The organism is Acidovorax sp. GW101-3H11 (genome assembly GCF_001633105.1).
In the GTDB taxonomy this organism is placed as follows: domain Bacteria; phylum Pseudomonadota; class Gammaproteobacteria; order Burkholderiales; family Burkholderiaceae_C; genus Acidovorax.
Map to the genome: position 1 here is coordinate 111753 of NZ_LUKZ01000003.1, position 57671 is coordinate 169423.

Here is a 57671-nt window from a genome sequence, read left to right on the forward strand (position 1 = left end):
TTTTTGCCGCCAATGCGGCATGGGCTCTGGAGCCTTTCAAGGTGCAGGACATCCGTGTGGAAGGCCTGCAGCGTGTAGAGCCCGGCACCGTGTTTGCCTCCATGCCCCTGCGGGTGGGTGATGACTACAACGACGAGAAGGGCGCGGCCGCCATTCGCGCGCTGTTTGGCCTGGGCCTGTTCAAGGACGTGCGCCTGGAGGCCAGCGGCAATGTGCTGGTGGTGGTGGTCGAAGAGCGCCCCTCCATCGCCGATGTGGACTTTGCGGGCGCCCGCGAGTTCGACAAGGACGCCTTGAAGAAGGCCATGCGCGACGTGGGCCTCGCAGAAGGCCGCCCTTACGACAAGGCTCTGGCCGACCGGGCAGAGCAGGAGCTCAAGCGCCAGTACATCAACAAGAGCCTGTACGGTGTCGAGGTGGTGACCACCGTGACGCCCATCGAGCGCAACCGGGTGAACCTGACCTTCACGGTGGTGGAGGGCGAGCCCGCGCGCATCAAGGAAGTGCGTCTGGTGGGCAACAAGGCCTTCAGCGAATCCACCCTCAAGGGCCTGTTCGACCAGGACACGGGCGGCTGGCTCAGCTGGTACACCAAGTCCGACCGCTACTCCCGCGCCAAGCTCAATGCCGACCTGGAGACGCTGCGCTCGTATTACCTGCAGCGCGGCTACCTGGAGTTCCGTGTGGATTCCACACAGGTGGCGATTTCGCCGGACAAGCAGGACATCTCCATCACCGTCAACATCACCGAGGGTGAGCGTTTTGTGGTGTCGGGGGTGAAGCTGGAGGGCAACTACCTGGACCGTGAAGACGAGTTCAAGTCCCTGGTGACGATCCGCCCTGGCGAGCCGTACAACGCTGATCAGGTGACAGAAACCACCAAGGCATTCTCCGAATACTTTGCGCGGTTCGGTTTTGCATTCGCCCGGGTCGAGGCCGTGCCGGAAATCGACCGTGAAAACAACCGCGCTGTGCTGGTTGTGCAGGCCGAGCCATCGCGCCGCGCCTATGTGCGCCGCATCAACGTGAGCGGCAACAACCGCACGCGGGACGAAGTGATCCGCCGCGAGTTCCGCCAGTACGAAGCCTCGTGGTACGACGGTGACAAAATCCGCCTGTCGCGCGACCGCGTGGACCGCCTGGGCTTCTTCACGGAAGTCAATGTCGAGACCCAGGAAGTGCCGGGCGCGCCGGACCAGGTGGATCTGGTGATCAATGTGGCCGAGAAGCCCACGGGTTCGCTGCAGATGGGGGTGGGCTTTTCCAGCGCTGAAAAGGCCTCGCTTTCGTTTGGTATCAAGCAGGAGAACATCTTCGGCTCCGGCAACTACCTGGGGATCGATGTCAACACCAGCAAGTACCGCCGCACGCTGGTGTTCAGCACCACCAATCCCTACTTCACGGCCGACGGCATCTCGCGCACGCTGGATGTGTACTACCGCACCGACAAACCCTATGAGGACCAGGGCGGCAACTACCAGCTGGTCACGACGGGAACCTCGGTGCGTTTCGGCGTGCCGTTCAGTGAAACTGACACCGTGTTCTTTGGCGGCGGTCTGGAGCAGACCCAGATCAAGCCCGGAACCAACATTCCTGCGACCTACCTGTACTACGCCGATAAGTTTGGCTACACCAGCACCTCCATCCCCTTGACGGTGGGCTGGTCGCGCGATGACCGGGACAGCGCCCTGGCCCCCAATTCGGGCCGTTACCAGCGCCTGAATTCCGAGTGGTCTGTGGCCGGCGATGCGCGTTATGTGCGTGCCAACTACCAGTACCAGCAGTACATACCGCTCAACAAGCGCTTCACGGTGGCCTTCAATGGGGAGGCGGGCATTGGCAAGGGCATGAACGGCCGTCCTTTCCCGGTGTTCAAGAACTTCTATTCGGGTGGCCTGGGCTCCGTGCGCGGCTTTGACCAGGGCACGCTGGGCCCGCGTGACGTGACAGGGGCCTCGCTGGGCGGGCCCAAGAAGGTGACCCTGAATGCGGAGCTGATTGCTCCTTTCCCAGGGGCAGGAAACGACCGGACCCTGCGCGTGTTCACTTTTGTGGACGTGGGGAATGTGTATGGAGAGCATGAAAAAGTCACTTTCAGTGACATGCGTGCCTCCGTGGGCCTGGGGCTGAGCTGGATTTCCCCGCTTGGTCCGCTGCGTTTGGCGTTTGCGCAGCCGGTGCGCAAGTTCGCTGGCGATAAAATCCAAAAATTGCAATTCCAGATCGGAACGTCTTTCTAATGAAATCCTTTTCTCGCCATCTCTCTGTGGCCCTGCTGCTTGGCGTTGTTGCCGTCGCAGCCCCTGCGCAGGCGCAGGAATTCAAAGCCGGTTTTGTCAATACCGATCGCATCTTCCGTGAAGCCAGCACCGCCAAGGCTGCGCAGGCCAAGCTGGAGCAGGAGTTCTCCCGCCGCGAGAAAGAACTGGTAGACCTGGGCAACACCCTGAAAACGGCCACCGACAAGTTCGAACGCGAAGCCCCCACCATGGCCGAGAGCCAGCGCACCACGCGCCAGCGCCAGCTGGTGGACCAGGACCGCGACTTCCAGCGCAAGCGCCGTGAGTTCCAGGAAGACCTGAGCGCCCGCAAGAACGAAGAGCTGTCCCAGGTGCTGGAGCGCGCCAACAAGGTGGTCAAGCAGGTGGCTGAGGCCGAGAAGTACGACGTGATCCTGCAAGAGGCCGTCTACATCAACCCCAAGCATGACATCACCGACAAGGTGATCAAGGCGCTGAATGCCGCTGCTGGCGCCAAGTAATCCGCCACAGCGCTGGGCAGGTGGCGCGTGAGCGGCTTGCTGCTCGGGCACATTGTGGATGTGCTCGGTGGTTCGCTGGAGGGGGGGGCGCGTGACACCGCCATTGCCCGCATCGCGCCACTGGAGGTTGCGGGCCCCGGGGACCTCAGTTTCCTGAGCAACCCCCGCTACCAACAGCAACTGGCCGCCTCCCGGGCGGCCTGTGTCATTGTGGCGCCTGCGTTGCGCGAAGCGGCACTGGCGCGGGGCGCCTGCATCGTGGCAGACAACCCCTATGTCTACTTTGCGCGGGCGACCCAGCTGTGGCGGCAGCGCAATGCGCCCGCGCGGCCCGCTGGCGTGCATCCCAGTGCCGTGGTGGACCCCACGGCCCAGGTGCACCCCACAGCCACCATCGGCCCGCTGTGTGTGGTCGAGCGCGGGGCGCATGTGGGTGCCGACACCGTGCTCAAGTCACGGGTCACCGTGGGTGAGGACTGCCATGTCGGCGCGCGCTGCATCGTGCACTCCGGCGTGGTGATCGGGGCCGACGGTTTTGGTTTTGCGCCGGAAAACGGGCAATGGGTCAAGATCGAGCAACTGGGCGCCGTGCGCATTGGCGACGATGTGGAAATCGGCGCCAACACCTGCATCGACCGGGGTGCGCTGCAAGACACCGTGATCGAAGACGGCGTGAAGCTCGACAACCTGATCCAGGTGGGCCACAACGTGCACATCGGCAAACATGCCGCGATGGCCGGGTGCGTGGGCATTGCGGGCAGCGCCACCATTGGCGCGCATTGCACGGTGGGCGGCGGCGCGATTGTGCTGGGGCACCTGGAGCTGGCCGACAACGTGCATATCTCGGCAGCCACGGTCGTCACTAGGTCGCTGACCCAGCCTGGCCAGTACACGGGCATGTTTCCCATCGACGACAATGCGCGGTGGGAAAAGAACGCTGCGACACTCAAACAACTGCACAGCCTGCGCGAGCGCATCAAGGCGCTGGAGCAGGCCCTCAAAGCAGCATGAACGGAAGAACAACTCGATGATGGATATCCACGCAATTCTCAAGCAACTGCCGCACCGCTACCCCTTCCTGCTGGTGGACAAGGTGATCGAGCTTGAGAGCAACACCCGCATCAAGGCGATCAAGAACGTCACCTTCAACGAGCCGTATTTTGGTGGGCATTTCCCGGGGCGCCCCGTGATGCCTGGCGTGCTGATCCTTGAAGCCCTGGCGCAGGCCGCCGGGCTGCTGGCCTTTGATGCCATGGGCAAGGTGCCCGATGAAAACAACATCTACTACTTTGTCGGTATCGATGGCGCGCGCTTCAAGCGCCCCGTGGAGCCGGGCGACCAGCTGATTCTGACCATCACCATTGACCGTGTGCGCGGCGGCATCTGGAAGTTCAAGGGTGTGGCGAGCGTGGGCGAGGAAGTGGCTTGCGAGGCCGAACTCATGTGCACCATGCGCAGCGTGGGCTGACCGACTCTGGCCATTGGATCGTGAGCAATATTCATCCCACTGCCATCGTTGAGGCGGGTGCCCGCATCGACCCTTCCGTCACGGTGGGGCCCTATACGGTGATCGGTTCGCAGGTCGTGATCGGTGCAGGCAGTTCCGTGGGCCCTCACTGCGTGATCCAGGGCCGCACCACCATCGGCCAGGACAACCGGATCTTCCAGTTCGCGTCCCTGGGGGCCGAGCCGCAGGACAAAAAGTACAAGGGCGAAGACACCGAGCTGGTCATCGGCGACCGCAACACGGTGCGCGAGTTCTGTACCTTCAACCGGGGTGTTCCGGGTGCGGGTGGCAAGACCAGTATTGGCGACGACAACTGGATCATGGCCTACACCCACATCGCGCACGACTGCCATGTGGGCAACCACACGACCATGGCCAACAACACCACGCTGGCAGGGCATGTGCTGATTGGCGACTGGGTCACGGTGGGCGGGCTCACCGGTATCCACCAGTTTGTGAAGATCGGTGCGCACGCCATGATCGGGTTCTCCAGCGCTGTGTCGCAGGATGTGCCGCCCTTCATGATGGTGGATGGCAACCCGCTGTCCGTGCGGGGGCTCAATCTGGAAGGCTTGCGCCGCCGGGGTTTCTCGGCTGCACGCGTGGTCGGCATCAAGCAGATGCACCGCGCGTTGTACCGCCAGGGACTGACGCTGGAGGCCGCGCGCGCCGCCATGGCCGGGTTGCCCGCCGCCCACCCCGAGGCGGCTGACGATGTCGCACTGGTGCTGGCGTTCCTGGATGCGTCCACGCGCGGCATCGCGCGCTGAGGGGCTGCGATGAGTGCTTCCCCCCGCATCGCCATGGTGGCGGGCGAGACATCGGGCGATTTGCTCGCCGGTCTGTTGATCGATGGCATGCAGGCCCACTGGCCGGGGTTACAGTCCTGTGGCATCGGCGGCCCGCAGATGGCGCGCCGGGGCTTCAGCGCCTGGTGGCCCAGCGAAAAGCTGGCTGTGCATGGCTACAGCATGGAAGTGCTGCGCCGCCTGCGCGAACTGCTGGGCATCCGCAAACAACTGCGCGAGCGCCTGCTCAAGGACCGCCCCGACGTGTTCATCGGTGTGGACGCGCCCGATTTCAACCTGGGGCTGGAGGCCGACTTGCGGGCCGCTGGCATCAAGACGGTGCACTTCGTGTGCCCGTCGATTTGGGCCTGGCGCGCCGAGCGGGTGGAGAAAATACGCCGCAGCGCCGACCATGTGCTGTGCATTTTTCCGTTCGAGCCGGAGTTGCTCGCGCAGCATGGCATTGCCGCCACCTACGTGGGCCATCCACTGGCCGGGGTGATCCCCATGGTGCCCGACCGCGCAGCAGCCCGGGCGCAGCTGGGTCTGCAGGACAGCGACGAAGTCCTGGCCGTCCTGCCTGGCAGCCGGTCTTCAGAGGTCCAGTACATCGCCAAACCCTTTTTTGAGGCGGCTGCGCTGATCCGCCAAGCGCGACCAGCTATCAAATTGATAGTGCCTGCCGTCCCGGCGCTGCGTAGCCGCATCGAGCAGGCAGCCCAGGCCTGTGGCCTGGGGGATGCCATGCAGATCATCACCGGGCAGTCCCACACGGTGCTCGCGGCCTGTGACGCCACGCTGATTGCCAGTGGCACCGCGACGCTCGAAGCAGCGTTGTTCAAGCGCCCCATGGTGATTGGCTACCACATGCACCCGCTGAGCTGGTGGCTGATGCGCCGCAAACAGCTGCAGCCTTGGGTGGGCTTGCCGAACATTCTGTGCCGCGATTTTGTGGTGCCCGAGCTGATCCAGGATGCCGCCACCCCGCAGGCGCTCTGCGCGGCCACGCTGGAATGGCTGGATGCCCGGCGCAACAACCCCGCAAAAATCACGGCGCTGGAGCAGCGCTTTGCAGCGTTGCACGAAAGCCTGCAACGCAATACCCCCCAATTGGCTGCCGATGCGATCCAGAAAATCCTCTCCCCCGCTGCCTGAGCAGGCCTGCCTGCCCTGGCATCCGCCCGGCCTGGTGGCTGGGGTGGACGAGGCGGGCCGGGGCCCTCTGGCGGGGCCCGTGGTGGCTGCTGCCGTCATCCTCGATGACCTGCATCCGATTGCAGGCTTGGCCGACTCCAAGAAGCTCACCCCCGCGCGGCGCGAGAAGCTCTATGACGAGATCCGTGCCAAGGCGCTGTGTTTCTGTATTGCCGAGGCCAGCGTGGAAGAGATCGACCGCCTCAACATCCTGCAGGCCACGATGTTGGCCATGCGCCGCGCCGTGATGGGGCTGCGCCTCAAGCCGGTGATGGTGCTGGTGGATGGCAACCGGCTGCCCGTGCTGGATGTGCCCGCCGAGGCCATCGTCAAGGGCGATGCGCTGGTGCCTTCGATCTCGGCGGCGTCCATTCTGGCCAAGGTGCACCGTGACCGCTGGTGCGTGCAGGTGCACGAAGAATTTCCCCAATACGGTTTTGCCGGGCACAAGGGCTACGGCACGGCCGTGCACATGGCCGCCCTGCGCGAGCATGGCGCCTGTGTGTACCACCGGCGCTCGTTCGCCCCGGTGGCCCAGAACCTGCCGAGCTGACCGGGCTGCACGAGACTACCGATGACTTCTTCGTCTGTGATTGCCATCCATTCCCGCGACAACGCCTTCGTCAAGGACCTGCGCCGCCTGGCCCAGGACACCACGGCCTACCGCAAGCAAGGCCGTGTGTGGCTGGAGGGGGACCATCTCTGCCGCGCGGCGCTGGCGCGGGGGCTGCGTGCCTCGGTGGCGGTTTTTTCTGAGTCTTTTTGGCCGTCTGCGCGCGTTGAGTATGCCCAGGATGCTATCAAAACAATAGTATTGGCCGATGCACTGTTTGCCGATATCAGCGGGCTGGAATCCCCAGCACGCATGGGATTCATCTTGGATCTCCCGACCCCAGCCGCTCTGCGGGCCGATGCCGCAACCGTGGTGCTGGACCGGGTGCAGGACGCGGGCAATGTGGGCTCCATCCTGCGCAGTGCCTCGGCGTTCGGGTTCCGGCAGGTAGTAGCCATCAAGGGCAGTGCTGCACTGTGGTCGCCCAAGGTCTTGCGCGCCGGGATGGGCGCGCACTTTGCGTTGGACTTGATCGAAGGGGTGGGGCTGGAGGATGCCCAGGCGCTCCAGGTGCCCTTGGTGGTGACCAGCTCGCACGCGGGCGACTATCTGCACCGCGCCGTCTTGCCCTGGCCCTGCGCCTGGGTCATGGGGCATGAGGGCCAGGGTGTTTCTGCCGCGCTGGAGGAGCGGGCCGCCCTGCGCATCCGCATCGCCCAACCGGGGGGTGAGGAGTCTCTGAACGTGGCGGCTGCAGCAGCCATCTGCCTGCATGCCAGCGGCGCGGGCCGCTGAACTCAGATAGCGCGGGCGCCACAAACGCTCCACGCCGCATTTGGAGTTGGACGGTAAGGGCCTTCGGATCAGGCCCCGTGAGTCCCCCGTGCCTGCGGCTTACTGGTTGCGCAGGAACTGGCGGACAAACTCCTCCTGGTTGGGGGCGTCTTTCTCGGTGCTGAACACCACCTGCTGGTCCTCCACCCGGATCTTGAGTCGGGGGCCGAAGTGGCACTGCACCTGCCCCAGGCCTGCGGCCGTTGGTTTGAACTGCGGGGTGTTGCGGCAGAGGCTGTCGATCTCGGAAGCCACCACGCCGCAGAAACTGGGAATGCTCAGGCTCTGCAGTTTTTCGTCATCGATGCTGGCCCAGTCCACCGTGGTCTTCACGGGGGTGCCACAGGACGCGCTGGCGTCCTGGTCCATCTTGGCGAGTTCTGCCTGGGCGCCCGCCAGCCGCTTGGCGCGGTCGAAGCGGCCCAGCTTCTCCTGCGTGCCCTGTTTGAGCTGGCGCTCGTAGCTGGCTTGCAGGTCGGCCAGCTTGAATGCCTTGCTCTTGTCGTCGCTGAAGGCCAGGGCGACGCCATCCCGCTTGCCGGGCAGGTACACCACGTAGTGGTCTCCGCCACGGTAGGCATGGCTTTGTTTGTGCAGCAAGCCGTAGCTGCGGCCATCGATGCGGGTGGTGTAGACCTCGCGTGCGGAGCCCTGGGCCTCGCGGGTGCTCAGGAACACCACCTGGTCGATGGGGTCGTTGATGCCACTCACACGCACCAGCGCCTGCTTGCCGTCGGCGCTGGGTGCCAGCACCACCTCCACCCCCTGCGGGGCCACAAACACCTGGGGGTATTTGGCCAGTTCGATGGCGTGGGATGCCATGGCGGCAAGGCTGCCGAGAAGGGCCAATGTCAGAGAGCGGGGGAGGGGGTGCATGGAAACGTGTCCTTGGGTGGTTGCAGATCAGCGGCGCAGTCTAGGTGGCGCGGCACGGCCCGCAACACGGGCAACGTTTGCTTACGTAACAAGGTTATGCGAGACGTGCATTTGGTGTGAAGTGTGGGGGCAGGGGTATAATCGGGAGCTTTTCTCGCAACAGCGTCGCCCGACCGCACCCAAAGCAACAACCCATCTGAGAGCAGCCACTGGCACTATCGCACCTTGTGTGTGCGGGTGGCCTGCAGGCGCCGGGCGACCGTAACCATCCGGAGAACCCAGTGCTTTTGTCTCTACAGGGAAGTTTCCCGCCCGCCATCCTGGCGCTCGCAGACGGCACGGTCTTTATCGGCAACTCGATTGGTGCCACCGGCACCACGGTCGGCGAAGTGGTGTTCAACACCGCCATCACCGGCTACCAGGAAATCCTCACCGACCCCAGCTATTGCCAGCAGATCGTGACGCTCACGTATCCGCACATCGGCAACTACGGCGTCAATGCGGAAGACATCGAAGCCGACAAGGTCCATGCTGCAGGCCTGATCATCAAAGACCTGCCCCTTCTGGCCAGCAACTTCCGATCCACGGAAACGCTTTCGCAGTACCTTGTGCGCGAAAAGACGGTGGCCATTGCCAACATCGACACCCGCAAGCTGACCCGCCTGCTGCGCACCCAGGGTGCCCAGAATGGCGCCATCGTGGGCCTGGCCGCAGGGCAGGTGGTGACGCAGGGCCTCATCGATGAAGCCATCGCCAAAGCCAAGGCCGCCCCCAACATGGCCGGGCTGGATCTGGCCAAGGTGGTGACCACGGCATCGCGTTATGAGTGGACGCAGACCGAGTGGCAACTGGGTTCCGGTTATGGCGTTCTCGCGCAGCCCCGCTTTCATGTGGTGGCGTACGACTTCGGCGTGAAGAAGAACATCTTGCGCATGCTGGCCGAACGTGGCTGCAAGGTCACTGTGGTGCCCGCACAAACGCCTGCCGCCGAGGTGCTGGCCATGAACCCCGATGGGGTCTTCCTGTCCAACGGCCCTGGCGACCCGGCGCCCTGCGACTACGCCATCGAAGCCACGCGCCAGATCATCGACGCGGGCGTGCCCACCTTCGGCATCTGCCTGGGCCACCAGATCATGGCGCTGGCCAGCGGCGCCACTACCTTCAAGATGGACAACAGCCACCACGGCGCCAACCACCCCGTGAAGGACCTGGACAACGGCCGCGTGAGCATCACCAGCCAGAACCACGGTTTTGCGGTGGACATGGCCTCGCTGCCCGCCACGCTGCGTGCCACGCACATCAGCCTGTTCGACGGCACGCTGCAGGGCCTGGCCCGCACCGACAAGCCCGCGTTCTGCTTCCAGGGCCACCCCGAAGCATCGCCCGGCCCGCACGACATCGCCTACCTGTTTGACCGCTTCACCGCGCTGATGGAGAAGAAATAATGCCAAAGCGCACAGACCTCAAATCGATCCTCATCATCGGCGCCGGCCCGATCATCATCGGCCAGGCCTGCGAGTTCGACTACTCCGGCGTGCAGGCCTGCAAGGCCCTGCGCGAAGAAGGCTACAAGGTCATCCTGATCAACAGCAACCCTGCGACGATCATGACCGACCCGGCCACGGCCGACGTCACCTACATCGAGCCCATCACCTGGCAGACGGTCGAGAAGATCATCGCCAAGGAGCGTCCTGATGCCATCCTGCCCACCATGGGCGGCCAGACTGCGCTGAACTGCGCGCTGGACCTGTGGCGCAACGGCGTGCTCGATAAGTACAAGGTCGAGCTCATCGGCGCCACGCCCGAAGCCATCGACAAGGCCGAAGACCGCCTGAAGTTCAAGGACGCCATGACCAAGATCGGTCTTGGCTCCGCGCGCTCGGGCATTGCCCACAGCATGGACGAAGCCTGGGCTGTGCAAAAGAGCGTGGGCTTCCCCACGGTGATCCGCCCCAGCTTCACGCTGGGCGGCACGGGCGGTGGCATTGCCTACAACCCCGAAGAGTTCGAGACCATCTGCAAGCGCGGCCTCGAAGCCTCGCCCACCAACGAACTGCTGATCGAAGAGTCGCTGCTGGGTTGGAAAGAGTATGAGATGGAAGTGGTCCGCGACAAGGCGGACAACTGCATCATCATCTGCTCCATCGAGAACCTGGACCCGATGGGCGTGCACACCGGTGACTCCATCACCGTGGCCCCCGCGCAGACGCTGACCGACAAGGAATATCAGATCATGCGCAACGCGTCGCTCGCGGTGCTGCGCGAGATTGGCGTGGACACGGGCGGCTCCAATGTGCAGTTCTCGGTCAACCCGAAGGACGGCCGCATGATCGTCATCGAGATGAACCCGCGCGTGTCGCGTTCGTCCGCGCTGGCGTCCAAGGCCACGGGCTTCCCCATCGCCAAGGTTGCTGCCAAGCTGGCCGTGGGCTATACGCTGGACGAGCTGCGCAACGAAATCACGGGCGGTGCCACGCCTGCCTCGTTCGAGCCTTCGATCGACTACGTGGTCACCAAGATCCCACGTTTTGCGTTCGAGAAATTCCCCACGGCCGACAGCCGCCTGACCACGCAGATGAAGTCGGTGGGCGAGGTGATGGCCATGGGCCGCACCTTCCAGGAGTCCTTCCAGAAAGCCCTGCGCGGCCTGGAGGTGGGCGTGGACGGCATGAACGAGAAGACCCAGGACCGCGAAGTGCTCGAAAAGGAACTGGGCGAGCCCGGCCCCGAGCGCATCTGGTACGTGGGCGACGCGTTTGCCATGGGCCTGTCGGTGGACGAGGTGTACGACCTCACCAAGATCGACAAGTGGTTCCTGGTGCAGATCGAAGAGATCGTGAAGATCGAACTCGAACTGGACCAGCTCGCTGCCGACAAGGGCGAAGGCGCGTTGGCCGCCCTGGATGCGGACACGCTGCGCACGCTCAAGAAGAAGGGCTTTTCCGATCGCCGCCTGGCCAAGCTGCTCAAGACCACCGAGAAGTCGGTGCGTGAAGCACGCCGCGCGCTGAACGTTCGCCCCGTGTACAAGCGCGTGGACACCTGCGCTGCCGAGTTTGCGACCAACACGGCCTACATGTACTCGACCTACGAGGAAGAGTGCGAAGCCGAGCCCACCGACAAGAAGAAGATCATGGTGCTGGGTGGTGGCCCGAACCGCATCGGCCAGGGCATCGAGTTCGACTACTGCTGCGTGCACGCTGCCTTGGCTATGCGCGAAGATGGTTACGAAACCATCATGGTCAACTGCAACCCCGAAACAGTGTCCACCGACTACGACACCTCGGACCGCCTGTACTTCGAGCCGCTGACGCTCGAAGACGTGCTCGAAATCGTGGACAAGGAAAAGCCACACGGCGTGATCGTGCAGTACGGCGGCCAGACGCCGCTCAAGCTCGCGCTGGGCCTCGAAGCCGAAGGCGTTCCGATCATCGGCACCAGCCCCGACATGATCGACGCGGCCGAAGACCGCGAGCGTTTCCAGAAACTGCTGGGCGACCTGGGCCTGCGCCAGCCGCCCAATGCCACAGCACGCACCGAAGCCGAGGCCCTGGAAAAGGCCGCCACGCTGGGTTACCCCCTGGTGGTGCGCCCCAGCTACGTGCTCGGCGGCCGTGCGATGGAAATCGTGCACGAACAACGCGACCTGGAGCGCTACATGCGTGAGGCCGTGAAGGTGAGCAATGACTCGCCCGTGCTGCTGGACCGTTTCCTGAACGACGCCATCGAGTGCGATGTGGACTGCCTGCGCGACCCTGAAGGCAAGACCTTCATCGGTGGCGTGATGGAGCACATCGAACAAGCCGGCGTGCATTCGGGCGACTCGGCCTGTTCGCTGCCCCCGTACTACCTCAAGCAGGCCACGGTGGATGAGCTCAAGCGCCAGTCTGCCGCCATGGCCGAAGGCCTGAACGTGGTCGGCCTGATGAACGTGCAGTTCGCCATCCAGGAAGTAGACGGCAAGGATGTCATCTATGTGCTGGAAGTGAACCCCCGCGCCTCGCGCACGGTGCCGTTTGTTTCCAAGGCCACGGGCATTCAGTTGGCCAAGGTGGCAGCACGTTGCATGGCAGGCCAGACGCTGGCTTCGCAAGGCATCACCAAGGAAGTCACGCCGCCTTACTTCAGTGTGAAGGAAGCTGTGTTCCCGTTCGTCAAGTTCCCCGGTGTGGACACCATCCTCGGCCCCGAGATGAAGTCCACCGGCGAAGTGATGGGCGTGGGCAAGACCTTTGGCGAAGCCTTTGTGAAGAGCCAGCTGGGTGCGGGCACCAAGCTGCCCACCTCGGGCAAGGTGTTCCTCACCGTGAAGAACAACGACAAGCCCCGCGCGGTGGACATCGCGCGCCAGTTGGTGGCGCTGGGCTTCGACCTGGTGGCGACCAAGGGCACCGCTGCAGCGATTGCCGACGCCGGTGTCCCGGTGGTGGTGGTCAACAAGGTCACGGAAGGCCGCCCGCACATCGTGGACATGATCAAGAACAACGAGATCGTGATGGTGATCAACACCGTGGAAGAGCGTCGCAATGCGATTGCCGATTCGCGGGCGATCCGCACCTCGTCCTTGCTGGCCCGTGTGACGACTTTCACGACTATCTTCGGCGCCGAGGCGGCCGTGGAGGGCATGAAGTACCTCGACAAGCTCGACGTGTACTCGGTGCAGGAACTGCACGCCCAGTTGCCCGCTTGATCGTGGACTGGGGGTGGCTTGCTGCCCGTTAAAAGCGGCATAATCTGCCTCTGATCAGACACCGCCGCGCGGCAACGTGCGGCGGTTTCCTTTTGTAGATTGCCTTTTCACACTGCCCGGCCCGTCCGGGGTGTGACATGGCGGCTGACCGGTGGAAGTGCTTTGCGCTTTCACCGTTTTGATTTGTGGAGTCTCAACAAAATGGCCACCATTCCGATTACCAAACGCGGCGCCGAAAAGCTCAAGGAAGAACTGCTCCGCCTCAAGACCGTGGAGCGGCCCGCCGTGATCACGGCCATCGCCGAAGCGCGTGCGCAAGGCGATCTGAGTGAAAACGCCGACTACGACGCGGCCAAGGATCGCCAGGGCTTTGTTGAAGGCCGTATTCAGGAGATTGAGGGCAAGCTCTCTGTGGCGCAAGTCATCGACCCCAGTGGGGTGGATGGCGGCGGCAAGGTGGTCTTTGGCGCTACGGTCGAGCTGGAGGACGAGGACTCTGGCGATACCGTGAAGTACCAGATCGTGGGCGAGGATGAGGCCGATCTGAAACAAGGCCTGATCAATATCTCCAGCCCCATCGCGCGCGCGCTGATCGGCAAGGAAGAGGGCGACACCGCCGAAGTGCAGGCGCCCGGCGGCATCCGCCGCTACGAAGTGGTGGCCGTGAGCTACCTGTGAACACCGCAGTGCAGCGCATGCGCCACCGTCTCCCCGCCCTGGTGGCTGCCCTCTGGTGGGGCAGTTTGACCACCATCGGCTTTCTGGTGGTGCCTCTGTTGTTTGCCTACCTGCCGTCCCCCAGCATCGCTGGCAACATGGCGGCCCGGCTGTTTGCTGCGCAGACCTGGGTGGCCGTGGCATGTTGCCTGGTGCTGTTGTTGGTTTCTCGGCCCAGGAACGCTGTCGCGCAATACCCGTGGGCACAGGCTGCTATGCTTTTTATACTGGGTGGCCTACTGCTGGCGTTGCTCAATCAGTATGGCGTGGCACCGCGCATCGTGGCCCGGCAGGACCTGCGTCTGTGGCACAGCGTGGGGACGGTCATGTACGCGTTGCAGTGGGGCTGTGCCCTGGTGGTGCTTTGGCACACTCTGCGCCAGGAAGCGGCTTTGCCTCAGTGTGAGGGCGGTTCGGTCAGTGCCTGAGTGGGCTGGCTGGTGCGGCCCAGGACGCCATGCGGCTCTCTCGGGGAGTGGCTGAGCTGTTGGCGGCAAGGCCGCAGCTTTCGGTGGGCCTACTCGTGCCAGTGCTCTCCGACCCAGGTGGCGGGCCGGATGTAGCGAAAACGCCGGTTGCGCCGACCGGCCAGCGCGTCGGGCGGGTTGCATTCCCCATGAAAAATCACGATGCGGGCGCCGGGGGGCACAAAGGGTACCCGCCAGTAATTGGTGGGCCAGGCCGGGATGCCGTGGTACTTGAAACTCGGGCACCAGTCCGCAGGCCAGTAGGCGAGTTTGCCCTGGCGGTGCAGGAAGTCCGACAGGTAGGCTTGTTCGTTGCGGAACTGCGCACGAATCTCTGCAAAGTGCCCCCGAAAGTGCTCCAGCACATCGGGGTGCGCGCCCAGCTCAAAGCGGTACACGGACGAATTGCCGGTGATGCGCCAGGGGCGCTTGTAGTCGTGGATGATCAGAAATTCGCCGGGTTGGGTGAAGAAATCATCCAGCGATCCGGTGATCACCACGTCCACATCGAGAAACAGGGCCGTGCCTTTCAGGCCATGTAAGTCCTGGCTGAAGGTGGCCAGCTTGGTCCACCCCCGCTCGGGAATGCCAGGTGGCAGATCAAGTGGAGGGATGGGCAGGCATTGCACCTCACTGCGTATGCCGGTGTTGTCATCCGTCAGGCAGACAAAGCGGAAGTCGCCGCTCAGGTGCCGACGGACCATGGCGTAAAGCCGGTTGACATACTCGGGGCCGTATTTCGTGCCCCATTTCATGCAGAGGATGTGGCGGACAGGCGCCGCGCCGACCGGGGCTGCAGGTGCTGCCGCGCGGTTCATCAGTCTGCCTGGCGTTTCTTGATGGATTTTTGCTTGGGCTTGGCACGCTTGATCTGGCCACCCGAGGTCAGGCGCTGGTTGCCCAGCACGCGCAGTTGCTTGATTTCCGGGCGTTGGCCGCCTTGTTTGCTGAATTTGAGCACCTTGACGTCGCGCGGGCCGGGCATGCGGTCTTCGTCTACCGCCTTGGCCTTGGCGGGCATGGGGCGCCAGAGCACTAGCAGCTTGCCAATGTGCTGCACCGGGGCGGCATTGAGTTCAGCGGCGAGTTCCTGGTACATCAGCTCGCGCGCCGCGCGGTCGTCGCCGAAGACGCGGACCTTGATGAGCCCGTGGGCATTGAGGGCGGCGTCCACCTCTTTTTTGACGGCGGGAGTCAGACCATCGCCGCCGATCAGGACCACGGGGTCCAGGTGGTGGGCATTGGCGCGTTGTTCCCGGCGCTCGGCGGGAGTCAGTTGAATTTGGGGCATGGGCCGTATTATCGAGGCTGAAAGAAAAAAGTAATGAAAGTCAAAACCCAGAGCAAGAAGGTCAACAAGGCGTGGCTGAACGACCACGTCAACGATACCTACGTCAAATTGGCCCATAAAGAGGGATATCGCGCGCGCGCAGCCTACAAGCTCAAGGAGATTGATGAGCAGTTAGGCCTCATCAAACCGGGTTACACCGTGGTGGACCTGGGTTCTACCCCGGGTGCGTGGAGTCAATACCTGCGTCGGCGCCTGTCCCCCACGGGGGCGGCTGCAGGGCAGCTCAATGGCGTGATCATCGCGCTGGACATTCTCCCCATGGAGCCCATCGAGGGCGTGACGTATCTCAACGGCGATTTTCGTGAGCCCGAGGTGCTGGAGCGCCTGGAGCAGGCGCTCGATGGCCGTGTGGTGGATGTGGTGGTGTCCGACATGGCGCCCAACCTGTCTGGCATCGGGTCGGCCGATGCAGCCCGCATTGCCCACCTGGTGGAACTGGCTGTGGATTTTGCTTGCAACCATTTGAAACCGGATGGAGCGCTGGTGGTGAAGCTTTTCCATGGCAGCGGATACAACGACTTGGTGACCTTGTTCAAACAGACCTTCAAAGTGGTCAAACCGCTCAAACCCAAGGCTTCGCGCGACAAGTCGTCAGAGACCTTTCTCGTGGGCATGGGGCTCAAGAGGGCTGCCTGAATTGGCTTGCCCTCGGTCAAGAATTCGTGAAATTTGGCAGCAAAGCCCGCGCTGATCCCATGGCCGTCAGTGGGAATATGGGTGGCCCTGCCGCTTGAAAGACCTAAAATGCGCCACACATACGCCGTGACGGCAGTGTGTCCGTTTTCTGTTCCCCGCAACTGGAGCCCCGCTTGAACAATCAGTGGTTTTCAAAAATTGCCGTATGGCTGGTTATCGCCATGGTGCTGTTCACGGTGTTCAAACAGTTTGACACCCGCACTGGCGCCAGTGCCGGACACATCGGCTACTCCGAATTTCTTGACGAAGTACGGAACAACCGCATCAAGAGCGCGACCATCCCCGAGGGCCTGAGCGGCGGTGAAATCGTGGCGATCACCACCGATGAGCGCAAGATCCGCACGAACGCCTCGGTGCTGGACCGTGGCTTGGTGGGCGACCTGCTCAACCACAACGTCAAGTTCGACGTGAAGCCCCGAGAAGAAGGCTCGCTTCTCATGACCCTGCTGGTCAGCTGGGGCCCCATGCTGCTGCTGATTGGCGTGTGGGTGTACTTCATGCGCCAGATGCAGGGCGGCGGCAAGGGCGGAGCGTTCAGCTTTGGCAAAAGCAAGGCGCGCATGCTCGACGAGAACAACAACCAGGTCACGTTCGCGGACGTGGCGGGGTGTGACGAAGCCAAGGAAGAAGTCAAGGAGGTTGTGGACTTCCTGAAGGACCCGCAGAAGTTCCAGAAGCTCGGCGGCCGCATTCCGCGTGGCCTGCTGCTGGTTGGCCCGCCCGGCACCGGCAAGACCCTGCTGGCAAAGTCCATTGCAGGCGAAGCCAAGGTGCCGTTCTTCAGCATCTCGGGTTCGGACTTCGTGGAAATGTTCGTTGGTGTGGGCGCTGCCCGTGTGCGCGATATGTTCGACAACGCCAAGAAGAACGCCCCTTGCATCATCTTCATCGATGAAATCGACGCCGTGGGCCGCCAGCGTGGCGCTGGCCTGGGTGGTGGTAACGACGAGCGCGAGCAGACGCTGAACCAGATGCTGGTTGAGATGGACGGCTTCGAAACCAACCTGGGTGTGATCGTGGTGGCTGCCACCAACCGCCCAGACATCCTGGATGCAGCCTTGCTGCGCCCCGGTCGCTTTGACCGCCAGGTGTATGTGACGCTGCCCGACATCCGTGGTCGCGAACAGATCCTGAACGTGCACATGCGCAAGATTCCGGTCGGCCAGGACGTAGCCCCGGCGATCATTGCCCGTGGCACGCCCGGCATGAGCGGTGCCGATCTGGCCAACCTGTGCAATGAGGCTGCGTTGATGGCGGCCCGCCGCAACGCCCGCACCGTGGAGATGCAGGACTTTGAGAAGGCCAAGGACAAGATCCTCATGGGCCCCGAGCGCAAGAGCATGGTCATGCCCGAAGAAGAGCGCCGCAACACGGCATACCACGAAGCCGGCCATGCCCTGATTGGCAAGCTGCTGCCCAAGTGTGATCCGGTGCACAAGGTCACGATCATCCCCCGTGGCCGTGCTCTGGGCGTGACGATGAGCCTGCCCGAGCAGGACCGTTACAGCTATGACCGCGAATACATGCTCAATCAGATCAGCATGCTGTTCGGTGGCCGCATCGCCGAAGAAGTGTTCATGAACCAGATGACCACCGGTGCGAGCAACGACTTTGAGCGTGCCACGCACATCGCACGCGACATGGTGACCCGTTACGGCATGACTGCGGCCCTGGGGCCCATGGTCTATGCCGAAAATGAGGGTGAGGTCTTTCTGGGCCGCTCAGTCACCAAGACGACTAACATGAGCGAGCAGACCATGGAAAAGGTCGATGGCGAAGTGCGCCGCATCATCGACGAACAGTACAACCTGGCACGTCGCCTGATCGAAGAGAACAGCGACAAGATGCACGCCATGGCCAAGGCTTTGCTCGAATGGGAAACCATTGATGCGGAGCAACTGGACGACATCATGGCGGGCAAGGAACCCCGTCCTCCCAAGGACTGGACGCCCCGCACCCCGCCCTCGGGTGGTGACAACTCCAGCGGCGGCACCCCTGCAGTGGCGGCAGATACGGCGCCCACAGCAGCTTGAGGGGTTGCCTGTTCAGCTGTTCCCACGGGGCCTTGTGCCCCGTTTTTCGTTGTGTTTGAGGCTGTTGTGCTTCTTCTCCCGCCCTTTCAGGTTCGGCACATACGCGCCGCATCGGCCGGCTCCACGGGCTTTCAGGTAGTGATTTCATGATCTGGCAAACCTCCCGCTTTTCCATCGATCTGGAGCGGCCCAAGGTCATGGGCATCGTCAATGTGACCCCGGACTCCTTCTCTGATGGCGGGCACCATGCTTCCGCCATCGCGGCGTTGCGGCATTGCGAGCAATTGCTCAAGGACGGAGCCGATATCCTGGACATTGGGGGCGAGTCCACCCGCCCAGGCAGTCCGGCCGTGCCTCTGGACGAAGAACTGGCCCGCGTGGTGCCGCTGGTGCGCGAGGTGGTGGCGCTGGGCGTGCCGATTTCGGTGGATACATACAAACCTGCCGTGATGCGGGCGGTGCTGGACCTGGGGGCCGATATCGTCAACGACATCTGGGCCTTGCGACAACCGGGTGCTTTGGCCGTGGTGGCGGCCCACCCTCAATGTGGTGTGTGCCTGATGCACATGCACCGCGATCCCCAGACCATGCAGGCGGCCCCCATGACGGGAGATGTGGTGCCGCAAGTGCTATCGTTTTTAGAGCTGCAAGCGCATAATCTGCAGGCCCAGGGGGCCAAAAAGGATCAAATTCTCCTGGACCCGGGCATCGGCTTCGGTAAAACGGTGGAGCAGAATTTTGCCTTGCTCGCCCGGCAAGACGTCTTGCTGAGGGCGGGTTATCCGCTGCTGGCGGGCTGGTCGCGCAAGTCGTCGTTGGGTGCTGTGACTGGCCTGGATGTAGACCAGCGCATGGTGCCCAGTGTGGCTGCAGCGGTGCTGGCAGTAGACCGGGGAGCTTCGGTGGTGCGTGTGCACGATGTGCGGGAGACGGTTGCAGCGCTGGCCGTGTGGTCGGCCATGCAGCGGACGGGCTGAACGGGCAGCGCGTGGGGTACTCATGAGGGCGGCTTTGTAGCCTGTTCAAAGTGGCCAAACAGCTGGGATGGAGAGCCGTCCCGCCAACAACTAGATCAACACGAGGAGACGCAGCAACATGACGCGCCAGTACTTTGGAACCGATGGCATCCGTGGCACGGTGGGGCAGCCACCCATTACGCCGGACTTTGTGTTGCGCCTGGCACATGCTGTGGGGCGTGTCTTGCGCCAGACGGAGGAACGCCCCACGGTGTTGATCGGCAAGGACACCCGAATTTCTGGCTACATGCTGGAGAGCGCACTGGAGTCCGGCTTCAATTCCGCAGGCGTGGATGTGGTGCTGCTCGGGCCTTTGCCAACACCTGGTGTGGCCTACCTGACCCGTGCCCAGCGGGCCAGCCTGGGCGTGGTCATCAGTGCCAGCCACAACCCGTACCCCGATAACGGCATCAAGTTTTTCAGTGCGCAGGGCACCAAGCTGTCCGACGCCTGGGAGCTTGCCGTGGAAGAGGCCCTGGCCCAGTCACCGGTGTGGGCCGACTCGGCCAGCCTGGGCAAGGCGCGGCGGCTGGATGATGCCGCTGGGCGCTACATTGAATTCTGCAAGAGCACCTTCCCGCAGGATCTCACCCTCAAGGGGCTGAAGATCGTGGTGGATGCTGCCCATGGCGCGGCCTATCAAGTGGCTCCCAAGGTGTTTCACGAACTGGGGGCTGAAGTCCTGTCGATCGGGTGTGCCCCCGACGGCCTGAACATCAACCATGAGGTGGGTGCCACGCACCCGGACGCCCTGGTGCGCGCAGTGCGTGCCAACCGGGCCGACTACGGGATAGCGCTGGACGGCGATGCGGACCGTCTCCAGGTTGTGGATGCCACGGGGCGCCTGTACAACGGCGACGAGTTGCTGTACCTGATGGCCTCCGATCGCATGGGGCGTGACGAGCATGTCCCCGGTGTGGTGGGCACCTTGATGACCAACATGGCGGTGGAGGTCGCCCTGCAGTCCCGGGGGGTGAAGTTTGTTCGCGCCAAAGTAGGCGACCGCTATGTGCTGGAGGAGTTGGCGCGCCACCGTTGGCTCCTTGGGGGCGAAGGCTCTGGCCACCTGCTGGCGCTGGACCGGCACACCACGGGCGATGGCCTGGTGAGTGCCTTGCAGGTGCTGCAAGCCTGTGTGCGTAGTGGCCAGACTCTGGCCCAATTGCTGGCTGAGGTCACGCTGTACCCCCAGGTGCTGCTCAATGTCCGCCTGGCCCCGGGCCAGGACTGGAAGTCGAACCGCCTGCTGGCGGATACGACACAGGCCGTGGAGCGCGATCTGGGGGCTTCGGGCCGCGTGCTCATCCGTGCCAGTGGCACGGAGCCTTTGCTGCGTGTGATGGTGGAGGCCCGGGATGCTGAGATGGCGAGTTCCTGCGCGCAGCGGCTGGCTGATGCGGCCCGTGCGGGCTAAGCGGCGGGTCACTTTTGCACAGGCCCTGGCGGGGCCGTTCTTTCCCGCCATGCCAATTTTCAGGAGCGATCCATGACACCGGCCACAGACTCCGTGCCTCGCATCACCGTGCGCGCCGTGGACTACGCCAACCCCCGCGATGCAGCCGCACTCGTGGATTTGCTGGACGGCTATGCGCGGGACGTGGCGGGCGGTGGCAAGCCCCTGGGGGCAGAGGTCAAGCAGGGACTGGTCCAGGCGTTGCGCCAGCGGCAGCCCCAGGCGTTCAGCGTCATGGCTTGGGTGGTGGTGGAGGAGGAGGAGGGGGCCGCCTCTGTGCCCCACGCCGGGGTGGCCGTGGGGCTGGTCAACTGCTTCGAAGGGTTCTCCACCTTTGCCTGCAAGCCCCTGGTCAATGTGCACGATGTGGTTGTGGTGCCGGCCTGGCGTGGCCATCGCATTGCGCAGCGCATGTTGCAGGAGGTCGAAACCCTGGCCCGGGGGCGCGGTGCCTGCAAGCTCACGCTGGAGGTCCTGTCTGGCAACCGGGCGGCAATCCAGGCCTATGAGCGCGAAGGTTTTGCTGCCTACGCGCTGGACCCTCGGATGGGATCGGCGCAATTTTTTCAGAAGCTGTTGCTGGACTAAACGGGCGCCGGAGCCATCGCCCTGCCTTCAGGGGGCGCGGGGCTCAGGCCAGGGCGTTCGCTTCGGCGGCCCGATGCAGGTGCTGGCGCATGAACACCTCCAGGTCCGCTGCAGGCAGTGGCGTGCTGAAGTGGTAGCCCTGGGCCTCATCGCACCCTTGTGCATGGAGGAAGGCCAGCTGACCTTCTGTTTCGACGCCCTCGGCCGTGGTGCGGATGCCCAGCGCCTGCGCCATGCGGATGATGGCACTCACGATGGCGCGATCGTTGCTGTCGTTGCCCAGGTCGCGCACGAACGACTGGTCGATCTTGAGTTTGAAAATCTGGAACCGCTTAAGCTGGCTCAGTGACGAGTAGCCGGTGCCAAAGTCATCCATGGACATGCGCACCCCTCTTGCATGCAACTGGTCCATGGTCGCTACGGCGGCATGTGGATCGTCCACGGCCACACCTTCGGTCAGCTCCAGCTCCAGCGAGTCGGGCGGAAGGTCAAACTCTGCCAGCATGCGGCTGACGAGTTCAGGCAACTGGGGCTGCCGGAACTGGATGGCGGAGAGGTTCACCGCCATGGTCAGCCTTGGAAAGCCGCAAGACCGCCAGGCCTTGAGTTGTGCCAGTGCCGTGCGCAGCACCCATTCCCCAATCTGCAGGATCTGCCCGCTGTCTTCGGCGATGGGGATGAACTCTGCGGGCGAGACCTGGCCCAGTTGTGGGTGCTTCCAGCGCAACAAGGCCTCCACACTGCGGACACTGCCCGTGGCCAGGCTCATCTGGGGCTGGTAGTGCAGTCGGAACTGGTCGCGCTCCAGTGCACGGCGCAGGGCGTTTTCCAGCTGCAGCGCGCGCACCGACTGGGCCTGCATTTCAGGGGTGAAAAAGCGAAAGGTGTTGCGGCCATCCAGCTTGGCGCGGTACATGGCCACGTCTGCCGACTGGGTAAGCGTGTCGAAGTCGCTCCCATCCTGCGGGAACAAGGCCACACCCATGGATGGGGCCATGGTCAGCTCATGGTGGTCAATCTGGTAGTGCTGGCGGGACGCCTCTTGCAGCTTGCCTGCCACCCGGGCCGCCCCATGGGCATTGGCGCCTGGCAGTAGCAGGATGAATTCATCCCCACCGAGGCGTGCCACGGTGTCCTTGTCGCGCACCACAGCACGCAGCCGCTTGGCAATCTCGACCAGCAGGGCATCGCCCACGCGGTGTCCCAGCGAGTCGTTCACGTGCTTGAAATGGTCCAGGTCCAGGAAGATCACGGCCAGTGGCGTGTTGTGCTCCTGGGCCACCTGGATGGCCTGCTGGGCACGCTCGGCCAGCAGTGCGCGGTTGGGCAGGCCGGTGAGCGCATCGTAGTGGGCCAGCCAGTAAATGCGCTCCTGGTCGGCTTTGCGGTCGTTGATCTCGCGGTGCAGGTTGTCTACCGTTTCGCACAGCTCGCGGGTGCGGTCCTGCACCTGCTGTTCCAGTTCCTCGTGGGCGCGGGCCAGCGCTGCCTGGGCCTGTTTGCGCTCAGTGATGTCCATCGTGATCCAGATGGAGCCCTGAGAAGGGTCGGCGGGGTCGATGGACTTGCTGCGAACCTCGCAGATCACCGGGGTGCCGTCCTTGCGGCAGAGTTCCACTTCGCCTTCATAGGACTGACCGGATGCCAGGCCTGGATAGCAGCGGCGGCCTACCTCCTCCCAAGCCTCGTCGCTGGCGTACCAGCGGCGCGACGAACTGCCCATAAGTTCGCCGGGCTGGAACCCCAGCATCTGCTCAAAGTGGTCGTTGCACCGTGTCAGGTGCCTGTCACGCAGAAAAACAATGCCCACCATGGCGCTGTCAAACAGCAGCTGCTTTTCGCGTTCAGCCGCGCTGAGCGCGGCCTGGGCGCGTTTTTGTTCGTCGATGTCGTCGAGGATCCAAATGGAGCCTTCGGTGGTGTCGTGTGGATTGATGAGCCTGCCCGTGAGGCTGCCCCAGAAAAGCGTGCCGTCACTGCGGCGCAGCTGGCGTTCCACTCGGAAGGACTGCCCCTGGGCCAACACCGGGTAGGCCGAGCGACCCAGCTCACGGAATGCTTCGCGGTCGGGGTAGAAGGCCTCGGTGTTGAGCCCTACCAGGCGTGCGGGGCTGGGGTAGCCAAAAATCTCAGCGTATCGCTGGTTGCAGCGGACCACGCTGCGCTGGCGCAGGAAAACGATACCTACGCCTGCGCTGTCGAGCAGGATTTGTTGTTCACGCAGGGTGCGATGCAGTGGGGGATCAGTAGCTACTCCAGAACGCTGCAATTCCGGAGCGCTGTACAGCGAGGACATAGAGACCAGTACGGGCGGCAGGGCCAGACGGTGGCCTCAAAAAAACTGTGCCAAAGTGTAGCAGTGCCAGCTTACAACCCTACTGCGGGTATGCCGCAGTGGCATGAGCATGCAGATCGGTGCAGTCAGCCGCGCAGGTGCTGGCGCAGGTAGGCCTCGAACTCATCGGCGGGCAGGGGGCGGCTGAAGAGGTAGCCCTGGCCTTCATCGCAGCCTTGTTCTCGCAGGAATTCGAGTTGGCCATCCGTTTCCACCCCTTCGGCTGTAGTCTGCATGCCCAGCGCCTGTGCCATGCGGATGATGGCGCTCACGATGGCGCGATCGTTGGCATCGTCATCGAGGTCGCGCACGAACGACTGGTCGATCTTCAACTTGTAGATCTGGAAGCGTTTGAGGTAGCTCAGCGAGGAGTAGCCGGTGCCAAAGTCGTCCATCGACAAGCGCACACCACGGTCGTGCAACTGGTCCATCATTGCGAGTGCTGCGGCAGGGTCATCCACCGCCGCCCCCTCGGTCAACTCCAGCTCCAGCCGACGGGCAGGCAAACCGGCCTGTTGCAGGCAGCGCGTCACCATTTCTGGCAATTGCGGGTGGCGGAACTGCACGGCAGAGAGGTTGACCGATATCGCCCGCAAGGGCAGCTGCATGTCCAGCCACCGCTTGGCGTCGTGCACAGCGGTGTGGAGCACCCACTCGCCAATTGCCACGATCATGCCGCTGCTCTCCGCCACAGGGATGAACTCTGCCGGTGACACCATGCCCAGTTCCGGATGGCGCCAACGCAGCAGTGCTTCGGCGCCCACCACCTGGCGCGTGGTGAGTGACACTTGCGGCTGGTAGTGCAGTTCGAACTGGTTGCGTTCCAAGGCGCGACGCAGAGCGTTTTCGATTTGCAGCGCGCGGGCCGTTCTTGCCTCCAGATCGGCCGTAAAGAAACCATATCGGTTGCGCCCACTTTGTTTGGCGCGGTACATGGCTGCATCCGCACGCTGGTACAGCGTGTCAAACGAATCACCGTCGGCCGGATACATCGCGATGCCCACGGACAAGGTGGTGGTGAGTTCGTAGGGGTCTATCTGGAAAGGTTGGGCTACAGCCGTCAGCAACCGGGTGGCCACTTCTGCGGCTTGGGCTGCAGAGGCCGAGGGCAGCAGCAGCAGGAATTCATCGCCCCCCAGGCGCGAAACGGTGTCCTGGGGACTCAGCAGGGACTGCAGGCGGCGCGCCACGGCCACAAGCAGGATGTCGCCAACCCGGTGGCCAAGTGAGTCGTTCACATTCTTGAAGTGGTCCAGGTCCAGGAACAGCATCGCCAGGGTGCCGCTCTTGGCATGCTCGTCGGTGATATGGCGCCGGGCCCGTTCGGCCAGCAAGGCGCGGTTGGGCAGGTCGGTCAGTGGGTCAAAATGTGCGAGGCGCTGAATGCGGTCTTGCGCCTCGCGCTGCACCGTGATGTCCCGGAACAGCGTGATCGAATGGGTGGCGCAGCCATTGCCATCGCGCACACTGCTCACGGACAACCATTGGGGGTAAGTGGCGCCGTCCTTGCGGCGGCCCCAGGCTTCGCCCTCCCAGTGCCCTTCTTTGGTGAGCCGGGCGTAGACGGCATCGGCATCGAACTCCTGAGTGGACTCGGCCACGGTGAGCAGGCGCACGGATTGCCCAACAGCCTCGGATTCCTGGTACCCCGTGATGCGTGTGAAAGCCCGGTTGATGCGCACGATGGTGTGGGACGCGTCTGCAACCACGATGGCTTCGCTGCTTTGGTCGAACACCTGGGCAGTCAACTGTAGCTGCTCTTGCGAGCGCTTGCGTTCCGTGATGTCGCGCGACAGAAGGATGAAGCGGGGTGCTGCGCCTGGCGAGCCCGGTTTGCGCGCAGCCGACAGTTCGAACCAGGTGGCCCCAAGACCAGGCAGGTCTAGCACAATTTGCCGTCCAGTAGACCAGCCCTGGGTCTGGGCCTCTTTCAACACATCCATCACCGACAGCGCAGCCAGGGCGGGGAGCACATCGGTCACGTTGCGCCCGATCAATTGCTCGGCGGGGGCCACAAGCAGTTCGGTACGTGGGCTGTGCACGCTGTAGTAGCGGCCATCAACATCAAGCTCAAACAGGGGGTCGGGAATGGCGTCGATGGTGGCTCGCAGCTGCTGCTGCGTGGCCTGGATTTCGGAGGTGCGCTGGGCCACTTGAAAGGCCAGCCCGCGCTCATGCGCCTTCAGGACCACGAGGAGGCGGGACAGATAGGCCATGAGCAGCGCAAACAGCAGACCCAGGGCACAACGCAGCGCCAATACGGCAGGTGCTCCCCAGCCATTGGCAGGTGCCAGGCTCAGCGTCCATTGCCCGTTGGGCAGAGTTAGCGAGCGGCCCTCTGCATCACTTCCGGGGGGCGGGGTCGATGCGGTAATGGTCTGTTCCTCGCCGGTGTCGGGGCGCACCCGCCAAAGGCGGTAGTGGTAACCGCGTTCGGTGAGTTGAGGCAGCCGGGTGGCTGCCAGCACTTCAGGCAGGCGAATGGTGACGTAGGTGAAGCCCCAGAAGCTGCGCCGCCCCTGGTCATCGTCCAGGTACACCGGTTGGCGGCCCACCACCCCAAGGCCTCCCTGCACTAGTTCGATGGGGCCGGCCAGGGTGAGCAGGCCCGTATCGCGCGCTCGGATCGACTCGGCGCTTTGCCGGGGGTCTTTGAGCTGGTCAAACCCGATCAGGCTTTCGTTGCCTTGCCGGGGGACAACCTGCCTTACCACTCCTCCGGGCGAGAGGCCCATGGCTGCAATGCCGGGGTAGAACGGCAGCATCTGCGTGCCCACTTCTTCAAACTGGGTGACATTGCCTTGTCCTTGCCGGACCAGGGCTACGAGTGCGTTGTTGGCCGACAGCGCCAGCTCGATGGCACGTTGCAGCGCCTGCACATGGTCTCCCGCCATGTCTGCAGCCTGAGTACGCTGTTGGGCCCTGTCCTGGCGTTCCAGTGTCCAGATCAGTGTGCCCGCACAGATTGCCGCCAGCGCAAACACGGCCAGAAAGGCCAGCAGAGGGCGGCGGGAAGATGGTGTGGGCAGTGCGGACACGGTGCGATTTTCCTGAACCGATTATGCAGGCCCAGGGGTTGCGTAGCACCCGTTGCAAAGGGCTTCTTTGTCATGGCGCTGACACGTCACAGACACGGTGGCGTCATGCGCCAATTCCACACTCGCGGCCAGGGAAAAGGATTCCCTGAGTGGCTGGCGGCTCCAGCCGGCCCCGTCCTCAAAGAAAGAGACGCTGCACCATGAATGAATTGTCCCATCTGACCTTGTCGCCCGCTGCTGATGCCCTCGGTGCTGGTGCTTCTTCTCATCGCTCTGCAGTTGTGCCTGGGGCTGCGAAGTCTGGTCAGGAGCGAGGAGCCATTGAGGTGACATGGGCAAGGCATCAGGATGAGGTGCGTGCGGCGCAGCGACTCCGGTTCGACGTTTTTGCCGCAGAGATGGGCGCTCGATTGACGACCCCCATCGCAGGCCATGACGTGGACCTGTTCGACGACTACTGCGAGCACCTTCTGGTGCGCGATGCCCAGAGCCAGCAAGTCATTGGGACTTACCGGGTGCTCACACCCGCGCAGGCCAGGCGGGTGGGGGGAACGTACAGCGATACCGAATTTGACCTGACACGCTTGCGCACCCTGCGCCCCCGCATGGTGGAGCTGGGCCGCAGCTGTGTGCATCCCGATCACCGCCACGGGGGGGTGATCATGGCCTTGTGGAGCGCCCTGGCGGACTTCATGGTGCGCAACCAGCTCGACACCATGATTGGCTGCGCCAGCATCCCGATGCTGCACAACGGGGTGGTCAGCGGGGATGCCGCTGCGAGCATCTGGCAGCAGGTACGCAAGACCCATCTTGCCGCGATTGAATACCATGTGCTCCCGCGTCTGCCCTTGCCGGTGGAACATCTGGACAGCTCGATTGCCGTGGAGCCTCCAGCGCTGATCAAGGGCTATTTGCGCCTGGGGGCGCGTGTGCTGGGTGCGCCCGCTTGGGACCCCGATTTCAACACCGCAGACCTGCCCATGCTGATGCGGCTGGCAGACCTGCATCCCCGCTATCGCAAGCACTTCCTGGGGGCCTGATGCGCGCCGCGTTCGACGCACTCGGCCCTTGGTTGCATGAGCCCTTGGGGCCGGATGAAGCCGAGCCCGACACCCTCCTGTCTGTCGGCGGGGCGCACCGGTACCGCGCCGTGTTCATTTCCGATTTGCACCTCGGCACACCTGGATGCCAGGCCGTGGCCCTGTTGGACTTTCTCAAACACCACCCCAGCGATCATCTTTATCTTGTGGGTGACATCGTGGACGGCTGGCAGTTGCGGCGCAAATGGTTCTGGCCACAGACCCACAACGATGTGGTGCAGAAGCTGCTGCGTCGCGCGCGCAAGGGGTGCCGGGTGGTGTTTGTGCCGGGCAACCATGATGAATTTGCCCGAGCGTTTGTCGGTCACTCCTTCGGCGGCATTGAGGTCGTGGCGGATGCGGTGCATACCACGGCCGATGGTCGCAGCCTCTGGGTTACGCACGGAGACCATTTTGACGGTGTCATCCAGTGCGCCAAATGGCTCGCGTACCTGGGTGACAACCTGTACGAGTTCACGCTCAAGCTCAATCGTCACCTCAACACTTTGCGTGCGCGCTTGGGGCTGCCTTACTGGTCGTTGTCGGCCTATCTCAAAGGCAAGGTGAAGAAGGCGCTCAACTATGTGACGGATTTCGAGGTTGCTGTGGCCACAGAGGCACGTCGCCGTGGTCACGATGGGGTGGTATGCGGCCACATCCACCGGGCCGAGATGCGGGAAATTGGTGGCACGCTGTACTGCAACGATGGTGATTGGGTGGAAAGTCACACAGCACTGGTGGAGCATCTGGACGGACGGCTTGAACTGCTGCAGTGGCCCGCTGTGCCTGCGCGCAGCACAACATCCCCTGTGAAAGCAGGAGTCACCGCATGAAAATTGCTCTGCTGACAGACGCGTGGTTGCCCCAGGTCAATGGGGTGGTCACGACTTTGCTGGAACTGGTGCGGGAGCTGGAAGGGGTGGGGCACGAAGTGCAGGTGGTGCATCCGGGCTTGTTCACCACCCGGCCGTGTCCGGGTTATGCGGGCATTGATCTGGCGGTGCGTCCAGGTCGGCTGGTGGCCAAGATGCTGGATGACATGCAGCCCGATGCCATCCATCTGGCTACCGAGGGACCGCTCGGTTGGGCTGGGCGCCGTCATTGCCTGCGGCGCGGGCTGGCATTCACGACCGCGTTTCATACCAAGTTTCCGGAAATCCTCCACGCGGCGCTGCGGGTTCCCCTGTCGTGGGGGTATGCGCTGTTTAGGCATTTCCACCGGCCTTCGTCCGGCGTGATGGTGCCCACGCATGGCGTGTTGCAGATGCTGGAGCAGCGGGGCTTTCGCAATCTGCGCCCGTGGACACATGGCGTGGACACGCAGGCTTTTCCGTTCCATGGCGCGGCCTGTCCTAGCCCGCTGACTGGGGCTTTGGCCCACCCCGTGTCCTTGTATGTGGGGCGAATCTCCTACGAGAAAAACATTGAGGCTTTTTTGCAGTTGGACATGCCTGGCACCAAGGTGGTGTGTGGTGTCGGGCCGCTGGAGGCGCGGCTCAAGGCAAAGTACCCACAGGTGCGCTGGCTGGGCATTCTGGATCGCGCGGCCCTGGCCCAGGTGTACGCAGCGGCCGATGTTTTTGTTTTTCCAAGCCGCTCAGAAACTTTTGGACTCGTGATGCTGGAGGCCATGGCTTGTGGCACCCCGGTGGCGGCTTTTCCGGTGGACGGCCCCATGGAAGTGCTGGGGGTGCACCTGGGGCGTTCTCCCCGTGGTGGCGTGCTGCATGACAACTTGCTGACTGCCAGTCAGCAGGCGCTGGCGACTCCACGCTCCGAGGCGCGCAGCCGTGCAATGGATTTCACCTGGGCCCAGGCCGCGCAGTTGTTTCAGCAATACCTTGTACCTGCCCGCAGTGCGGCTGTGACGGGTTTTGCGACTGTCACAAAACCTGTCACATCATTGTCATCTGGTCGTTAAATACTGGGGCCATCCTGCATTTTTTGCGTTTGCGTATCCATGTTGCCCTTGCTTCCAAATGATGCTGTGTCCGTGCAGCGTGAGCGTTCAGACACTGTGGCAGACGCATCCCGGGCGCCGCAGCCCGAAGAAGGGCGCGCGCCAGAGGCGCCCCACGACGGGGCGCCGCCCGCCATGTTCCTCGACCGTGACCACAGCATCCTGGCGTTCAACGAGCGGGTCTTCGACTGGGCCGTGCGCACGGACGTGCCGCTGCTGGAGCGGCTGCGTTATTTGTGCATCGTGTCATCCAACCTGGACGAGTTCTTCGAGGTGCGCGCCGCACCCCACATCACTGCGGCCAAAAAGGGCGAAACCAAGGGGCCCTACACCGTAGGTTCATTCGAGGCACTCTCTATCAAGGTCCACGATCTGGTGGAGCGGCAGTACACCCTGTACAACGATGCCCTGGTGCCCGCGTTTGCGCAGCATGGCATTCGTATCGTTGGCCATGGTGATAGGTCACCCGAGCAGAGGCGCTGGGTGCATGACTACTTTGTGCGCGAAGTGCGCCCTTTGCTGATTCCTGTGGGGCTGGATCCAGCGCACCCTTTCCCGCAGGTTGCCAACAAATCCCTGAACTTCATTGTTCGTCTCAAGGGGCACGACGCTTTCGGGCGCGAAAACGAAATCGCCATTGTGAAGGTGCCGCGTGCGCTGCCACGCCTGATCCGCATTCCTGCGAAGGTGGCGCCCAGCGAGGCATTGTTCGTCAGTTTGTCGAGCATCATCCGCGCGCACTTGGAGGACCTTTTTCCAGGCCGGGAAGTCACCGAGTTCTCACAGTTTCGCGTCACACGCCATTCCGATCTGGCGCTGGACGAGGAGGACGTGCGCAACCTGCGCACTGCGCTTCGCCAAGGGTTGCAGCACCGCCACTATGGGCAGGCTGTGCGGCTGGAGGTGTCTGCCGGTTGCTCGAAGTTCCTGTCGGACTTTCTGCTGGCGCAGTTCGGCCTTCCGGCTGCCGCGTTGTACCGCGTGCATGGACCCGTGAACTTGGTGCGGTTGACGCAGTTGGTGGACCTGGTCAACGACCCTGCTTTGCTGTTCCCGGCCTGGAGTTCGTCGTGGCCGCGCCAGTTGCAGCCAGGTGTGTCCATCATGGACCAGCTGCGCCAGCGGGACGTGCTGATCCACCAGCCCTTTGAGAGCTTCGATGGCCTGCTGGCCTTCTTGCGCGAAGCCGTGAACGATCCGCAGGTGTTGGTCATCAAGCAGACCATCTACCGCACGGGCGCGGATTCGGAGCTTATGGACCTGTTGTCCGAGGCGGTGCGCCGGGGCAAGGAGGTCATGGCGGTTGTGGAGCTGAAAGCGCGTTTTGACGAGGAGGCCAACATCAACTGGGCCGAAGCGTTGGAATCGATTGGCGCGCAGGTGGTGTATGGCGTGGTGGGGCTGAAGACGCACGCGAAGATGCTGCTGGTCACGCGCAGGGAAGGGCGGCAGCTGCGGCGCTATGGGCATCTCTCCACCGGCAACTACAACGTGCGCACGGCCCGGCTGTATACCGATCTGAGCTACTTGACAGCCGACGAGGAAACCACCGCCGACATGGACGGGGTGTTCAACCACCTGGCCAGCCAGAATCGCCCGCCCAAGCTGCGCAAGCTCATGCTGGCGCCTTTTCACCTGCACCGCCGCATGATCGACAAGATCGAGCAGGTCGGGCAGGCCGCAAGCCGGGGCGAGGACGCGCGGATCGTCGCCAAGATGAACGCCCTCACGGATGAGGCGCTGATTCGCGCACTGATCCTCGCGGGGCAGCGCGGAGCGCGTATTGACCTCATTGTGCGCGGTGCCTGCATGCTGGCCGCCCAGGTGCCAGGTATTACGGACAACATCCGCGTGCGCTCGGTGATCGGCCGTTTTCTTGAACACACACGTGTCTTCTATTTCCGTGCGGGCGTGGAGGAAGACCTGTATCTATCCAGTGCCGACTGGATGAACCGCAACATGATGCGCCGTGTCGAGCTGGCCTGGCCCATCACGGACCCTGGTTTGCGCCAGCAGATCGTGGACGAATGCCTGGTCGCCTATCTGCATGATGACCGCGACGCCTGGACCCTCAACGCGCGTGGCACCTACGACCGTGCCCCGCGCCCGGTGGATGGGCTGGGTGCGCAGAATGCCTTGATGGTGCGCTACGGACCCGCTGCGGCCATTTCCCGGGTCGAGCAAAGGACGGCATGATGGATCTGATCCTGTGGCGTCACGCTGAGGCCGAAGAGGCTTCGGACGGCGGTGATGATCTGGCGCGGGTGCTGACCTCCCGGGGGGAGAAGCAGGCGGCGCGCATGGCTGCATGGCTGGACCGGCAACTGCCAGAGGGGCTGCGTGTGCTGGCGAGCCCCGCACGGCGAACCGAGCAGACCGCCAACGCTCTGGGGCGCAAGTTCAAGATGCGGGCGGAACTGCTTCCCGGCGGAAGCGTCGAGGATCTGCTGGAGCTGGCCCAGTGGCCTCGCGCCAAGGGTGCGGTGCTGGTTGTCGGACACCAGCCTGTGCTGGGGCAGACCATTGCCCAGTTGCTGGAGTTGCAGGCCGCCGAATGCGCAGTCCGAAAAGGCGCCGTGTGGTGGCTGCGTCAGCGCCAGCGGCTGGACCAGAGCCAGACGGTGCTTCTGACGGTGCAATCACCGGAGTTCCTCTAGCTCGCGCTGCGAGAAGAGGAGGCTGCGGGCGGAGCGCCCATTCGCCCTCGCTCGCTCGTCCAGCGGCTGTACGACCGCCGTTGCCTTACTTGCGGGATTTTGCGCCGGCCTTTGCTACCGGTGCGGCATTGGTGGCTTCAATTTCTGCCTTGGGGCGTCCCGTCTTGATGGAGGGCACGGCCTGCAATGCGCTGCGCAGCGCAGCGTCAGACAGTCCCGCCAGCACCTTGAGACCCGCTCGCAGCAACTCGCTCTTCTTGACTGGCTGGGCCAGGGTGGCGGCGCGCTGCTTGAGCGTTTCAACCACTGCGTACTCATCCTTGGGGATGGTGAAGCTGTCGCGCACCAGCTTGGGCTTCTTGGCCTTGACGTCCTTGCTTACCTTGGCGGCGACTGGCGCCGCAGCTTTGGGTGCCTTGGGTGCCACAGCTTTTTTGGCGGCAGGGGCCTTCTTGGCTTCGACCTTTTTGGCGGGCTTCGTTGCGGCGCTGGCTGCAGTTTTGGCTGCTTTGGCGGGCTTGATGGCCTTGGCAGGTTGTGCCGCAGGGGCGGATGCTGCTGGAGGGGGCGTAGTGCTGGGTGCGGAGAGAGCGTTGGTCATGGCAATAAATCAATAAACGGTATAAACAGTTTATATAGTTTATTGCCGATTGCTACGGCAGGTCAATGAGTAGCTCCCAAGGCGTTTTTTGCCAGGCCTGTGCTTCTTCACGCAGGAGGTGTGCGGACTGTGGGTATGCAGCGGCCCAGCCTGCCCGCGTGCGGACAAAAAAGCGCTGTCCATTGCACTGCAGCGCCAGGCCGGCGGTGTCTGGGTCGCGGCGCGCGTGGCACAGGGCCACGGCAAGCCGCAGGCAGAGCAGCTGCAGCACGAAGATGGGGTCATCCAGGTCCACGCCGAGCTTGCGGACCTTGCCTCGCTGCCCTTGCACAAGCACGCCAAGCCGATGCAACTCGGGCACGGCAAAGCCAGCGGCATCGGTGTTGTCAAGGATGTAGGCACCGTGGCGGTGCGAGTCGCTGTGCGAGATGAGGCAGCCCATTTCGTGCAGGCGGGCTGCCCAGTCCACCTTGCGCGATGCGCGCTCGCTACCTTGGGGGGCGGCTTGGTCGAACAGTGCGCAGGCCGTGCGCGCCACCCGCTCCGCATGCTCCGTGTCCACGCCAAAGCGCTGCATGAGCCCGTTCACGGTGGTGGTGCGCAGGTCGGTCCCGGGTTGTTCGCGGTCGAGCAGGTCGTAGAGCGCACCTTGGCGCAAGGCGCCTTGCGCCACCTGCATTTCGTTGATTTCCAGAAGATCAAAAATGGCGCGCAGCACACTGATGCCGCCCCCGATCACGGCGCGCCGCTCTTCTTTCAGCCCCTCCATGCGCAAGCGATCGGCGCTTTGCGCGCGCAGGATGCGGTCATGGAGCCAGTTCAGGCCGTCGCGTGTGATCAGGCCTTCGGGCCCGCCTGCGGCAGCCAGCACATCCCCCACGGCGCCTGCGGTGCCCGAAGAACCATAGGCGACCTCCCAGGCGTCGGGCCGGAAGGTCGCCAGTGCCTCGTCCAGCACCGCCTTGGCCGCAATTTCTGCCGCCAGGAAGGCCTGGGCCGTGAATTCGCCATGGGCAAAGTAACGCTGGGACCAGGCCACACTCCCCACGCGAAATGAGGCGACGGCATGGGGGGTGAACTGCTGGCCGAGGATGAATTCGGTGGAGCGTCCTCCGATATCCACCACCAGCCGCCGTTCATCCGATTGCGGCAAAAGCCGCGCCACGCCCTGATAGATCAGGCGTGCCTCTTCGGGGCCGGACACCACGTCGATGGGGTAGCCCAGCACTTCGCTGCCGCGCGACAGGAATTCCTCGCGGTTGCGGGCTTCCCGCAGGGTTTGGGTGGCCACAGCCCGGACCTGGGCCCTGGGGAAACCAGCCAGCCGCTCGCCGAATCGCGCTAGGCAGGCCCAGCCGCGCTCCATGGCGTCTTGTGTCAGGTTCCGGTCTTCATCCAGCCCGTTGCCCTGGCGCACGGTCTCCTTGAGGTATTCCACCCGTTGTATGTGACCGAACTCATAGCGCCCGATTTCAAGGCGAAAGCTGTTGGAGCCGAGGTCTACCGCGGCGAGGCGTGTGCCGTTCTGCATGTGATTCTGGTGAAAGCTTCGTGCGGCATCGTACCGCGAGCTTTTGAGGGGCTGGGGCAGCAAATCCCCTGCCAGCCGGAGCAGGGAGATTTTCTAGAACACTGGAGTGTGTGCCTCATTTATGACAAATGGGTGACCTCGGCCTGGCATTCATCGTCACTTGTGTGGCAGGGGCCTGAGAGTGGCTATTTGTGTCACTGAATTGTCATCTTGGAGCCCTAGAGTTCAGCCTGTTCCTGTCAACCCTAGCCAAAAGGTACTGAATAATGAAACGCACATTTCTCAAAACCGTCGCTGTAGCCTTGGCCTCCCTGGCCGTTGGCAGTGCTTTCGCGGCGGATATCACCGGTGCGGGTGCCACCTTCCCCTTCCCTATGTACGCCAAGTGGGCGGAAGCCTACAAGAAGGAAACGGGGACGGGTCTCAACTACCAGTCCATCGGTTCTTCCGGTGGCATTCGCCAGATCCGCGCCAAGACCGTTGTTTTTGGCGCCACGGATGCCCCGGTGCCCGGCGCAGACCTGGATAAGGATGGCATGGTGCAGTTCCCCGCCATCATCGGCGGCACGGTGCCCGTGATCAACCTGGACGGTTTCAAGCCTGGCGAGCTGCGCGTGACTGGCCCCGTGCTGGCCGAGATTTTCCTGGGCAAGATCGCCAAATGGAATGACGCCAAGCTGGCTGCATTGAACCCCGGCAAGACCCTTCCCGACCAAAGCATCACTGTGGTGCATCGCGCAGATGGTTCCGGCACCACCTTCAACTGGACGGACTACCTGTCTGCCGTCAGCAAGGAATGGGCGGACTCCGTGGGCAAGGGTGCTGCCGTCAAGTGGCCTGCTGCGTCGTCGGTGGGCGGCAAGGGCAACGAAGGCGTTGCCGCCAACGTGACCCGCGTGAAGGGTGCCGTGGGCTATGTGGAATACGCCTACGTCAAGAAGAACAACATGAACTTCCTGCAACTGCAGAACGCCGACGGCAAGTATGTGAGCCCGGACGACGCCACGTTTGCCGCCGCTGCTGCCAGCGCCGACTGGTTCAGCGTGCCCGGCATGGGTATTTCGATGGTGAATGCCAAGGGCGCCAACAGCTGGCCGGTCAGCACGGCCTCCTTCATCCTGATGTACAAGGACCCCGCCGACAAGGCCCAGTCGGCCGAAGTGCTGAAGTTCTTTGACTGGGCGTTCAAGAACGGCAAGGGCATGGCCGCAGAGCTGGACTATGTGCCCCTGCCCGACAGCCTGACCGCCGAGATCCGCTCCAAGGTGTGGTCGCAAATCAAGAAGTAAGCAGTCTGCTCCAAAATAGCGCCCATCGGTCGGCCTGGCTGGCCGATGGGCGCTGGTTTGTGGGGCCTCCAGAAGCCAGATGGGAGTCAACATGAGCGTGGGAACCACCATGAGTTCACAACCCGCGTCTGTCAAAGTGACGGGCGCCCCCACTAAGTCGATGGTGTCGATTGCCAAGCGGCAGCGACTTCAGGACATTTTTTTCCATCGGCTGACCCAGAGCCTCTCTTTGCTGGTGCTGGCTGCGTTGCTCGGCATCATCGTCTCGCTCTTCATTTACGCGTGGCCAGCTTTTCACAAGTTTGGCGTCCAGTTCATCTGGCGTGTCGAGTGGGACATCGTCAATGAAGAATTCGGTGCCGCCATTGCCATCGTCGGCACCCTGGCCAGCGCAGGCATTGCGCTGCTGATCGCGGTGCCGCTGGCCTTCGGCATCGCCCTGTTTCTGACCGAAACCTGCCCGGTGTGGCTGCGCCGCCCGCTGGGCACGGCGGTGGAATTGCTGGCGGCCGTGCCGTCCATCATCTACGGCATGTTCGGCCTGTTCGTGTTTGCCCCGCTGTTTGCCGACTACTTCCAGATGCCGGTGCAGAAACTGCTCGGCTCCATGCCGCTGGTGGGTTTCCTGTTTGGTGGCAGCACCAATGGTTTCGGCATCCTGGCAGCGGGCATCGTGCTCGCCTTCATGGTGTTGCCTTTCGTGGCGGCCGTGATGCGCGACGTGTTCGAGATCGTGCCCCCCATCCTGCGCGAATCGGCCTATGGCCTGGGCTGCACGACCTGGGAGGTGGTGCGCCGCGTGGTGCTGCCCTACACGCAGAAGGGCGTGATTGGCGGCGTGATGCTGGGCCTGGGCCGCGCTTTAGGCGAGACCATGGCGGTGACCTTTGTGATCGGCAACGCCAACCGCATGCCCACGTCCTTGTTCTCGCCCGGCACGTCCATCGCGTCCACGCTGGCCAATGAGTTTGGCGAGGCTGCAGATTTCCATCTCTCCACGCTGTTCGCCCTGGGCTTCCTGCTCTTCGTGATCACCTTCGTGGTGCTGTCGGCCGCCAAGATCATGCTGCTGCGTGCCGAGAAGGCCAAGGGCCTCTGAGCCCCCATGAAACCCTCTATCGAGACAAGCTCCATGGAATTCAACCAACAACTCTACAAAAAGCGCCAGCGCTCCAACGCCATCGGCCTGACCCTGTCGCTGGGCGCCATGGTGCTGGGTTTGTTCGTGCTGCTCTGGATCCTGAGCGTGCTGCTGTCCAACGGCTTCGCCGCGCTGGACTGGAACATGTTCACCCAGTCCACGCCCGCTCCGGGCTCGGAGGGTGGTGGCCTGGCCAACGCCATCGTGGGCAGCCTGATGATGGTGGGCTTTACCGTGCTGGTGTCCACCCCCATTGGCGTGCTGGCAGGCGTGTATCTGGCCGAGTACAGCGGCCAGAGCAAAACGGCGGAACTGACCCGGTTCGTGACCGACATCATGCTGTCGGCACCGTCCATCGTGCTCGGCCTGTTCGTTTACGCGATCGCGGTGGCCACGGTGGGCAACTTCTCTGGCTGGGCGGGCAGCCTGGCGCTGTCGCTGATCGCCGTGCCGGTGGTCGTGCGCACCACCGAAAACATGTTGCGCCTGGTGCCCGGCAGCCTGCGCGAAGCGGCCTTTGCCCTGGGCGCGCCGCGCTGGAAGGTGTCCACCATGGTCACCCTGCGCGCTGCCCGCAGCGGTGTGATGACCGGCCTGCTGCTGGCCGTGGCCCGTATCAGCGGCGAAACAGCGCCCCTGCTGTTCACGGCGCTGAACAACCAGTTCTTCAGCACCAACATGAATGCGCCCATGGCCAACCTGCCCGTGGTGATCTTCCAGTTTGCGCTGAGCCCCTATGAAAACTGGGTGCGCCTGGCTTGGGGCGGCGCACTGCTCATCACGCTGTCGGTGCTGATCCTCAACGTCGTGGCGCGGGTCTTCTTGCGCGAGAAAAACCGCGTCTGATCCGGCCCGCTGTCCTCACTGCAGACACTGACAAGACAGTCTCCATTTTCAGGAATTGACAATGAACGCCACCGCTACCGCCACTGCCAGCAAGAATGCGCTGGAGCTGCGCAACCTGAGCTTTTTCTACGGCAAGTTCCAGGGCCTGCGCAACGTGAGCCTCAACATCGCCGAACACAAGGTCACGGCCTTCATCGGCCCTTCGGGCTGCGGCAAGTCCACGCTGCTGCGCACGCTCAACCGCATGTACAGCCTGTACCCCGGCCAGCGCGCTGAGGGCTCCATCAACTTCTACGGCCAGGACATCCTGGACGCCAAGCAGGACATCAACCTGCTGCGCGCCCGCATCGGCATGGTGTTCCAGAAGCCCACGCCGTTCCCCATGTCCATCTACGACAACATCGCCTTCGGTGTGAAGCTGTACGAGAGCCTGAGCAAGAGCGAGATGGACGACCGCGTGGAATGGGCGCTGTCCAAGGCCGCGCTGTGGACCGAAGTGAAGGACAAGCTGCACCAGAGCGGCCTGTCGCTGTCCGGCGGCCAGCAGCAGCGCCTGTGCATTGCACGCAGCGTGGCCGTGAAGCCATCGGTGCTGCTGCTTGACGAGCCCACCTCGGCGCTGGACCCGCTGTCCACCGCCAAGATCGAAGAGCTGATCGACGAACTCAAACACGACTACACGATCGCCATCGTGACCCACAACATGCAGCAGGCCGCACGCTGCAGCGACTACACCGCCTACATGTACCTCGGCGAGATGATCGAGTTCGGTGCCACCGAGCAGATCTTCTTCAAGCCCGAGCGCAAGGAAACCGAAGACTACATCACCGGCCGTTTCGGCTGATGGATGGTTGCTATTGTATTTATAGCTACTAACGCTTTATGGACAGGCGGTAGAGCCATATTTGATTCATAACCGTGAGGTTGTACGCCAAATGCCAGACAAACACCTTTCCTCTCAGTTCGACAGCGAACTCAACAGTGTCTCTGCCCGTGTGATGGAGATGGGCGGCCTCGTGGAGTCGCAGATCCGCCAGGCGGTCTATGCGCTTTCGCAGTTCAGCCTGGAGGCCGTGGAGACCGTGGCCTCGATGGAGACCCGCATCAATGCGATGGAGGTCGAGATCGACCAGGAGCTGTCGTCCATCATTGCCCGCCGCCAGCCCACCGCGCGCGACCTGCGCCTGCTGCTGGCCTTCTCCAAGGCCACGGCCAACCTGGAGCGCATGGGCGACGAAGCCAACAAGATGGCCCGCATGGTGCGCTCCATCATTGAAGGGGGGGCACCGCGCTCGCTGCCGTCGAGCGACCTGCGCACGGCGGCCGAGCTGGCCTCTGGCCAGCTGCGCAAGACGCTGGATGCGTTTGCGCGCCTGGATGTGAAGGCGGCCGTGGCCATACTCAAGGAGGACGACCTCATCGACAAGGAGTTTGACGGCTTCGTGCGCAAGCTCATCACCTACATGATGGAAGACCCCCGCACCATCTCGCCCAGCCTGGACCTCTTGTTCCTGGCCAAGGCGATCGAGCGCATCGGCGACCACTCCAAGAACGTGGCCGAGCTGATCATCTATCTGGTCAAGGGCAAGGATGTGCGCCACACTGCCCTCGACGAGATCGAGTCGGCCGTGCTGTAAAGAAAGGGCTTTGGCAAGTTATGAGAAAGCTCCCACGCGTCCTCATCGTCGAGGACGAACCCGCAATTGCCGAGCTGATCGCCGTCAATCTGCGCCACAACGGTTTTCAGCCCTTCTGGGCAGAAGACGGCGACTCCGCCCAGCGCGAGCTGGATGCCGTGCTGCCTGACGTGATCCTGCTCGACTGGATGCTGCCGGGCCAAAGCGGCCTGTCGCTGGCCCGCAAATGGCGTGCCGACAGCCGCACCAAGCCGATTCCCATCCTCATGCTCACCGCCCGTGGCGACGAGCCGGACAAGGTGGCGGGCCTGGACGCCGGTGCCGACGACTACATCACCAAGCCGTTTTCCACGCAGGAGCTGCTGGCCCGCATCCGCGCCGTGTTGCGCCGCCGCGCCCCTGAGCAGGTGAGTGACAGCGTGACGATTGGCGAGCTGGTGCTGGATGCCGCGACCTACCGCGTGTCCTACCAGGCGCAGCCGCTCAAGGTGGGGCCTACCGAATTCAAGCTGCTGCACTTCCTGATGAAACACGCCGAGCGTGTGCATAGCCGCTCGCAGCTGCTCGACAAGGTGTGGGGCGACCACGTGTTCATTGAAGAGCGCACGGTGGATGTGCACGTGAAGCGCCTGCGCGAGGCGCTGGGCGGCGCGTCGGTGATGGTGGAAACCGTGCGGGGCGCGGGCTACCGGCTCACGGCACAGCCACAGGTGCAATTGCAGCAGGCCTGAGCCGGTGTGAACGTTCCCGGCATGCCCGCGCTCCGGGCGGGCCGGGGCCCTGCATACCGTCCAAGTCGGTTCCTTGTGTTGTAGACGGGGCGCACGCGTTGCGCCCCTGGTGTTTTTGAAAAGGCTTTGCTGAGCGCATGCTGTGGCGAATAACGTATTTCCTGCTCTGGCAGATTGCGGGCGGGGGGCTGGGCTGGTGGGAGGGCGGCCCCTGGGGCGCGGCCCTGGGGGCGGCGCTGGCGGGCTGGGCCTGGTTTGTGTGGGATCTGCTGCGCGGCGTGCGCGTGCTGCGCTGGCTGCGCACGGGCGATCTGTCGGATGTGCCTGCCATGCGCGGCATCTGGGGCGAGGCGGCGGACCGCGCCCGGCGCCTGCTGCGCAGGCAGGAGGCGCTGGTCCGTGACAGCCAGGACCGGCTGCAGGAGATCCTGGCGGCGCTGCAGGCCTCGCCCAACGGCGTGGTGCTGCTCGATGCGCAGGGCCGCATCGAATGGTGCAACCAGATGGCGGCGAGCCAGTTTGGTTTTGATGCCCAGCGCGATGTGATGCAGTCCATCGGCAATCTGCTGCGCAACCCCGAGTTCACGGCCTACTTTGCGGCCAAGGACTTCTCCAGCGACGTGGTGCTGGAGGGGCGCCTGAGCACGCCCTCGCGCCCGGTGCGCATCTCGGTGCATCTGCACCCGTATGGCGACGGCCGCACCTTGCTGCTCTCGCGTGATGTCACGGCGCTGGAGCAGGCCGACGCCATGCGCCGCGACTTTGTGGCCAATGTGTCGCATGAGATCCGCACACCCCTCACCGTGCTCACGGGTTTTGTCGAAACCCTGCAGACCCTGCCCCTGAGCGCCGACGAGCGCTCCCGCTACCTGGGCATGATGGCGCAGCAGGCCCAGCGCATGCAAAGTGTGGTGCAGGATCTGCTGACCCTGTCGCGCCTGGAAGGCAGCCCGCTGCCCGGCATGGCCGAATGGACGCCCGTGCAGTCGCTGATGCAGCGCTGCGAGGAGGAGGGGCGGGCGCTGTCGGCGCTGCTCACGCAGAACCAGCAACGCACGCACGAGATCCGCTTCCCGGCAGCCGAGGCCTTGCGCAGCGAGGGCGAGATTGCCGGTGTACCCACCGAGCTGCAAAGTGCCTTGTCCAACCTGGTCAACAACGCCGTGCGCTACACGCCCGCTGGCGGCTCCATCGCCGTGGTGTGGGAGCGCAAGGAAGACGGCGGTGCGGTGTTTTCGGTGCAGGACACCGGCCCCGGCATTGCGCCCGAACACATTCCGCGCCTGACAGAGCGTTTTTACCGTGTGGACCGCAGCCGCTCGCGCGAGACGGGTGGCACGGGCCTGGGGTTGGCCATCGTCAAGCATGTGCTGCAGCGCCACGGCGCCACGCTCGACATCTCCAGCACCCTGGGCAAGGGCTCGGTGTTTTCGGTCACCTTCCCGGCCAACCGGCTGCGTGGTTTTGCCCTGCCGGGGTGATGGCCCGCCAGAGCATGGCCATGAACAGGGCGGCGGTGACCACCAGCGCAATGGCGCTGGCTGCCCAGAACGGGGTGGGCGAAGGGGCCTGCGCCCAGGGGCCGCGGCCAGCGTAGGCCAGCCAGTAGCCGCCGCCCAGGCCCGCACCCCACAGCAGGGTGCAGTACACGGCCAGCGGGGCCAGGGTGACGCGGTAGCAGCGCAGCACAAACACGCACAGGGTCTGCAGCGCATCGGCCGCGTGGTAGGCGGCCACCCATACCAGCACGCCCCCGGTCATCGCCACCACGCTGGCGTTGGCCGAGTACACGCTACCAATGTGGTCTTTTGCTATAAATAATATAGCTGCAAAGGAAATACCAGCAGGCGCAGAGAGCTTAAAACCTATAAAAACCACCTTGCGCGCCTGCGCCGGGTTGCCTGCACCCAGCCAGTAGCTGACCCGCGCGCTGGTGGCGATGGCCAATGACAGCGGCACCATGTAGAGCACCGCAGCCAGGTTGGAGGCAATCTGGTGGGCCGCAGATGCCGTCGTGCCCTGGCGTGCGATGAACAGTGCCATCAGCGTGAACGAGGTGACTTCGACCATCACCGCCAGGCCCGCCGGAATGCCCAGGCGCGCAAAGCCTGCAATGGTGGGCCAGTGGGGCGGCTCCATGCGCCGCCACAGGCCCAGGGGTTCGTAGAGGTCTTGCGTGCGCAGCAGCCAGAGGGCCAGGGCCAGCATGCTGCAGTTGACGACCAGCGTGGCCCAGGCGCAACCCACCACGCCCTGCGCGGGCAAGCCCGCACCGCCAAACGTGAACCACACCGACAGCGGCAGCTTGATGAACAGCGAGCCCACCTGCAGCCAGGTCACCAGCTGGGGCTTGCCCAGGGCCTGGTTCAGCGTGCTGTAGATGCGGAACAGCAGAGCCGGCGGCAGCGCGATCGCCAGAACGGCCAGGTAGTTCTCCACGTCGGGCTGCAGGGCGGCGGGCACATCGGTCCAGCGCAGGATGGGCCCGGGCGAGAGCAGGATGGCCATGCCCGCCACCGAGGCGGCGCCACACAGGTACAGGGCCTGGCGCAGCGAGCGACCCACCCCCTCGGTCTCGCGCGCACCGCGCTGCTCGGCCCACACGGGCAGCAGCGCCTGCAGCACACCAATCAGCGCCACATAGACGCTGATGAAAATCGCCGAGCCCACCGACAGCGCGGCGAGCGAGGCTTCGCTGTAGCGGCCGGCCACGATGGTGTCCGTCACGCCAAACGCCATGACAGCCAGTTGCCCGGCCAGCACCGTGAGGGCATGCCGGGTGATGGTGGAGCGCTCGGACATCAGCGCGCCGGGCCTTTGCGGCGCAGCAGCAGCAGGTGGTCGTTTTTGTCGGTGGGGCGGGGCAGGGTGGCTTTGAGCTCCCACAGGGCGGCGTTGACCATGCGCTCGGATGCGGGCCACGAGGCGATGTCTGCCAGCAGCCACTGGCACTCGTCCTGCAAACCGGCCCGTTGCAGCGACAGCTGGCCGTGGTACTGCAGCGCGGCCACCTGGGCGCGGCTCAGCCCCACCGTCTGGATGCACCCGGGCTCGGGCCCCATGGCTGCCAACACGCTGCGCACCTGCGGCGTGTAGCTGCGCGCATAGTCCAGCAGCGGCAGCCACAGCGTCATCAGCAGCACCCAGCCCAGGGCGGCGCCTCCGGCGGGCAGCACCAGGCTTTTCCAGATCGGGGAGCGGTTGCGGGACGCGCGCCACCAGACCAGGCCACACCAGCCCACGGTGGCGGCCAGGGCCACCACCAGCGCCAGGGCTGAAAACTGCGGCACAAAACCCGGAGCCAGCTTGGCCACATTGGCGGCAGGCTTGGCGGGCACGCCGGTCTGCATGGCGATCCAGATCACCCAGATCGCCAGCGCGGACACGGTGAAGAACAACAGCGTGAACCAGTCGATCAACGCCCCCACACTGCGGCGCAAGGTGGGCAGCGCAAACGCGGCCAGCGCGGCCAGTGCAGGCAGGCCCAGCAACAGGGCGCGGTCCGCAGGCTGGGTGGTGAGGGTGGCGGCAATCGACACGACCGTGAAGCCCAAGGGCAGCAGCAGGTGCCGGTGGCCCTGGCGGCTCACGATCTGCTTGCGCCAGCGCCACAGCGTCCACAGCGCCAGCGGCCAGGCGGGCCAGCCAAACCATATCAGCAGGCGCACCAGGCTCTGCCACTCCTTGCCGCCCGCAGCACCGCCCACAATGCGCCAGCGCCACAGGTCCAGCGCCCAGGCTGCCCAGGCCGCCAGCAACGTGACGGCCAGCAGGCCCAGTGCCCAGGGCCAGCGGCGGTCGGTGCTGCTGCCAGGGGCCAGCACCACCAGCGCCATGCTGCCCACACCCAGCATGGCGGCCAGGGCAGGAGCCCCCGCCAGCGTCAGCCCGAGCAGGCCCACCACCAGCGCCACGGCAGGCGCCAAGGTGCGGTGGGGCATGGCAGCCACCGAAAAAAAGAGCAGTGCTGTGCAGCTGAGCTGCACCAGATAGCTGGTGGTTTCATGCGACAGCTGGGCCAGCCCCAGGCAGGCGATCAAGGCCAGCAGTGCGCCATCGGCAATCGCACGGGCATAGTCGAGCGGAGGGGCCTCGCCACCAAACGCAAACGCCACGGGCTGCGCGCCGGGGCTGCGGGCCAGGTAGTACACGCCGTACCAGGTCGCGATGAGTGTGAGGGCCAGCAGCGCGGCAAACGGAATGCGCACGGCCATCTCGGCCGACAACCAGGAGGGCGCGATCTGCATGGCCCAGGCGCCCAGCCAGTAGGGCAGCAGCCCCTCGGTTTCGGGTGGCATGCTGCCCAGCAGGGGGGCTAGCCATGGCGTGCGGCCCTGGGCCAGCTCCAGCATGTAGCCAAACGCCGTGACGTCGGCATTTTTCCAGGGGTCACGCCCCACAAAGCCCGGCACCACATAGGCAATGCACAGCAGCAGCAACGCCCAGCGTGGAAGCGGGCTCACGGCATTCTGGGTAACGATGGCGGGGGTCGGTGGGGTCACGCGTCAGTGGGCAGCAATGCGAAGAGCCACCGAGAATAAGGGCAAAAACAAAGAAAAAGGCAGCCCGGTTGCCCGGGCTGCCTTTTTGGCGGGAACGCAGGAGGCGAATTACTTCGCTGCGGTCTTGCCGAAACGGTTGCGGAAGCGCTCCACGCGGCCACCCATGTTGTCCACGGACTTTTGCGTGCCGGTGTAGAAGGGGTGCGATTCAGAGGAGGTGTCCAGCTTGAACAGCGGGTATTCCTTGCCTTCGAAGGTTTCCATTTCCTTCGTGTTCACGCACGAGCGGGTCACGAACTTGAAGCCGTTGGACAGGTCCGAGAACAGAACTTCGCGGTAGTTGGGGTGAATGCCTTCTTTCATGATCTTCCTTTGAGTCAACTGCGGGAGCCGCACCGGCCAGTCCGATGTACTTTCCGCAAGAAAAAGCCCTCTATTATTGCACAGGCTGAAAATCAGCCCCCGCGCCGCATCATGTCAAAGAAGTCCACATTGGTTTTCGTGGCCTTCATGTTCTTGATCATGAGCTCCATCGATTCGATTTCGTCCATGTTGTACATGAACTGGCGCAGGATGCGGGTCTTTTGCAGGATCTCGGGCGCCAGCAGCAGCTCTTCGCGGCGTGTGCCGCTCTTGTTGAGCTCGATGGCGGGGAACACGCGCTTTTCGTACAGGCGGCGGTTCAGGTGGATTTCGCAGTTGCCCGTGCCCTTGAATTCTTCAAAGATCACTTCGTCCATGCGGCTGCCGGTATCGACCAGCGCGGTGGCGATGATGGTGAGCGAGCCGCCTTCCTCGACCTTGCGCGCAGCGCCGAAGAAGCGCTTGGGGCGCTGCAGCGCGGCGGCGTCCACACCGCCCGACAGCACCTTGCCGCTGGAGGGCACGACGTTGTTGTAGGCGCGGGCCAGGCGGGTGATGGAGTCCAGCAGGATCACCACATCCTTCTTCAGCTCGACCAGACGCTTGGCGCGCTCGATCACCATCTCGGCCACGTGCACGTGGCGCGCGGCAGGCTCGTCGAAGGTGGAGGCGATGATCTCGCCCTTCACCGTGCGCTGCATCTCGGTCACTTCTTCAGGGCGCTCGTCCACCAGCAGCACCATCAGGTGCACGTCGGGGTTGTTGGCCGTGATGGCGTGGGCGATGTGCTGCATCATCACGGTCTTGCCGCTCTTGGGCGGTGCCACGATCAGTGCGCGCTGACCACGGCCGATGGGCGCGATGATGTCGATGATGCGGCCGGTGATGTTCTCTTCGCCCTTGATCTCGCGTTCCAGGCGCATCTGTTCCTTGGGGAACAGCGGCGTCAGGTTTTCGAACATCACCTTGTGCTTGTTCTGCTCTGGCGGGCCACCGTTCACGGCGTCGAGCTTGGTGAGGGCAAAGTAGCGCTCGCCATCCTTGGGCGTGCGCACTTCGCCTTCGATCATGTCGCCGGTGTGCAGGTTGAAGCGGCGCACCTGGCTGGGGCTGATGTAGATGTCGTCCGTGCTCGCTGTGAAGCTGGTGTCGGGGCTGCGCAAAAAGCCGAAGCCGTCGGGCAGGATTTCCAGCACACCATCCGCAAACACCTGCTCGCCCGCCTTGGCGCGCTTCTTGATGATGGCAAACATCAGCTCCTGTTTGCGCATCCGACCCGTGTTTTCAATTTCGAGTTCTTCGGCTTGCTTCAGGACTTCAGACACGTGCAGTGCCTTGAGTTCGTTTAAGTGCATGGAGTGACTCCTTGGCGGAGCTGGTAAGAATCTTGGGGGAGGGGGCTGGTGCCGGAAGGGCTGCTGTTTGCAGGCCCGGCCCGCCGGGGATCTTGGTCCGGCTGCCAATGCGTGCAGGCCGGTGATCGAGAAGAATTATGACAGGAAAAAAAGCAGGTGCTTCAGGGGTGTGCTATGGGCCGATGCTTGCACCGGCACTCGGGCGCCGCGTGTGTGCCACATGCACCCAAAAAAATGCCCCGCAGGCAGCGCACCAGCGGGGCTTGGGGGATCAGGCCAGTTGCTGATCGATGAAGGCGGTCAGTTGCGCCTTGCTCATCGCGCCGACCTTGGTGGCGGCCAGTTGGCCATCCTTGAACAGCATCAGGGTGGGGATGCCGCGGATGCCAAACTTGGCGGGGATCTCGCGGTTTTCGTCCACATTCATCTTGGCGATTTGCAGCTTGCCTTGGTAGGTGCCTGCAACTTCGTCCAGGATAGGGGCAATCATCTTGCAGGGGCCGCACCACTCGGCCCAGTAGTCCACCAGCACGGCGGAGCCGGGTTGGAGCACGTCGGCTTCAAAGCTGGCGTCAGAGACATGTTTGATGAGTTCGCTGGCCATGGCGGATTCCTTGATCTTGGGCGGGTTGGGACCGGTGTACGTTTAAAGTCAGGGCATTGTGACAGAAACCAATCCCCCATTCACCGGTATGGCCGGGGCCTGCGACGCTATGACTGTCATAGCGAAAAGCGATCAGTGCGCAGGCTGGAGCATGGGCCTGTGGCAGCGCGCACTGGCCCAGGTGGCCGCCCATGCCAGCGCCCAGGGCGCCCACCTGGCGCGCACCGTGGTGCTGGTGCCCTACGCCCAGCTCATGCCCTGGGCCCAGCGCCACTGGGCGCTGCAGTTTCCGCAAGGTTTTGCGCCGCGCTTTGAAACCACCCGCAACTGGGCGCGCCAACTGGAGGTGTTTGAGCCCTCGGCCGACGACTTTGCGGGCGACGTGGCGCGCGACACCCTCACGGCCCGCGCCTTGCTCGATCGTGTAGGGCAGGGCGCGCAGCGCGAGATGCTGGCCACGCCCCTGCAAGAAGCCGCCGCCCAGTTGGCGCCCGCTGTAGCGGCCGTGCCCCCCGTGCAGCGCGCGGCCTGGGGTGACGAGGCCCGCAAACTGCTGGCCACCGCCGACGAAGGCAGCAGCCTGCACTACGAAGCCCTGGTGGCGCGCCTGGCGCTGGAATGGGTGCTGGCCTCGCGCCACGCCACCGATGTGCTGTTCGAGCCCGGTGTGCGCGCGGCGGTGGATGCGTTGGTGGTGCTCGAAGGTTTTCAGTCCGACGCGCTGCCCCAGGCCTTGCTGACCCATTGGGGCGAGCAGGGCGCTTGTGTTGCGTTGCCAGCACTGGCGGATGAAGCTCCGGCACCGCCCCAACGCGCTTTGCACGCCGCCACCGATGCCGAAGACGAAGCCCACCGCGCTGCTGCCTGCGTGCTGGCCCACGTGCGCGACGGCCGTGTGCCCGTGGCGCTGGCCGCCACCGACCGCGCGCTGATTCGCCGCGTGCTCGCCCACCTGGGCAGCAGCGGCGTGCTGGTGCGCGATGAAAGCGGCTGGATTCTTTCCACCACACGCGCCGCCTCGCGGGTCATGGCCGCGCTGCAGGCCGCAGCGTGGAACGCCTCGTCCAACGCGGTGCTGGACTGGATCAAGCACACCCCTGCGCTGATGCCAGGCGAGGTGAATCGGCTGGAGCAATGGCTGCGCAAGGGCGTGGTGCAGCACTGGAGCGCCGCCACCGCGCGGGATCTGAGTGCGCAGCCCCACCTGGCCCGCACCGTGGCCGCCGTGGAGGCCTGGCGCGACACCCTGCGCACTGCGCGCCCCCTGGCGCAGTGGCTGCCCGCCCTGCGCGCCGTGCTGGAGCAGGCGGGCCAGTGGCAAGGACTCTCGGCCGACCTGGCCGGCATGCGTGTGCTGGCTGCCCTGCGCCTGCAAGACGGCCAGCAGGCCGAGCTGGACGCCTGGGGTGACAGCGCGGGCCGGCGCATGACGCTGGCCGAATTCACCCGATGGGCCAAGGACGTGCTCGAAGCCGGGCGCTACGTGGCCGCACAGGCCGCCGATGCGCCCGTGGTGGTGGTGCCCCTGCCGCAACTGCTGGCCCGTCCCTTTGCCGCCGCCGTGCTGCCGGGCTGCGATGAAAAGCGCCTGCAGGCCGCGCCTGAGCCTTCCGGTGACTGGTCGCAGGCCCAGCGCGAGGCCTGGGGCCTGCCCACGCGCCAGTCGCTCGAAACCGCCCAGCGTGCCGCCTGGGCCCACGCCCTGCGCACACCCGTGGTGGATGTGCTGTGGCGCACCGGCGACGAGGGCGGTGAGCCCCTGCTGGCCAGCGCCCTGGTGCTGGCCCTGCAACTGGACGGCGCCGCCACGCCCGGCGCGGATGACCGTACAGCCCGCACCGTGGCTGCCACCCCCACGCTGCGCCCCCAGCCTGTGGGCCAGGCGCTGCCGGTGGCACACCTCTCGTCCACCGCGTATTCCGACCTGCGCCACTGCCCGTACCGCTTCTTTGCCCAGCGCCAGCTGGGCCTGCGCGAGGCCGACGAACTGGACGCCGAAGTGGACAAGCGCGACTTTGGCAACTGGCTGCACGCCGTGTTGCAGCACTTTCACGAGGCGTTGCTGGCAGAGCCCACCGACCACCCCGATGAGCGCCGTGCCCGCATGGACGCCGCTGCAGAAGCCGTCACCCGCGAGCAGCGTTTGCAAGACGGCGACTTTCTGCCCTTTGCCGCCGGCTGGGCGCAACTGCGCGATGGCTACCTGCAGTGGCTGGCCGGGCACGAGCAGCAGGGCGCCACCTTCCGCCAGGCCGAGGTCAAGGCCCGACAGCCACTGGGCGACCTGGAGCTGGTCGGCACCCTCGACCGCATTGATGGCGTCTCGTCCACCGGCGAGCCCACGGTGCTGGTCATCGACTACAAAACCGAAAGCGACAGCGTCACCCGCCAGCGCATCAAGAGCGGAGCGGAAGACACGCAATTGCCGTTCTACGCAGCCCTGCTGAGCCACGACACCCTGCGCGCCGCCTACGTCAACGTCGGTGAGCGAGGCGAGACACAACTGCACGAACAGGACGACGTGGTGCACCTGCGCGACGTGCTGATCGAAGGCATCCAGCACGACATGGCCCGCATCGCCGCTGGCGCGCCGCTGCCCGCGCTGGGCGAGGGCTCGGTGTGCGAGTTTTGCGCCGTGCGCGGCCTGTGCCGCAAAGACTACTGGGCAGGCGCTGAACAGGCGCTGCCCGCGCAAGAGACGCCATGACCGAGAGCCATTCCCCACCCGCCCAGGCTGCCTACGAACACAACGGCCGCCTCGTCTCGCGCGAGGCGTTCTATGCCATTGCCTGCGACCCCGCACGCAGCGTGGCGGTGGAGGCCTGCGCGGGTGCGGGCAAGACCTGGATGCTGGTCTCGCGCATGCTGCGGGCGCTGCTTGATGGCTGCGCGCCGCATGAAATCCTGGCCATCACCTTCACCAAAAAGGCCGCAGGCGAAATGCGCCAGCGCCTGCAGGAATGGCTGGAGCAATTCAGCCACAAGCCGCTGGAGGAACTGACGGCCGAGCTGATTGCACGCGGAATCAGCCCCCAGGGCGCTCTGGAAAAGCGCGAGGCGCTACAAAATCTATACCGCCAGCTGCTCGAAGCAGGCCGCCCCGTGCAGATCCGCACCTTCCACAGCTGGTTTGCTGCGCTGCTGGGCACAGCCCCGCTGGCGCTGCTGCAGCAGCAAGGCCTGCCTGCGCACTTTGAGCTGCTCGAAGACGATGCCGAGGCTGTGCGCGAGGTCTGGCCCCCGTTTTTGCAGACTGTGGCAGACAGCGTCAGCCTGCGCGCCGACTACGAAGCCGTGGTGGCCCGCCACGGCCGCTCGCAAACGCACAAGGCCCTGGCAGCGGCACTGGCCAAGCGCGTGGAATTTGACCTGGCCGACGAAGCGGGCGTGGTCGATGCCTCGGTGCCACCCTTCCAGCAGGCGTACCCCGACCTGGCCGCGTTGGCCGAGCCCGCCGAGGCCCTGCGGACCGAGGCCGCCCTGCAACGCTGGCGTAACTGGGCCAGCGCCCTGGGGGCCGAGGCCAACAAGACCCCGCAAAAGGCGGCCGACGCCATCATCGACGCGCTGGCTTGTGCGGATGTGAACCAGCGCCTGGACATGCTGCGCAAAGCGATGTTCGTGGCCAAGGAAGACCGCCTCTCCAAGAACCTCGAGAAGTTCCCCGCCGCGCAAGAAGCCGAGCCCGAGCTGCAGCGCCTGCTTACCGCACGCCGCCAGCACGAGGCCTGGCAGCACCAGCAGCGCATGGCCCGGCTGGCACGTTGCCTGATTGCGCAGTTTGTGGCCGTCAAGCAGCAGCACGGCTGGGTGGACATGAACGACGTGGAGCGCACGGCCCTGGTCATGCTGGCCGACCCCGTGCTCAGTGGCTGGGTGCAGGAGCGGCTCGATGCGCGCATCCGCCACCTGCTGGTCGATGAGTTCCAGGACACCAACCCGCTGCAATGGCAGGCGCTGCACGCGTGGCTGGCGGGTTACGCGGGTTCGGGCGGTGGGGCTGCCGCGCCCAGCGTGTTCATCGTGGGCGACCCCAAGCAGAGCATCTACCGCTTTCGCCGCGCCGAGCCGCAGGTGTTTATTGCTGCGCAGGCCTTTGTGAAGGATGGCCTGGGCGGTGACCTTTTGAGCTGCGACCACACTCGCCGCAATGCGCAGGGCGTGATCGGCGCCGTCAACGCCGTCATGGGCCAGGCCCAGGCGCAGCAGGAGACCAGCGGCTTTCGCGACCACACCACCGAATCCATACACACGGGCCAGCTGCTGCGCCTGCCCGCCATCACCGATGCGGACGACGACGGCCAAGGTGCTGCGCGCGACCCCCTGGCCTGGCGTGACAGTCTGACCGAACCCCGCCACGAGGCCGAAGAAACCCTGCGCATGCGCGAATGCACCCAGGCCGCCGCCTGGGTGGCCGCGCAGATCGCCAGCGGCACGCCCCCCAAAGAGGTGCTGGTGCTGGCCCGCAAGCGCGACCGCCTGGCCAGCATGCAAGACGCTTTGCGCGCCCTGCACCTGCCCTGCGTGCAGCCCGAAAAGGCCGACTTGTTCGACGCGCCCGAGGTGCAGGACATGGTGGCGCTGCTGGATGTGCTGGTCTCGCCCACACACGATCTGTCGCTGGCGCGGGCGCTCAAGTCGCCTCTGTTTGGTTTGGGCGATGACGCCCTGGTGGTGCTGGCTGTGCTGCGCCGCCAGCCGGAACATGCGGGCTGTAGCTGGTTTGATATGCTATTAAAAAGTGAGCTATTAGGGCATAACCATCAGGCGGTAGGGGCTGTTTTGAACCAATACCAAGCCTGGGTGAGCAGCCTGCCGCCGCACGACGCGCTGCATGCCATCTACGAACACGGCGACGTGCTGGCCCGCTTTGCCGCCGCCGCGCCGGTCACCCAGCGCCAGGCGGTGCAGGCCAATCTGCGCGCGCTGCTGGCGGCATCACTGCAGCACGATGGGGGGCGCTACCTCACACCCTATGCGTTTGTGCGGGCCATGAAAAAAGGCGGCGTGCGCGCCCCCGGCCGGGCCGATGCGCAGGCCATTCGCCTGCTGACGGTGCACGGCGCCAAGGGCCTGGAGGCCGATTGCGTGCTGCTGCTGGACACCGACACCCGCCCACAGAAAGCCGAGACCATGGGCGTGCTGGTGGACTGGCCGGGCGAGCAGGCCGTGCCTGCGGCTTTCGTCTTTCTGGCCAGCGAATCGACCCCTCCGCCCAGCGCAGAAGCCGCGCTGGCCGCCGAGCAGCAGGCCCGCAGCCGCGAGGAGCTGAACATGCTCTACGTGGCCATGACGCGTGCCAAACACTGCCTGGCGCTGTCGTCCGTGCTGCCCAGCAATTCGGCGCCGGGCAGTTGGTGGAACCGGCTGGCGCCCTTGGTGACTGAGGTGGAGGCGGGCACCGCCCCGGCACCTGCCGCAGGTGCAGAGGCAACCCCCGGCACCTTCACCATCGCCGCGCTGCAGCCTCTGCCTGAGGCCCTGCAAAGCGCCCGCTCCCAACCGGGGGCAGCGGCCACTGCCGACCCCAGTGGCGCGGCGCCCGTGGCCATGCCCGGCGATGGCGACTCCACGCCCCTGTCGCGCCAGGGCGACGCGATGCACCAGCTGCTGGAGCAGGCCGGTGTGGCCGGTGCCCCGCTGCCCGACCTGCGCGCCCACGGCTGGCCCGCTGCGCGCATCGGCCGGCTGGCCAGCGACCACGACATCGCCCCCGCCGCCGCCGAGCTGGCTGCGCGCATGGCCCAGGGCATCCTGGCCGGGGAGGGCGCCTGGGCCTGGGACCCCGCCCAGGTGCAGACCGCCATCAACGAGGCCCCGCTGAACTACCAGGGCCAGAGCCTGCGCATCGACCGCCTGGTGTTGCGCCGCGCAGCACATGCCGACGACGCTGCAACCACGGCAGGCTGGTGGGTGCTGGATTACAAAAGCGCTGCCCAGCCCCAGCGCCAGCAGGCACTGGTGGCGCAATTGCAGCGCTACCGCGAAGCCGTGTCGGCGCTGATGCCGGGCGAGGCTGTGTATGCGGCCTTCCTCACGGGCGATGGGCGCTTGGTGCCCGTGGGCGAAGTGCCCGGTGCGGCAGGGGCGCCGGGCGCCCTGGCGCCCGCAGTGGGGCATACTCTCGCCCCCGCTGCGCCGGTCGCCCCCGCAAAGTCCGAGCGCGCCCGCGCCGCTCCGGGGCCTGCGGATTCTCCGCAAGGCTCCTTGTTCTGACGGGTCCTTCCGTCGCTAGGCAGCGCAGCGCCCCCCCTTTTTTTTTAGCAAGGCCTTTCCGTGTCTAACACCCTTCCTCCTTCCGATGCCCCCACCCTGTCTGCGGAACCGTTGCAGTGCGATGTGGCCGTCGTCGGCGGAGGCCCGGCGGGCCTGATGGCTGCCGAGGTGCTGGCCCAGGCGGGCATGGCCGTGCATGTGCTCGACGCCATGCCGTCGGTGGGTCGCAAATTTCTGCTGGCGGGCAAGGGCGGGCTCAACCTCACGCATTCCGAGCCGCACGAGCCCTTTGTGGGCCGTTATGCCGGGCGCGAGCCGCAGGTTGAGCCGCTGGTCCGCGCCTTTGGCGGGCCTGCGCTGCGCGCCTGGGCCGAGGGCCTGGGGGTGGAGACCTTTGTGGGCACCTCGGGCCGCGTGTTCCCCACCGACATGAAGGCCGCGCCGCTGCTGCGCGCCTGGTTGCAGCGCCTGCGCGGGCAGGGGGTTCTGTTCCATATGCGCCACCGCTGGCTGGGCTGGGCCGAGGAGGGTGCGCTGCGCTTTGCCGCGCCGGCAGGCGAGGTGCGGGTGGCCGCCAAAGCAGTGGTGCTGGCGCTGGGCGGTGGCAGCTGGGCGCGCCTGGGGTCGGACGGTGCCTGGGTGCCGCTGCTGGCGCAGCGCGGCGTGGCGGTGGCGCCGCTGCGCCCCTCCAACTGCGGTTTTGATGTGTTGCGCGCCGATGCCCCGGTGGGCGAGACGCGCCGCGCCTTTCTGCAGGAACTGCTGGGCCGCACGCCCGCGCCCACGGTGGGCTGGACGCCGCATTTTTCCGAGAAGTTTGTGGGCCAGCCCTTCAAGACGGTGGCGCTCAGCTTTACCGACAGCCAGGGCCGCAGCTTCAGCCGCAGGGGCGAGTTTGTGGTCACGGCCACGGGGGTGGAGGGCAGTCTGGTCTACGCCGCGTCGCACCTGCTGCGCGACGAAGTGCAAGCCCATGGCCACGCCACCTTCCACCTTGACCTGCTGCCCGACCACAGCCCCGAGCGCGTGCTGGTGGAGGTGCGCCACCCGCGCGGTTCGCGGTCGCTGTCGAGCCACCTCAAGAGCCGCCTCGGGCTGGACGGCATCAAGGCGGGCATCCTCTACGAACACTTGGGCAAGGACGGCATGAACGACCCCGTGGCCCTGGCCCACGCGATCAAGGCCCTGCCCATTACCGTGGTGGCGCCCCGGCCGATCGACGAAGCCATCAGTACTGCGGGTGGTGTGGCGTTTGAGGCGCTGGACCCGCACCTCATGGCCACGGCTTTGCCGGGCGTGTTCTGCGCGGGCGAAATGCTGGATTGGGAGGCGCCCACCGGGGGCTACCTGCTCACCGCCAGCATGGCCAGCGGCCGTGTGGCGGGGGAGGGGGCGCTGCGCTGGCTGGGGCAGTCTGCAGAGGTGTGACACCGATCTGCATTCAAAAAATGCAAACCCGTTCACTGATTGTCGTCGAAGCGCCGCGCGAGGCTTCGACAAGCTCAGCCCGAACGGTTTGATGTGATCTAACGCGAATCTGTATGAGAAGGCGCTTGGGCGCTGGCGCGCACAGGGCTTTGAGCAAGCCGGGCGGCCTGCCATTGCGCTCTACGAAAAATACTGGGGTGGGGACTTTTGCGCGACCGCGCAAAAGAAAGAAGAAGTTGACGAGCCTTACCCCCGGCACTGACTCCACAGTTAGGGCTGCTTGGTTCCCCACCTGACCCGGTTGGCCGCTTCACCATGCGAGGAGGCCCGTCACCGCCGATTGTACGTCGGATGAAGGCCCTGATTTTTCAGTGGCTGTTTTGTTTGCCCTGGCGGCGCTGGGGGCGCACGGCCCAGACCGTAGAATCGCCCGCATGTCCTACCTCGTGCTCGCCCGCAAGTACCGCCCCCGCAATTTCACCGAGATGGTGGGGCAGGAGCATGTGGTCCAGGCCTTGTCGAATGCGCTCACCCAGCAGCGCCTGCACCACGCCTACCTGTTCACGGGCACGCGCGGCGTGGGCAAGACCACGGTGTCGCGCATTCTGGCCAAGTCGCTCAACTGCCAGGGGCCGGATGGCAACGGCGGCATCACGGCCACGCCCTGCGGTGTGTGCCAGGCCTGCACCGACATCGACAGCGGTCGTTTTGTGGACTACACCGAGCTGGACGCGGCCTCCAACCGGGGCGTGGACGAGGTGCAAAGCCTGCTGGAGCAGGCGGTCTACAAACCGGTGCAGGGGCGCTTCAAAGTCTTCATGATCGACGAAGTGCACATGCTCACGAACACGGCGTTCAACGCCATGCTCAAGACGCTGGAAGAGCCGCCCGAATACCTCAAGTTTGTGCTGGCCACGACCGACCCGCAGAAGGTGCCGGTGACGGTGCTGAGCCGCTGCCTGCAGTTCAACCTGCGCCCCATGGCGCCCGAAACCGTGCTCTCACACCTCACGCAGGTGCTGGCGACCGAGAACGTGCCCGCCGAGCCCCAGGCCCTGCGCCTGCTGTCGCGCGCCGCGCGCGGCTCCATGCGCGATGCGCTCTCGCTCACCGACCAGGCCATCGCCTTTGGCAGCGGCCAACTGCAGGAAGCCGGTGTGCGCCAGATGCTGGGCGCTGTGGACCGCTCCTACGTGTTCCGATTGATTGACGCGCTGGCGCAGGGCGATGGCAAGACCGTGGTCGAAACCTCGGACACGCTGCGCATGAACGGCCTGTCCGCCGCCTCCACGCTCGAAGAGATGAGTGCCGTGCTGCAGCGCATGGCAGTGTTCCAGGCCGTGCCGCAGATGGCAGGCGCTGTGGATGCCGACGACCCCGAGGCCGCCGAAACAGCGCGCCTGTCTGCGCTGATGCCCGCTGATGAAACCCAGTTGCTCTACAGCCTGTGCCTGCACGGGCGCGGCGAGCTGGGCCTGGCGCCCGACGAGTATGCGGCGCTGACCATGGTGCTGCTGCGCCTGCTGGCCTTCAAACCTGCAGGCGGTGTGGGCGGTGCTGGCGAATCGGCTGAAAAAAAAACTCTGACGCGGCCTGAAACTGCGTCCACAGGGGCTTCTGCGGCCGCTGCACCGGCCCCCCTGGCGCCACCAGCGGCCCCGGCTCCGATTCCCCTGGCGGCACCTCTGGTCGCCGCCACCCCGGTGGCGCAGCCCACACCCGCGATGCCCGCGCCGCCTGCTGTGGCCCCTGTTGTGGCATCTGCCGTGTCGGCGCCCGCCCCCACAACGGCGGCCGTGTCGGCGCTCGATGACGACGCTCCTGGCTCTGACGACGCCTCTTCGTCCGAGCCTCCACCCTGGCCCGGGTCGGAAGACGATGCAGGCCCCGGAGCCAGTGCATCGGTTGCACCTGCTGCGCCCGCTGCAGTGACGGCGCTGCCCGTGCGCCAGGCGCAAGGTTTTGAAGAAAATCAGGCCTCTGCGCGCACTCAGCAAGCGCAGGGTGCTCCTGAATTCGTAGCAATCCCCGTGCGCGTGGCCCCCGAGCCTGGCGCGCGTTTGCAACCGGCGCCCCATTCCGCTCCTGTGCCTGCATCGGCCCGCTACACGCCCACCGAGGAGGGCGATGTCTGGCATGCCACGGTGCAGCAGATGGTGGCGGCCGAGGCCATCAACGCCCTGGTGCGGGAGCTGGCCCTGCAGTCGCAGCTGGTGGCGCGCGATGGTGGCCACTGGCTGCTGCGCGTGGAGCGCGAATCGCTCAACCAGCCCACCGCACGCGAGCGCCTGCGCGCAGCGCTGGAGGCGGCAGGCCATGCCACCCAGATCAGCGTGGAGGTGGGCGTGGTCATCGACAGCCCCGCCCGCCGCAATGCCGCCGCGGCGGCCGAGCGCCAGCGCCGCGCCGAGGAAATCGTGCACAACGACCCCTTCGTGCAATCGCTGATGCGCGACTACGGCGCGAGAATCGTGCCGGGCAGCATCAAACCGGCGTGAGATGAAGCTCCCCCTGAGTCGCCTTCGGCGCCTTTCCCCTCTCTCGCTTCGCGGGAGGGGGACGCTCCCAGCGCGGCGGGGCGGCCCTTGCGCGGGAGCACTGGTCTGGGCTGCGGCAGTTTCGACGGCCACTAACGGTGCAAAGCACAATACCGTGAATTTCGGACACTGAATTTCAGTCCCTTCGTGGGAATCGATCAACCAGAAAGAAAGCAAAGGAAACCACACCATGTTCAACAAAGGACAACTCGCCGGCCTGATGAAGCAAGCCCAGGCCATGCAGGACAACCTCAAGAAGGCCCAGGACGAACTGGCCTTCATCGAGGTGGAAGGCGA

46 protein-coding genes and 1 other RNA gene (2 of these 47 cut by a window edge) are annotated in these 57671 nt (G+C 64.6%); 34 read left to right on the forward strand and 13 right to left on the reverse strand.

The window, feature by feature from the left end:
- The 8 genes in view from bamA to A1D30_RS04120 are tightly spaced (at most 36 nt apart) and all read left to right on the forward strand, a layout consistent with a single transcriptional unit that may run on beyond the window.
- Nucleotides 1–2240: the 3' portion of an outer membrane protein assembly factor BamA gene (gene bamA, locus A1D30_RS04085; RefSeq protein ID WP_063459513.1), read on the forward strand. Its footprint begins 58 nt before the window's first position; 2240 of the gene's 2298 nt are visible here — the last part of the coding sequence; its start codon lies off the left edge, out of view; it ends in the stop codon at nt 2238–2240.
- Complete coding sequence (locus A1D30_RS04090) at nt 2240–2761, forward strand: OmpH family outer membrane protein (RefSeq protein WP_063459514.1); 522 nt, start codon at nt 2240–2242, stop codon at nt 2759–2761. Before bamA ends, A1D30_RS04090 begins: the two co-directional genes overlap by 1 nt.
- Before the next feature lie 36 nt (nt 2762–2797).
- The gene (gene lpxD / locus A1D30_RS04095; protein WP_063459635.1) at nt 2798–3772 is read left to right on the forward strand and encodes a UDP-3-O-(3-hydroxymyristoyl)glucosamine N-acyltransferase; all 975 of its coding nucleotides are present in this window, start codon (nt 2798–2800) and stop codon (nt 3770–3772) included.
- A 16-nt stretch (nt 3773–3788) separates the two neighbouring features.
- Nucleotides 3789–4229 carry a 3-hydroxyacyl-ACP dehydratase FabZ gene (fabZ, locus tag A1D30_RS04100; RefSeq protein ID WP_063459515.1) on the forward strand — a complete coding sequence of 147 codons (441 nt, stop codon included), beginning with the start codon at nt 3789–3791 and terminating at the stop codon, nt 4227–4229.
- 20 nt (nt 4230–4249) lie between these two features.
- Nucleotides 4250–5038: an acyl-ACP--UDP-N-acetylglucosamine O-acyltransferase gene (gene lpxA / locus A1D30_RS04105; RefSeq protein ID WP_063459636.1), complete on the forward strand. Its 789-nt coding sequence runs from the start codon at nt 4250–4252 to the stop codon at nt 5036–5038.
- A 9-nt stretch (nt 5039–5047) separates the two neighbouring features.
- Nucleotides 5048–6211: a lipid-A-disaccharide synthase gene (lpxB, locus tag A1D30_RS04110; RefSeq protein WP_063459516.1), complete on the forward strand. Its 1164-nt coding sequence runs from the start codon at nt 5048–5050 to the stop codon at nt 6209–6211.
- A complete protein-coding gene (gene rnhB, locus A1D30_RS04115; protein ID WP_063459517.1) occupies nt 6177–6803 on the forward strand; it encodes a ribonuclease HII in 627 nt (208 codons plus the stop codon). Before lpxB ends, rnhB begins: the two co-directional genes overlap by 35 nt.
- Nucleotides 6804–6824: 21 nt before the next feature.
- The gene (locus tag A1D30_RS04120) at nt 6825–7598 is read left to right on the forward strand and encodes an RNA methyltransferase (RefSeq protein WP_063459518.1); all 774 of its coding nucleotides are present in this window, start codon (nt 6825–6827) and stop codon (nt 7596–7598) included.
- A 99-nt stretch (nt 7599–7697) separates the two neighbouring features.
- Here the strand turns inward: A1D30_RS04120 and A1D30_RS04125 are convergent, their stop codons facing one another.
- Nucleotides 7698–8513, reverse strand: a complete 816-nt coding sequence (locus A1D30_RS04125; protein ID WP_063459519.1) for a hypothetical protein — start codon at nt 8511–8513, stop codon at nt 7698–7700.
- 281 nt (nt 8514–8794) lie between these two features.
- On the opposite strand from A1D30_RS04125, the gene carA reads away from it, so the two are divergent.
- The 4 genes from carA (at nt 8795) to A1D30_RS04145 (ending at nt 14348) form a co-directional block, all read left to right on the forward strand.
- The gene (gene carA / locus A1D30_RS04130) at nt 8795–9958 is read left to right on the forward strand and encodes a glutamine-hydrolyzing carbamoyl-phosphate synthase small subunit (RefSeq protein WP_063459520.1); all 1164 of its coding nucleotides are present in this window, start codon (nt 8795–8797) and stop codon (nt 9956–9958) included.
- Nucleotides 9958–13203: a carbamoyl-phosphate synthase large subunit gene (gene carB, locus A1D30_RS04135; RefSeq protein WP_063459521.1), complete on the forward strand. Its 3246-nt coding sequence runs from the start codon at nt 9958–9960 to the stop codon at nt 13201–13203. The genes carA and carB overlap by 1 nt, the downstream gene beginning before the upstream one ends.
- 201 nt (nt 13204–13404) lie before the next feature.
- Nucleotides 13405–13881 (forward strand): transcription elongation factor GreA, encoded by a 477-nt coding sequence (gene greA, locus A1D30_RS04140; protein WP_063459522.1) that lies wholly within the window; start codon nt 13405–13407, stop codon nt 13879–13881.
- Nucleotides 13882–13898: 17 nt separating this feature from the next.
- The gene (locus A1D30_RS04145; protein ID WP_063459637.1) at nt 13899–14348 is read left to right on the forward strand and encodes a DUF4149 domain-containing protein; all 450 of its coding nucleotides are present in this window, start codon (nt 13899–13901) and stop codon (nt 14346–14348) included.
- 89 nt (nt 14349–14437) lie between these two features.
- On the opposite strand, the gene A1D30_RS04150 is transcribed toward A1D30_RS04145, so the two are convergent.
- Both A1D30_RS04150 and A1D30_RS04155 read right to left on the reverse strand, forming a co-directional pair.
- Nucleotides 14438–15205 (reverse strand): hypothetical protein, encoded by a 768-nt coding sequence (locus A1D30_RS04150; protein ID WP_063459523.1) that lies wholly within the window; start codon nt 15203–15205, stop codon nt 14438–14440.
- Nucleotides 15205–15678 (reverse strand): YhbY family RNA-binding protein, encoded by a 474-nt coding sequence (locus A1D30_RS04155; protein WP_063459524.1) that lies wholly within the window; start codon nt 15676–15678, stop codon nt 15205–15207. The genes A1D30_RS04150 and A1D30_RS04155 overlap by 1 nt, the downstream gene beginning before the upstream one ends.
- A gap of 33 nt (nt 15679–15711) precedes the next feature.
- On the opposite strand from A1D30_RS04155, the gene A1D30_RS04160 reads away from it, so the two are divergent.
- The 5 genes from A1D30_RS04160 to A1D30_RS04180 all read left to right on the forward strand — a co-directional run bounded on the left by A1D30_RS04160 (nt 15712) and on the right by A1D30_RS04180 (nt 21524).
- Complete coding sequence (locus A1D30_RS04160; protein ID WP_063459525.1) at nt 15712–16374, forward strand: RlmE family RNA methyltransferase; 663 nt, start codon at nt 15712–15714, stop codon at nt 16372–16374.
- A 173-nt stretch (nt 16375–16547) separates the two neighbouring features.
- Nucleotides 16548–18467: an ATP-dependent zinc metalloprotease FtsH gene (gene ftsH, locus A1D30_RS04165; protein ID WP_063459526.1), complete on the forward strand. Its 1920-nt coding sequence runs from the start codon at nt 16548–16550 to the stop codon at nt 18465–18467.
- A 146-nt stretch (nt 18468–18613) separates the two neighbouring features.
- Nucleotides 18614–19444 carry a dihydropteroate synthase gene (folP, locus tag A1D30_RS04170; protein WP_063459527.1) on the forward strand — a complete coding sequence of 277 codons (831 nt, stop codon included), beginning with the start codon at nt 18614–18616 and terminating at the stop codon, nt 19442–19444.
- A 118-nt stretch (nt 19445–19562) separates the two neighbouring features.
- The gene (glmM, locus tag A1D30_RS04175) at nt 19563–20897 is read left to right on the forward strand and encodes a phosphoglucosamine mutase (RefSeq protein ID WP_063459528.1); all 1335 of its coding nucleotides are present in this window, start codon (nt 19563–19565) and stop codon (nt 20895–20897) included.
- A 72-nt stretch (nt 20898–20969) separates the two neighbouring features.
- Complete coding sequence (locus A1D30_RS04180; protein WP_063459529.1) at nt 20970–21524, forward strand: GNAT family N-acetyltransferase; 555 nt, start codon at nt 20970–20972, stop codon at nt 21522–21524.
- A 43-nt stretch (nt 21525–21567) separates the two neighbouring features.
- Here A1D30_RS04180 and A1D30_RS04185 read toward each other — a convergent pair whose 3' ends face one another.
- Nucleotides 21568–23820, reverse strand: coding sequence for a bifunctional diguanylate cyclase/phosphodiesterase (locus tag A1D30_RS04185; protein ID WP_063459530.1), 2253 nt, complete (start codon nt 23818–23820; stop codon nt 21568–21570).
- Between the two features lie 125 nt (nt 23821–23945).
- Entirely contained in the window at nt 23946–26897 is a 2952-nt protein-coding gene (locus A1D30_RS04190) for an EAL domain-containing protein (RefSeq protein ID WP_063459531.1), read from the reverse strand.
- Between the two features lie 200 nt (nt 26898–27097).
- Here A1D30_RS04190 and A1D30_RS04195 point away from each other — a divergent pair, with 200 nt between their 5' ends.
- From A1D30_RS04195 to A1D30_RS04215, 5 genes are read left to right on the forward strand one after another with little or no spacing between them, the layout of a single operon-like run.
- Entirely contained in the window at nt 27098–27937 is an 840-nt protein-coding gene (locus A1D30_RS04195) for a GNAT family N-acyltransferase (protein ID WP_063459532.1), read from the forward strand.
- On the forward strand, nt 27937–28809 hold the full coding sequence (locus tag A1D30_RS04200) for a UDP-2,3-diacylglucosamine diphosphatase (protein ID WP_063459533.1): 873 nt from the start codon (nt 27937–27939) through the stop codon (nt 28807–28809). The genes A1D30_RS04195 and A1D30_RS04200 overlap by 1 nt, the downstream gene beginning before the upstream one ends.
- Nucleotides 28806–29897, forward strand: coding sequence for a glycosyltransferase family 1 protein (locus A1D30_RS04205; protein ID WP_063459534.1), 1092 nt, complete (start codon nt 28806–28808; stop codon nt 29895–29897). The genes A1D30_RS04200 and A1D30_RS04205 overlap by 4 nt, the downstream gene beginning before the upstream one ends.
- Nucleotides 29898–29936: 39 nt before the next feature.
- Nucleotides 29937–32132: a polyphosphate kinase 1 gene (ppk1, locus tag A1D30_RS04210; protein ID WP_109790890.1), complete on the forward strand. Its 2196-nt coding sequence runs from the start codon at nt 29937–29939 to the stop codon at nt 32130–32132.
- On the forward strand, nt 32129–32593 hold the full coding sequence (locus tag A1D30_RS04215; protein ID WP_063459535.1) for a histidine phosphatase family protein: 465 nt from the start codon (nt 32129–32131) through the stop codon (nt 32591–32593). The genes ppk1 and A1D30_RS04215 overlap by 4 nt, the downstream gene beginning before the upstream one ends.
- Nucleotides 32594–32678: 85 nt before the next feature.
- Here A1D30_RS04215 and A1D30_RS04220 read toward each other — a convergent pair whose 3' ends face one another.
- Both A1D30_RS04220 and A1D30_RS04225 read right to left on the reverse strand, forming a co-directional pair.
- Nucleotides 32679–33194, reverse strand: a complete 516-nt coding sequence (locus A1D30_RS04220) for a hypothetical protein (RefSeq protein WP_242421781.1) — start codon at nt 33192–33194, stop codon at nt 32679–32681.
- Nucleotides 33195–33246: 52 nt separating this feature from the next.
- Nucleotides 33247–34725: a Ppx/GppA phosphatase family protein gene (locus A1D30_RS04225; RefSeq protein WP_063459536.1), complete on the reverse strand. Its 1479-nt coding sequence runs from the start codon at nt 34723–34725 to the stop codon at nt 33247–33249.
- 266 nt (nt 34726–34991) lie between these two features.
- Here A1D30_RS04225 and pstS point away from each other — a divergent pair, with 266 nt between their 5' ends.
- The 7 genes from pstS to phoR all read left to right on the forward strand — a co-directional run bounded on the left by pstS (nt 34992) and on the right by phoR (nt 41850).
- A complete protein-coding gene (gene pstS / locus A1D30_RS04230; protein ID WP_063459537.1) occupies nt 34992–36014 on the forward strand; it encodes a phosphate ABC transporter substrate-binding protein PstS in 1023 nt (340 codons plus the stop codon).
- Nucleotides 36015–36093: 79 nt separating this feature from the next.
- Nucleotides 36094–37113 (forward strand): phosphate ABC transporter permease subunit PstC, encoded by a 1020-nt coding sequence (pstC, locus tag A1D30_RS04235; protein ID WP_063459538.1) that lies wholly within the window; start codon nt 36094–36096, stop codon nt 37111–37113.
- 33 nt (nt 37114–37146) lie between these two features.
- The gene (pstA, locus tag A1D30_RS04240) at nt 37147–38001 is read left to right on the forward strand and encodes a phosphate ABC transporter permease PstA (RefSeq protein ID WP_082836311.1); all 855 of its coding nucleotides are present in this window, start codon (nt 37147–37149) and stop codon (nt 37999–38001) included.
- A 61-nt stretch (nt 38002–38062) separates the two neighbouring features.
- Complete coding sequence (pstB, locus tag A1D30_RS04245; protein WP_063459540.1) at nt 38063–38845, forward strand: phosphate ABC transporter ATP-binding protein PstB; 783 nt, start codon at nt 38063–38065, stop codon at nt 38843–38845.
- 91 nt (nt 38846–38936) lie between these two features.
- Nucleotides 38937–39638: a phosphate signaling complex protein PhoU gene (gene phoU / locus A1D30_RS04250; protein WP_063459541.1), complete on the forward strand. Its 702-nt coding sequence runs from the start codon at nt 38937–38939 to the stop codon at nt 39636–39638.
- A 20-nt stretch (nt 39639–39658) separates the two neighbouring features.
- Complete coding sequence (gene phoB, locus A1D30_RS04255) at nt 39659–40369, forward strand: phosphate regulon transcriptional regulator PhoB (RefSeq protein ID WP_063459542.1); 711 nt, start codon at nt 39659–39661, stop codon at nt 40367–40369.
- A gap of 137 nt (nt 40370–40506) precedes the next feature.
- The gene (phoR, locus tag A1D30_RS04260; protein ID WP_063459543.1) at nt 40507–41850 is read left to right on the forward strand and encodes a phosphate regulon sensor histidine kinase PhoR; all 1344 of its coding nucleotides are present in this window, start codon (nt 40507–40509) and stop codon (nt 41848–41850) included.
- On the opposite strand, the gene A1D30_RS04265 is transcribed toward phoR, so the two are convergent.
- The 5 genes from A1D30_RS04265 to trxA form a co-directional block, all read right to left on the reverse strand.
- Nucleotides 41804–43171: an MATE family efflux transporter gene (locus A1D30_RS04265; protein WP_063459544.1), complete on the reverse strand. Its 1368-nt coding sequence runs from the start codon at nt 43169–43171 to the stop codon at nt 41804–41806. The two genes, phoR and A1D30_RS04265, sit on opposite strands and share 47 nt — an antisense overlap.
- Complete coding sequence (locus A1D30_RS04270; protein ID WP_063459545.1) at nt 43171–44871, reverse strand: hypothetical protein; 1701 nt, start codon at nt 44869–44871, stop codon at nt 43171–43173. Before A1D30_RS04270 ends, A1D30_RS04265 begins: the two co-directional genes overlap by 1 nt.
- A 108-nt stretch (nt 44872–44979) precedes the next feature.
- Nucleotides 44980–45234 (reverse strand): type B 50S ribosomal protein L31, encoded by a 255-nt coding sequence (locus A1D30_RS04275; RefSeq protein ID WP_008906759.1) that lies wholly within the window; start codon nt 45232–45234, stop codon nt 44980–44982.
- Between the two features lie 92 nt (nt 45235–45326).
- A complete protein-coding gene (gene rho / locus A1D30_RS04280; RefSeq protein WP_063459546.1) occupies nt 45327–46589 on the reverse strand; it encodes a transcription termination factor Rho in 1263 nt (420 codons plus the stop codon).
- A gap of 271 nt (nt 46590–46860) precedes the next feature.
- A complete protein-coding gene (gene trxA / locus A1D30_RS04285) occupies nt 46861–47193 on the reverse strand; it encodes a thioredoxin TrxA (protein WP_008906761.1) in 333 nt (110 codons plus the stop codon).
- A gap of 109 nt (nt 47194–47302) precedes the next feature.
- Between trxA and A1D30_RS04290 the strand changes: the two genes are divergently transcribed.
- From A1D30_RS04290 to A1D30_RS04300, 3 genes are read left to right on the forward strand one after another with little or no spacing between them, the layout of a single operon-like run.
- Nucleotides 47303–49900 carry a PD-(D/E)XK nuclease family protein gene (locus A1D30_RS04290; RefSeq protein ID WP_063459547.1) on the forward strand — a complete coding sequence of 866 codons (2598 nt, stop codon included), beginning with the start codon at nt 47303–47305 and terminating at the stop codon, nt 49898–49900.
- Entirely contained in the window at nt 49897–53409 is a 3513-nt protein-coding gene (locus A1D30_RS04295) for a UvrD-helicase domain-containing protein (RefSeq protein ID WP_063459548.1), read from the forward strand. The genes A1D30_RS04290 and A1D30_RS04295 overlap by 4 nt, the downstream gene beginning before the upstream one ends.
- A gap of 60 nt (nt 53410–53469) precedes the next feature.
- The gene (locus A1D30_RS04300; protein WP_199865923.1) at nt 53470–54837 is read left to right on the forward strand and encodes a TIGR03862 family flavoprotein; all 1368 of its coding nucleotides are present in this window, start codon (nt 53470–53472) and stop codon (nt 54835–54837) included.
- 235 nt (nt 54838–55072) lie between these two features.
- Here A1D30_RS04300 and ffs read toward each other — a convergent pair.
- Nucleotides 55073–55169, reverse strand: an RNA gene (gene ffs, locus A1D30_RS04305) — signal recognition particle sRNA small type.
- Between the two features lie 102 nt (nt 55170–55271).
- On the opposite strand from ffs, the gene dnaX reads away from it, so the two are divergent.
- Together dnaX and A1D30_RS04315 are read left to right on the forward strand one after the other, a co-directional pair.
- Nucleotides 55272–57335 carry a DNA polymerase III subunit gamma/tau gene (dnaX, locus tag A1D30_RS04310; RefSeq protein ID WP_063459641.1) on the forward strand — a complete coding sequence of 688 codons (2064 nt, stop codon included), beginning with the start codon at nt 55272–55274 and terminating at the stop codon, nt 57333–57335.
- A 229-nt stretch (nt 57336–57564) separates the two neighbouring features.
- Nucleotides 57565–57671 carry the 5' end (the start) of a YbaB/EbfC family nucleoid-associated protein gene (locus tag A1D30_RS04315; protein WP_055398201.1) on the forward strand. 226 nt of this gene lie beyond the right edge of the window, so the window shows 107 of its 333 coding nt (coding positions 1–107); it begins with the start codon at nt 57565–57567; its stop codon lies off the right edge, out of view.

Bases quoted from the DNA above. Each gene is read 5' to 3' on its own strand.
- A1D30_RS04090 (WP_063459514.1), top strand. From the start codon at position 2,240: ATGAAATCCTTTTCTCGCCATCTCTCTGTGGCCCTGCTGCTTGGCGTT.
- fabZ (WP_063459515.1), top strand. From the start codon at position 3,789: ATGATGGATATCCACGCAATTCTCAAGCAACTGCCGCACCGCTACCCC.
- lpxB (WP_063459516.1), top strand. From the start codon at position 5,048: ATGAGTGCTTCCCCCCGCATCGCCATGGTGGCGGGCGAGACATCGGGC.
- rnhB (WP_063459517.1), top strand. From the start codon at position 6,177: ATGCGATCCAGAAAATCCTCTCCCCCGCTGCCTGAGCAGGCCTGCCTG.
- A1D30_RS04120 (WP_063459518.1), top strand. From the start codon at position 6,825: ATGACTTCTTCGTCTGTGATTGCCATCCATTCCCGCGACAACGCCTTC.
- A1D30_RS04125 (WP_063459519.1), bottom strand. From the start codon at position 8,513: ATGCACCCCCTCCCCCGCTCTCTGACATTGGCCCTTCTCGGCAGCCTT.
- carB (WP_063459521.1), top strand. From the start codon at position 9,958: ATGCCAAAGCGCACAGACCTCAAATCGATCCTCATCATCGGCGCCGGC.
- greA (WP_063459522.1), top strand. From the start codon at position 13,405: ATGGCCACCATTCCGATTACCAAACGCGGCGCCGAAAAGCTCAAGGAA.
- A1D30_RS04145 (WP_063459637.1), top strand. From the start codon at position 13,899: ATGCGCCACCGTCTCCCCGCCCTGGTGGCTGCCCTCTGGTGGGGCAGT.
- A1D30_RS04150 (WP_063459523.1), bottom strand. From the start codon at position 15,205: ATGAACCGCGCGGCAGCACCTGCAGCCCCGGTCGGCGCGGCGCCTGTC.
- A1D30_RS04155 (WP_063459524.1), bottom strand. From the start codon at position 15,678: ATGCCCCAAATTCAACTGACTCCCGCCGAGCGCCGGGAACAACGCGCC.
- A1D30_RS04160 (WP_063459525.1), top strand. From the start codon at position 15,712: ATGAAAGTCAAAACCCAGAGCAAGAAGGTCAACAAGGCGTGGCTGAAC.
- folP (WP_063459527.1), top strand. From the start codon at position 18,614: ATGATCTGGCAAACCTCCCGCTTTTCCATCGATCTGGAGCGGCCCAAG.
- glmM (WP_063459528.1), top strand. From the start codon at position 19,563: ATGACGCGCCAGTACTTTGGAACCGATGGCATCCGTGGCACGGTGGGG.
- A1D30_RS04180 (WP_063459529.1), top strand. From the start codon at position 20,970: ATGACACCGGCCACAGACTCCGTGCCTCGCATCACCGTGCGCGCCGTG.
- A1D30_RS04185 (WP_063459530.1), bottom strand. From the start codon at position 23,820: ATGTCCTCGCTGTACAGCGCTCCGGAATTGCAGCGTTCTGGAGTAGCT.
- A1D30_RS04195 (WP_063459532.1), top strand. From the start codon at position 27,098: ATGAATGAATTGTCCCATCTGACCTTGTCGCCCGCTGCTGATGCCCTC.
- A1D30_RS04200 (WP_063459533.1), top strand. From the start codon at position 27,937: ATGCGCGCCGCGTTCGACGCACTCGGCCCTTGGTTGCATGAGCCCTTG.
- A1D30_RS04205 (WP_063459534.1), top strand. From the start codon at position 28,806: ATGAAAATTGCTCTGCTGACAGACGCGTGGTTGCCCCAGGTCAATGGG.
- ppk1 (WP_109790890.1), top strand. From the start codon at position 29,937: ATGTTGCCCTTGCTTCCAAATGATGCTGTGTCCGTGCAGCGTGAGCGT.
- A1D30_RS04215 (WP_063459535.1), top strand. From the start codon at position 32,129: ATGATGGATCTGATCCTGTGGCGTCACGCTGAGGCCGAAGAGGCTTCG.
- A1D30_RS04220 (WP_242421781.1), bottom strand. From the start codon at position 33,194: ATGACCAACGCTCTCTCCGCACCCAGCACTACGCCCCCTCCAGCAGCA.
- A1D30_RS04225 (WP_063459536.1), bottom strand. From the start codon at position 34,725: ATGCAGAACGGCACACGCCTCGCCGCGGTAGACCTCGGCTCCAACAGC.
- pstS (WP_063459537.1), top strand. From the start codon at position 34,992: ATGAAACGCACATTTCTCAAAACCGTCGCTGTAGCCTTGGCCTCCCTG.
- pstC (WP_063459538.1), top strand. From the start codon at position 36,094: ATGGGAGTCAACATGAGCGTGGGAACCACCATGAGTTCACAACCCGCG.
- pstA (WP_082836311.1), top strand. From the start codon at position 37,147: ATGGAATTCAACCAACAACTCTACAAAAAGCGCCAGCGCTCCAACGCC.
- pstB (WP_063459540.1), top strand. From the start codon at position 38,063: ATGAACGCCACCGCTACCGCCACTGCCAGCAAGAATGCGCTGGAGCTG.
- phoU (WP_063459541.1), top strand. From the start codon at position 38,937: ATGCCAGACAAACACCTTTCCTCTCAGTTCGACAGCGAACTCAACAGT.
- phoB (WP_063459542.1), top strand. From the start codon at position 39,659: ATGAGAAAGCTCCCACGCGTCCTCATCGTCGAGGACGAACCCGCAATT.
- phoR (WP_063459543.1), top strand. From the start codon at position 40,507: ATGCTGTGGCGAATAACGTATTTCCTGCTCTGGCAGATTGCGGGCGGG.
- A1D30_RS04265 (WP_063459544.1), bottom strand. From the start codon at position 43,171: ATGTCCGAGCGCTCCACCATCACCCGGCATGCCCTCACGGTGCTGGCC.
- A1D30_RS04275 (WP_008906759.1), bottom strand. From the start codon at position 45,234: ATGAAAGAAGGCATTCACCCCAACTACCGCGAAGTTCTGTTCTCGGAC.
- rho (WP_063459546.1), bottom strand. From the start codon at position 46,589: ATGCACTTAAACGAACTCAAGGCACTGCACGTGTCTGAAGTCCTGAAG.
- trxA (WP_008906761.1), bottom strand. From the start codon at position 47,193: ATGGCCAGCGAACTCATCAAACATGTCTCTGACGCCAGCTTTGAAGCC.
- A1D30_RS04290 (WP_063459547.1), top strand. From the start codon at position 47,303: ATGACTGTCATAGCGAAAAGCGATCAGTGCGCAGGCTGGAGCATGGGC.
- A1D30_RS04295 (WP_063459548.1), top strand. From the start codon at position 49,897: ATGACCGAGAGCCATTCCCCACCCGCCCAGGCTGCCTACGAACACAAC.
- dnaX (WP_063459641.1), top strand. From the start codon at position 55,272: ATGTCCTACCTCGTGCTCGCCCGCAAGTACCGCCCCCGCAATTTCACC.